The sequence below is a fragment of the Paenibacillus sp. 1SOY10 genome (assembly GCF_056836745.1).
In genome coordinates this window covers 517525-573482 of the sequence record NZ_JBXENK010000001.1, presented here as the reverse complement: position 1 = coordinate 573482, position 55958 = coordinate 517525, and the positions used below count along the sequence as shown (strand labels likewise).

The window sequence follows — 55958 nt, the reverse complement described above, 5'->3', positions numbered from 1 at the left end:
ACTGTGAAAGTAACGGTCAATCCACAGCATAAGGTTTATCAATATTTGCCGTTCACTTTTACAGTGAGACTGAAATATACGCTTAGCGATGACGGACTTGCCCAGCAGTTGTTCGTGCGCAACGATGGAGAGAATGAGATGCCTTGCCTGATCGCCTTCCATACGACGGTGAACGCTCCGTTTGTTCCAGGCGGCGATGCGAAGGACTATCGCGTCAAGCTGACACTCGGAGAACGCTGGGAATTAAGCGATCGGATGTTGCCTACGGGTGTCTTCCAGCCCTTGACGGCGGAAGAGTACCAAATGCAAGGGGAAGGGGTTTACCCGTTCTTCGAATCCATGGATAACCATTATACAGCCGTGCCGCAAAACGGTAGAAACCGTATGGAATTAACGGATACCAAGGCCGACGTCACGCTGGTGTACGATGTAGGCACTTCCTATAAACAGTGGATGATTTGGAACAATGGAGCCAAGGAGGGCTTCTTCTGTCCGGAGCCTCAGCTCAATTTGGTTAATGCTCCAAAAAGTGCACTACCCGCTGAGGAAATTGGCTTGTTCAGCCTGCAACCGGGGGAGATTTGGGAAGAACGTTCCCGCTTCTACGTCAAATAGTTGTATAGCCACATACCTCGTATATGAGCAAATGAAAAAGCAGCCGGGCAGCCATCTAGAATGGCATACATCAGGCTGCTTTTTTCATTGGCCCGGCGGGCTGTCAGTTGATACCGGCAGTGACCTTGGCCGCTTGCGATGGCATAAGCCGCTTCATCTGCTCCAGATTCCGTCTAGGCACATGAATGGTCTTGATGCCATGGCGTTCATCCCGGAACAACACCACATTATCACGAATCTCCGATACTTGGGAAAGATTCACGTAGCAGTTGGCGCTGATGCGGTAAAAGGAAGGGTCCGAGATCAGTTTCGAGGTCTGTTCGGCGGATAATCTCTGTTTGATGCTGTAATACCGTCCATGGAAGCAAACCAGTCCGTGAGCTCCGATCTTGAAGAAATATGTCTCATGTGGATTGAGGTCCGCATAGACATCTCTTTCCTCCAGTCCGACGTTCATCATTCCAAAACCCCCTTCAGAAGATGTTTTCGGAAGCGCTTACAGTATATCATATACAATAAAATTTGGGTAGGTAACTGCTGGAAATCTAAAATTTTATTTAATTGATCAAAGACTGGACTTTTTGGACGATATACGAAAAAATAAAGAAAGGTTTTGAATTCGTTTTGGATGGAGGAGGAAGGTATCATGTCAGCATCAAATCCAAGATTATTGTTGTTTGTAGGGTCGTATGCAGAGGCATCGGACCCTGGCGTTTATGTATATGAGATGAATCCCGCCGATGGCGGCTTGAAGCTTCTTGATCAGGCTGGCGGCTTGAAGAACCCGACTTTCTTAGGGTTAGCTCCTGACCAGGGCAAGGTATATGCTATTGGTGAAGTGTCAGTTGAAGGAGAACGCACAGGAGAGGTTGCTGCATTTAAATGGAATGGGGCCGAAGGGAAGCTACATGAATTAAATCGTTCGGTGTCTATTCGTCCGTCATCATCCCATATTCAGCTTGATGCAAGTACAAGGTTTGCCGCTGTATCCGGTTATCATGGTGGGAACATAGGCTTGGTTACCATCGAGGCAGATGGGACAATTGGAAGCTTGGTGGACGAGCAGCAACACACGGGGCAAGGGGCTGACCCGGTGCGCCAGGATCGCCCGCATCCGCACTCGGTGACGTTCAGTCCAGATAATCGCTATGCGCTGGTCGCCGACCTGGGGCTGGACAAGATTGTAGTATATGCGCTCAAATCAGGGGAAGGTCAACTGGCCTATCATAGCGAGGTTGCTACACCCCCGGGGGCTGGGCCACGTCATCTCGCTTTCCATCCGAGTGGAGCCTGGTTATACTCTATCAATGAAGTGAATTCCTCCATTAGTGTGTTTAGTTATGATGGGGAGCAAGGAACGCTAGCTCTCATTGACACGGTTCCAACTTTACCTGCGGATTATCAAGGCGACAACACTACGGCGGAAATTGCCGTATCGAAGGATGGCCGGTATCTGTACGGTTCTAATCGGGGCCACGACAGTATCGTACAATTTGCGATCGATTCGACCAACGGCAAGCTGATCTTGAAGGGACATGTCTCCAGTCAAGGGGGCCATCCGCGGCATTTTGCCCTTACACCGGACGGGCAGTACCTGATTGCTGCCAACCGGGATGACAATGTATTGGCTGTCTTCAAGGTTGACCCAGAGAGCGGCGAGCTCAGGTTTACTGGCCAAACAGCCCAGGTGTCCAAGCCAGTTTGCGTCAAGCCAGTATTATTATAAAACAATAAAAGGACTCCGTAGAGCAAGGTATGTTTGCTCCACGGAGTCTTTGCTGTTATAGCTCTCACTGAGCCTTGTTATTTATGCATAAGACCAGATTGTTGTATGCCTGCCCATAATTGCTCCAATTGCGGAATGTCGAGTTGCTGGGCAGCATCGGAAAGGGCGGTTTGTGGATCGGGATGCACCTCGACCATGAGGCCGTCTGCGCCAGCAGCCAAGGCGGCTTTGGCGCAAGGCAGCAAAATATCCTTCCGACCTGTAGAGTGGCTGATATCCACCAACACTGGCAAATGGGTCTCCTGCTTGAGCAGCGGTACCGCAGAAATGTCCAACGTATTTCGCGTCCATTTCTCATAAGTTCGGATGCCCCGTTCAATTAACAGGATGCGGTCATTGCCATTGACGGCGATATATTCTGCAGCGTGCACGAATTCCTCCAGCGTAGCAGCGATACCCCGCTTGAGGAGCACGGGAATTTGGGCCTGCCCGGCAGCCTTCAATAACTCGAAGTTTTGCATATTTCGAGCGCCGATCTGAATGATATCGATGTATTGTCCCGCGAGCTCGATGTGGTCAGGATGGACAATTTCACTGATGGTAGCAAGCCCGAATTCATCGCCTACTTCCTTCAACATCTTCAGTCCATCGATACCCAGCCCTTGAAAGTCATAGGGAGAGGTACGCGGTTTGAAGGCACCTCCACGCATAATAGTAACGCCGGACTGCTTCAAGGCGGCGGCAACGGTACGGAGTTGCTCATAAGATTCTACGGAGCAAGGACCGGCAATCATAACTTGTGCTTCTCCGCCGATCGTTGTTCCATTCACCTGAACCAATGTATCTTCGGGTTGGTTCTTACGGCTGACAATCAATTGCTTGGTGTGGTCTTCCTCTTGCAGATTGAGGGAAGCCTTGAAGATTTCCTTGAAAATATGCTTAACCGCAGCATCCTTGAAGGGGCCGGGATTGCGATGGGCTAAATCTTCCAACATAGCTCGCTCGCGGACGGGATCGAATTTGGGTACCCCTTGCTTTTCTTTAATTTCGCCGATTTGCCTTGCGATGACTGCGCGTTCGTTCAACAGGGTCAGCAATTGGTCGTTGATGCCATCCAACTGTTGCCGTAATTGCTCCAATGGGTCACTCATGTCTTATTCCTCCTGAAGGTCAATTTGGGCCGATAAACAAAAAAAGCCGCCTCTCAAGGGACGGGATAACCCGCGGTACCACCCTCGTTAGACAACCTGGTTGTTTCTCAGCTTGGACACGGATAACGGTGTGTGGCCGGAACCTTCTAACAGGCAAGCATGCCGTTCAAAGGTCAACTCAGGAGCGAACTTCAGCGGCGCGTTCCTTCGGGGTGCTTCCAGTCCATGGCACCGCCGTCCCTGGCAGGACGCATACAATCGCTTACTTTTCTCCGTCATCGTCATTTTTTATGAATTATATGCTTGTATGGCGGCATTGGCAATAACTCGGGGAAACGCTGGGAAACAGTGATGCTTTTCCCGGATAAAGCGCGATTTTACCTATTTTTATTTGCAATGTGACATGGGCTCGCTTAAGATTAACGAGAGAGGCATTTAGATGAGAAAGACGAAGGAGCAGGTTGGGAATCATGACGTTTTTTAGGGAGCTTTTTCAAATGGCGGGTTTTCGCAGGGTCTTGGCCCTGCTGTTTGTCGTGCTGGTCTTGTATTTTGCTCGAAGCATGCTGAATATGCTGCTGATTACATTCATTTTGACGTATCTCATCAATCGGTTTCACAACTTTATCAGCCGTAATGTAGACAAGGTCGTGCGAATTAACAGGAATATTACCATCTTGTTGATTTATGCGATTATTATTACGCTCTTGGGGCTCGCTATTTATAACTACATGCCTGTATTGTTGACAGAGATTACGGATCTGTTCAACCAGGTGATCTCCTTTTATTCCAACCCTCCGATACTTCCCGACAATCCAGTGTTGACCTATTTGGTAGAGTATTTGCAGGATATCGATTTATCTGCTTATATCCAAAATGGCTTTACCTTTGCTCTCAACACGTTGACGGATATTGGTGAGTGGAGCTTGAATTTGTTTATAGCCATCGTACTTAGCTTGTTCTTCTTGCTGGAGAAGGAGAAGGTAACTAACTTCACGGTCAAGTTCAGAGAAAGCCGGGTAGGTGGACTTTTCAAAGAGCTGGAGTATTTCGGACGTAAATTTGTTCAATCCTTCGGTAAGGTCATTGAAGTGCAATTTCTGATCGCCTTGGTGAATGCCCTGTTATCCACCATCTTCTTGTGGATTTTCGGGTTCCCTAATCTTGTGGCGCTGGCGATTATGATTTTCCTGCTCGGACTAATTCCGGTTATGGGGGTTGTCATTTCGTTGATTCCTCTATGCGCCATTGCGTTTAAAATCGGTGGCTTGGTCAAAATCTTGTATGTTCTGATCATGATTGCCGTTGTTCATGCCGTGGAAACCTATTTCCTGAATCCAAAATTCATGTCTAGCAAAACGCATCTGCCCATTTTCTTTACCTTTTTGATCTTGCTCGTTTCCGAGCATTTCCTAGGGGTATGGGGCCTGATTGTGGGTGTGCCGATATTTATCTTCATGCTCGACGTCGTCGAGGTTCCGGTTATGGGAGGCAAGCGTCTTATTCCGCCCAAGCTACCGGACACGGCTCCGGCAGAAGGGGAATAACAGAATAATAAAACGGCGAAGCAAGGAACTCTTGCTTCGCCGTTTTTTTCGCTAAATAATACTTGTTCTAATGGGACATATGTCCCCAATTAATCTTGTTGTTTTGCTGCTGCCCTGCTTTAGGAGCGTTAAAGCGATCCTGCCAATTGCGGTGGATGATCTTCTTCAGCTTCGCTGGCAAGGAGGTTTTGATTTGAGCCGCCTTGGCTTGATCCAGCTTGCCTTCCGCAACGGCCTTGTCGATATTGCGATGAGCGGACTCAGTCAGCCGCTTCAAATATTCTTCTTCGCTCCAGCCCTTCTTGTCTTTTACAATTTGCATCAGCGTTTGGCCTTGCTTCAAGGGCTCAATCAGGGCCTTCGGCTCCAGTCCCAGCCACTGTGCAGTGTCTATAAAGATGTGTCCACCGTGGATATGAGTAGGACGGCTCGGTTTGGAATTCTCTTTGGGAGCCGACTCGGCGGGTTCGCGCAGGGTTGTCTCTGCCTGTGCGGCCCCTGCCGCAAGCGCAAGACTTGCGGTTAGCAGCAAAGACAAGGCAAGCTTGCCGTGGAGGGATGTGGTTTCTCGTTTGAACATAGACTTTTTCCACCTCTTCGTTTAGAATAATTTGGTCCTTGCCTTTCTCAGTGTTGACCAAAAGAGGGCAGGATATCTTAAAGAATGCTTAATATTTCATAAAATTTGAATCAGGCACGAAGTTATCTTAGATTGTGGAATGGGTAGAGTATAAGAGATGTCATTCAAGGGAGCGATTCAGTTGGACTATACAGATCAAGCCTGGCAGGAGGAACAACGCCGCGTTGAGGATGTAGCAGATCAAATCGATGCCCGTATCCGGAGGCTGGAACGGGAAGTGGGCAGCGTCCGCGGTGACGTCGTGTCTATGCGGAAGGACTTCTGGGATGAGGTCACGGTCAATTTTAGTGAGGCCGATGATGTAGGTGAAACTTCAACCAGCTTGAGACAGCAATCTCAAGTGCTATCGGAGCGGGAGAAGAGTCACCAGCATGCGTCCATTGCTTTAGGGAAGATGAAGCGGCTGAAGCAATCGCCTTATTTTGCCCGGATTGATTTTGCAGAAGAAGGAGAGCCGGAGGAGGTCATCTATCTGGGCATTGCCTCCTTGCTTGAGGAGGGTGATGAACAGTTTCTGGTCTACGACTGGCGTGCCCCAATTTCAAATCTGTATTATGACAGCGTACCTGGCCCTACGTCTTATGAGACGCCTTCCGGGACAATTTCGGGAACGATGTCGCTCAAGCGCCAATTTGTTATTCAGGGACGTAGGATTAAACTGATGTTTGATACCGGGGTTACGATTGGGGACGAGATGCTGCAACAGGTGCTTGGACGCAGCTCCGATGCCCAAATGAAAAGCATCGTGGCTACCATTCAGCGCGAGCAGAACAAGATTATCCGTAATGACCATAGCCGGATGTTGATTGTTCAAGGTGCGGCTGGTAGCGGGAAAACCTCGGCTGCGTTACAACGGGTCGCTTATTTACTGTATAAGCATCGCGAGGTGCTGAAGGCGGATCAAATGATCCTGTTCTCTCCTAACCCGATGTTTAACAGCTATGTATCTACCGTGCTACCGGAATTGGGCGAAGAGAATATGCGGCAGACGACATTCCAGGAGTATCTGGAGCATCGGCTGGGCCGAGAATTCCAGCTCGAAGATCCGTTTGTACAAATTGAATATGTATTATCTGCTCCAGAAGACGAGGTTTACTTGTCACGGGTTGCAGGTATTCGTTATAAATCATCTGTTCTCTTCCTGGAGACGATAACCCGTTATAAAAAGCTGTTGGAGCAGCAGGGCATGCGATTCAAGCCGCTGCGGTTCCAAGGTAGAGAGATTGTTGGCACGGAGGAAATTGCCCGTGAATTTTATGCCTTTGACCCGGCAATTCGTTTGGCTAACCGTTGTGAGCTGCTGAAGGAGTGGTTGCTCAAGAAGCTGGCTGCCTTCAGCAAGGCAGAATTGGACCAGCCTTGGGTGGAAGAGCAGATTCAATTGCTGGACACGGAGGAGTACCAACGGGCATATCGCCGGATGCGCCGCAAGCATCAAGGCGGGAGTCTGTCGTTCAGCGACTATGAGGACGAGAAGACGATTCTGGGCAGAATGGTGGTCAGCGACCGGATGAAGCCGTTGCGCAAATGGGTTAAGTCATTACGTTTTGTAGATGTCACCCGCTTGTATACACAACTGTTCAACGATCCTGCGATATTTCGTCAGGTGAGTCCCGGCCCTCTCCCGGAGCGTTGGGAGGAGATTGGCGAGCAGACGCTGGGGAAGATCGGACAAGGCGAATTGTTTTACGAGGATATTACGCCATACCTCTATTTGAAAGAGCTATTGCTTGGTTTTCGTTCCAACACTGATATCCGCCATGTCATTATTGATGAAGCCCAGGATTATTCGCCATTCCAATTGTTTTTCTTAAAGCGCTTGTTCCCGCGTGCCAAAATGACAGCGTTAGGCGATTTAAACCAGGCGATATATGCTCATGCCTCGGTACTCCAGCAATCCTCTGTACTCAGTGACCTCTATGGTACGGAAGACAGCGATCTGATTACCCTGGAGCAAAGCTACCGTTCCACACGGCAAATCGTTGAATTTACACGGGAGATGATTCCCGGAGGGCAAGCCATCATTCCGTTCAACCGGGAGGGTGAGAAGCCGGAGGTTCATCTTGTAGATGGGGCGGAGAAGCTTGAGGCTTCTATCGTGGAATGGATTAATCAGCTTCGTGCGGACGGATTCGAATCCATCGCGATTATCTGTAAGACAGCAGAGGAAAGTAAGCAAGTTCATGAACGCCTACAAAGCGAAATAGCTGTGAGGCTGATGAAGAAGACCACCTTGTCCTTCGAAAAAGGAGTGCATATTATCCCTGCTTATTTAGCAAAAGGCGTGGAGTTTGATGCGGTGCTCATCTATGACGGATCAGACCGAAGGTATACGCGTGAAGCGGAGCGCAAGCTGTTCTACACGGCATGTACAAGGGCCATGCACCTGCTTCGTATCTATTCGTTGGGAGAGCCAAGCCGATTTATCCGCGAGGCTGCTCCAAGTACGTACGCATTTCATGCTTAGGACTGTTGGGAATTACCGCTAAAGCATATATTTCGCCTGAATGTATCACACTAACCTTCATCTGTTCCTAATGTCTTACAGAAGGGTGGCCTGAAGGCTTCATGGTCAGCAAAAGAGGCGAAATCATCGCCCTCGCGTCCATTCCGTTAATTATGACGCTGGGCAATTCCATGCTTATTCCTATCTTGCCGCAGATCGCCAGAGAACTTAAAATTTCTTCGTTTCAAGTGAGTATGTTGATTACGGTTTATGCAGTCGTGGCTATTTTGCTAATCCCGATCGCCGGGTATCTGTCGGATAAATTTGGCCGCAAGGCGATCATTGTGCCCAGCTTGATTATTGCAGGGGTGGGCGGGGCGGTGTCTGGCTCTGCAGATTGGTATACGGATGGTACAGCGTTGTATTGGGTTATACTTGGCGGTCGCTTCCTCCAAGGGATTGGAGCGGCCGGAGCTTTTCCCATTGTGCTTCCCCTGGTGGGGGATCTGTTCGACGATGAGGAAGAGGTCAGTCATAATTTAGGGATTATCGAGACGTCCAATACGTTCGGCAAGGTGCTGAGCCCGATTTTGGGAGCTTTGCTGGGCGCGTGGCTCTGGTATGCCCCACTGTTGTCCATCCCTTTACTTTGTTTAATTTCGCTGGTGCTGGTGTGGATTTTGGTCAAGGAGCCCGAGGAACGAAAGGAAGCCAAACCGCTGGGTGAATTTGTCGAGACGATCAAGGGCGTATTTCGGGAAAAGGGACGTTGGTTGTATGCGATCTTCGCTATAGGCTGCATATCGATGTTCCTGCTCTTTGGCGTGTTGTTTTATTTGTCAGAGCAACTGGAGAGCAAGCATGGGCTGGTTGGCGTGGTTAAGGGGCTGGTGCTGGCCATTCCGCTTGCCGCACTATGCCTGGCTTCTTATATCACGGGGAAGAAAATTGGCAAAAATAAAGCTTTGATGAAGTGGTCGGGTGTAGCTGGTCTGGTGCTGTCTACAGGGGCCTTGTTTGGTATCGGCTTCTTCAACAATATTTATTTTGTTATCGCTTGCCTTATTGTATGTGGTGCGGGCATCGGCATCGTGTTGCCGAGTTCAGATGCACTCATTACTGAAGGTATTGATCAGGAGATGAGGGGAACCATCACCTCCATCTACAGCAGTATGCGATTTATCGGAGTATCGGCAGGCCCGCCGATCATGTCCATACTGATGAAGGCGGGGCATATGACGATGTTTTTTGTTATAGCCGGTGTATCCCTGGTTGCGGTCATTCTACTGCTGCTCATGGTGAAGCCGGAGCAGGGAGAGGGGGACCCGGGTGACTCGAAGCAGCGGAAACCACGCCCGAAGGTAAATTCTCCGTTACGGCAGGGGTAGAGCGCGATAGATGTCATCTATACAGCTATAGGGCAGCGGGGACCTCAGCAACTGAGGCCCCGCTGTTCTATTGTCCGGGCTTTTTTGGTATGATGGACATGATTATTATCAGCGTTGGAGGGGTAGGTATACATGAATGCCAAGCAAGCGGCGGGTTATCGTGCTGCGGAATGGGTCAAGGACGGAATGACCGTTGGGCTCGGAACAGGTTCCACAGCATATTATGCAATTGAGAGAATTGGACAACGAGTGGCCGAGGGATTGCGCATCCGGGCTATTGCCACCTCGAACGCTTCGGAAGAATTGGCCCTTAAATATCATATTCCGATCATTCAAGCGGCAGAGGTGGACCGACTGGACCTGGCGATTGACGGCGCCGATGAGGTAGACCCGCAAATGGCCTTGATTAAAGGCGGAGGAGGCGCATTATTGCGCGAGAAGCTGGTCGCGAAGGCCAGTGATCGCTTTATCGTCATTGCCGACAGCAGTAAGGCGGTGCCACATTTGGGAGCATTCAAGTTGCCTATCGAGTTAGTCCCTTTTTGTTACGAATGGACATTGAAGGGGCTTAAGGAGCGCTACGGGGTTCCCATCGAAATGCGGCAGCGTGAGGCAGAGCTATATGTAACCGATAACGGCAATTATATTGCGGATGCGTCCTTCGGCCAAATCAATGATCCAGGTCGGCTTAGCGATGAATTGAAGGCGACCACCGGGGTCGTCGAGCACGGATTATTTGTGGGTATCGCCCATACTATTGTCATTGGGTATGAAGATGGAAGTACCGAGGTTAAGGAGACGACTCATGTTTAAATCGATAAAATCTAATTTGAATAAACCTTCCATTCAAGAACTGCTGGAGTATACCGTGGTTGATGATGTCTCTTTGGATACTGTTATCGAGACGTATCGCTCTCAGGAAGATTGCAAGTTATTTGGCTATGAAGTAGAAGGGGAAATGACCGGACTGATTGGCTATCGCGTTCAGGAAGACAAAGGAGAATTGGAAATTCTCCATCTTGCCGTCCATCCTGCGAATCGCTACAAGGGGTATGGTCGTGCCTTGGTGTTACTGTCATTAACGCAGGAAGAGCCAACAAGCGTAGTTGCCGTTACTGATGAGGAAGGAACGGACTTCTTCCGGAGCATTGGCTTTGAGATTACGGGCTTCCGTGAGGCAGGCAGCACGGTGGAACGGTTCCGCTGCCTCTACCTGGTGGACGAGCCGGAAGACGAATAGATTCTGAGTATGCAAATAACGCTGTATCCTTTTTGCCCTGGATGGCTAAGAGGATACAGCGTTTTTGTGTCTTGGTCCAATTACCCTAGCGTATTGCGTTTCATTGTACTGCGCCAGGACCACTTACGTTCCTGACGTTTCTTGTATTTCGGCAATGAACGGTAGATGGCAATAGACTCGGTGTAAGCCTTCCGGGCCTCTTCCTTGCTACCAAGGGATTGATACAAGCTCCCTAGCAGGTAGTAAGCTTCGCTAGAGGAAGATTGAATCTCTCCGAATTTGGCAGCGTATTGCAGCGCCTTCTGAGGGTCCTGCTCACGCAAAGCGGAGGCGAGGCGAAGATACGGCTGACCATATTTGACTCGCTCATTCAGGCTGAGCGCCTGCAAAATATGCTGCTCGCCCTCTTGGATACGGCCAAGTCCTAATGCTGCCGTCCCTAGGTCATCCCAGAATTCTGCGGAACTCTCAGAAGCGTCGCGAGCTTCCATAAGGAGAGCATGGGCTTCTTCGAATTTCTTGCGTTCAATTAACAAGCGGGCAAGCTCACGTTTGGAAGAAACATCAAAAGGGCTTGCAGCCAACTGCTGACGAAGCTGAGAAATCCGGCGGCCACGCTTGAATGGCTTGCTGACACTGGGCAGAAGTCCCACATAACGCCGGTCAATAAAATAAATGATCAGCAGTAACACCAGGATGGCGATAAAGGGATTCCCAAAAAGCCACGATAGTAAAATAAACAGCATGAACTTGCTCATAAAACTCCTCCAACAGATATGAATGATTGACTAATTATACCACAGAGAGAGGCGACGGGAGAACGTGCTTTTGGGGGAAGTGGCCAGGAAATTGGTCCATACCTTTGTCCACTAAGGTACATAAGCTGTACAAGAGGTGACGCTTATGAACAGAAATGAGTTTGTCGCGGCTCTTGCTCCGGCGGCCACAGCTAATGCGGCCAAAAGCGGGATTCCGGCGTCTTTGATCCTCGCCCAAGCCATACTGGAATCGAATTGGGGGACCAGTAAGCTGGCGGTGGAAGCGAAGAATCTATTTGGTATGAAAGGGAGCGGCCCGCTGGGTAGCGTCCTCTTGCCAACGACCGAGTACCGGAATGGACAGCCGGTTCGGGTGAATGCCGCGTTCCGCAAATATCGCAACTGGGCCGAATCTTTGGCTGATCACACGATCCTCTTGTCGGCCAAGCGTTATGCCGCTGTAGTTAACAAATCCGGTCCAGAAGCAGCTCGTGCCGTAGCCGCCGCCGGGTATGCTACAGACCCGTTATACGCTAATAAGCTGATAAGCCTAATGAGCGATTATCAGTTGACGGGTTATGACCCGCCGAAAGGAGATGATCCGATGACCCCGGAGGAGAAGAAGCAATTCGAAGCGCTCCGTCAGACCGTTACGGCTCAAGCCAAGCGGATTGCTGAACTGGAGAAATTCACTCAGCCTGGTATTCCTGAATGGGCCAAGGAGGCTGTAGCTGCGGCAGTAAGCTATAGCCGAAATGAACCGCTGCTCAACAATCCCGAGCAAGGAAGCGTCGACTTCTATCGTCTGATCACGATTATGCACCGGCGAGGGCTATTCAACCGCTAACCGTGCTATTTTAAAACTTCCCGGTTGGTTATAATGAATAACTGTGGAGGTGTTGAGTTGAAGCACACAGTTGCTCATATTCCCTATCAACCGGGATGTCCCTATTATTTTACAACCAATGATTACTATTCCGAGGCATTTCATCAACACGCCGGCTTAGAGCTAATCTGGCTGATGTCAGGGAGGCTGAAAGTCACGATAGGCTCGCAAGATTATGACCTCCAGCAGAATGATCTGCTGTTAATCAACCACTTGGAATCTCATCGCCTCATCTTGCAGTCACAGGATGCCCGCTTTATACAAATGCATATGGACAGCTTGTTTCTTTATGAGCATCATTCCAACTTTTATGACCTGGTCTATGATCTGAAGTCATTTAAAAATAGCTCCGATCATCAAAGCGCCTACGATATTATTCGGACCTTTATGAGTAGATGGTTACTTACGGAGAGCGCAACCGAAACGACAGAGGCGCTTGACGGCATTCTTCGTATGACGCGATATCTGACACTTCGCTTCGGCAAGCCTTGTCTGGCAGAGAAGTCTTCAGGCCGTGAGTCTCGGCGGGACAACCCCATCGTTCAGCACATGCTCAATTCATGTAGAGCTGAACTTCCAAAGTAAAGTGACCTTGAATCAAATTGCTGAACAGGAACATTACAATTCATCCTATCTCTCCGATATTTTCAGAAGACATGCAGGCACCACCTTCAAAACATACCTGGACGAACTTCGTATCCGTTATTCTCTGTATTTGCTGCTGCATCAAGAGGCGTCCATTCTGAATATTGCCTTATCCTCAGGCTTCAGTGACGAGAAGAGCTACTATAAGGCCATTAAATCGAAGTATGCTTGTACGCCTCTGCAACTGCGCAGAAGATATCCAGAGCTGCCCCAGGCCGTCATCCCCTTCGTACATACTTTGCCGGAAGAGCGCATTTGTCATTATGCTTCCTTACCGATTGAACCGGGTATGCTGGAGGAGAATACGTTGCAGGTGCATCTGGTCGAGAGCGTTCAAGCTAAGGGCTACGAACTGGAGCAGGTCTGGAGCAAGATGATGAACATCGGCTCAGCTAATACCTTGTTGAATCAAAATATTCGGGATCAGATCAAGGAAACACAAGGGGAAATTCCTATTGAATATATGCGGTTTGAAGGGATCTTTAATCAAGAGATGGATGTGCTGCAAAAGGATCGAGATGGTATTAAGTTCAACTGGAAATTCATCAACAACATTCTGGATTATTTGCGGGACATCGAACTGAAGCCCTTTATCTGCCTGAGCTATATGCCCCCACTACTGGCTAGTAAAGGGACAAGCTTCTTCAACTATCAAGGTAACACTTCTCCGCCGAAGGAGATGGATGAATGGCTGACGCTCGTTCAGTCTTTTATCACCAATTGCATTAACCGTTACGGGCTGGAAGCCGTATCCACCTGGTACTTTCAAATATGGACCGAGTTCCCGGTGCAGGATATTCATTGGAGCGGCACACTTGAACAATATTTCGAGTTGTATAAGCAAACAGCCTTGTTAATTAAGGGGATATCGCCTTCCCTTAGAGTAGGACCCGCAGCAGAAAATTTTCACACAAAGGATCAGCCTTCGGAGCAACTGCTGGAGTTCTGCCTGAATCAGGGGGTTCCTGTTGATTTCTACAGCTGCAATGTTTATCATAATCGCATCCACTTTGAACAGTGGCAGCAGCAATCGATTACGGGGCCAGTCGATATCCAGTCTATCCCGTTCCAATATGAGACGAAGGATCATACCAAGCAAGTGTTGAAACGGACATGGGACATGCTTGAATCACGTGGTCAGAAGAATACCGAATTTATTGTAACCCGGTGGAATTTGAGTTGGGATGTGACCCATGTTCTGCATGACACCGCCTTTATGGCGACGTTCATTATAGACAACATGCTGGATGAATCGGCAGCCCGGGCCAAGGCAATCGGTTTTCTGTCCGCCTCGGACATCCTCTATGAATGGGATATTAAGAATACTCCCTTTTACGGAGGAACTGGTCTGATGAATACAGAGGGCATCAAGAAGTCGGCTTATTATGCCTTTGTGTTCTTGTCCAAGCTGGGAGGCACGGTATTTGCCAAGGGGAAGAATTACTTGATGACGAGGCAAGGCGAAAATATTCAAATCCTTGTCTATAACCATACCTATTTGAACCAGTTATTTGTTAAAGGGGAGGAAATGGAGCTGCCGCCGTATGACATCTTCGAGGAGTCCGAAGATCTTTTGTTCCATATTCATCTCCAAGATATTCATGGTACTTATAAGTGTAAGCAATATAGTCTGAATCGGCAGTCCGGATCGGCTTATGACGAGTGGATGCGGATGGGAGAATATGTGGATTTGAATCATGAAGAAACGGAATATCTCAAGAGCATTTCCAGACCCTCACTGCAATTAAGACAGGTGACGGTGAAAGGCGACTTCGAGCTTGATCTGCACGTGCCGGTGCATGGGGTAGAGTGTCTGATCCTCAACAAGCTATACAATTAAGAAGTTAGTATTGAACAGATAACTATAGTTGAGCCAAGATTATCCTAGTATAAGCAGGGGATAAATCTTGGCTTTTTTATATTTAAGCGTATTCATCAACAAAGAATGCGCTTACTTTACTGTCTGAGCATCCAAGAAAGAGGAAGGAAACCAGGGGTGAATGTGGACTAAACTTAGTTCAACGATATTGATAAGGCCAGCAAAATAGAAATGTAAACGGTTTTATGAATATCCTGAAAATAGGGTTTAGGAGGACGAAATAGATGAAAGCCAACAAACAAACACGCTTGTCGTACACGACCAAGGCACAGGAAATTGTAGATCAACTAAGCTTGGAGGAGAAAGTGTACCTGATGAGCGGAAGGGTATCGATGGAGGAAATGCTGGAGGATTTCAAGGTCAGACATTATAACTGGAGACCGTATCCTGCTGGCGGCAATGAGCGACTAGGTGTGCCGGAATTGAAGTTTGTTGATGGGCCACGTGGAGTGGTATCGGGCAACAGCACCTGCTTCCCGGTCTCCATGGCCAGAGGTGCAGCCTTCGATCCGGCCCTGGAAGAGCGCATTGGACAAGCTATAGGTCAAGAGGTTCGTGCCCAGGGCGGCAACTTCTTCGGCGGCGTCTGCGTCAATCTGCCGTATAATCCAGGTTGGGGGAGAAGCCAGGAGGTATATGGCGAGGAATCGTTCCATCTGGGGGCGATGGGGGCAGCCCTGGTTAAAGGGGTTCAGCAAGAAAATGTAATCGCTTGCGTGAAGCACTTTGCCTTCAACAGCATGGAATGGGCGCGCTTCAAGGTCAGTGTGCTGGCAGATAAGCGAACCGAACGCGAGGTATTTCTTCCACACTTCAAGGATTGTCTGGATGCTGGAGCAGCCAGCGTCATGAGTGCATACAACCTGTACCATGGAGTTCATTGCGGGCATAGCGATTATTTGCTAAATCAGGTGCTAAAAGAAGAATGGGAATTCGACGGCTTCGTGGTCAGCGACTTTGCCTGGGGAATTAAGGACACGGTGGAAGCGGGCAATGGCGGCATGGATGTGGAGATGTGCCATACCAAATTCTTCGGAGATAAGTTAGTGGATGCGGTTAATAGCGGTCAGGTCAGCGAAGAGAAAATTAATCAGGCAGCGTTACGCATCGTACGGACCCTGCTCGCCTTCAATGAGGCAGATAATGATACGTATGACAAGGACCTGATTGCCAGCGAGGAGCATATTGCCTTGGCATTGGAGGCGGCGGAGAAATCCATGACCCTGATGCAGAACGAAGACCATGTGCTGCCATTCTCCAAGACAGGAACGAAGCGAATCGCCATTATTGGAGCGCTTGGGGAGAAGGGAAATATCGGGGACCATGGATCGAGTCGGGTGTTTCCGCCTTACATCGTTACGCCGCTGGAAGGCATCAAGCGCTTGCTCCCGGATGCAGAGGTTGTCTTCGATAATGGCGAGGATATAGAGCGTGCCAAGCAGTTGGCGAGTTCAGTGGATGCTGTTGTCTTCGTGGCCGGGTACGACCATGATGATGAAGGCGAATCCGTAACCAATGAGGATGCTGATTTGAAGGCAGGCGGGGACCGTCAGCAAAGCTTGGGTCTGCATGCCAAGGATATTGAGTTGATTAATGCCGTAGGTCCGGTCAATCGGCAATCCGTTGCCGTACTCATCGGCGGAAATATGATCATGATTGAAGAGTGGAAGCATTCGGTGTCCGCCATTCTGATGGCCTATTATCCTGGGATGGAGGGTGGTACCGCCATTGCCAGAACCTTGTTCGGCGAGGTTAATCCGGGCGGCAAGCTGCCTTTTGTTGTACCGACCAGCGAGGATCATTTGCCACAAGTGGATTGGGAGGCCAGTGAGATCAAATACGAATATTACCACGGATATACCAAGCTGGAGAAGGAAGGCATCACACCTGCGTTGCCATACGGATTTGGCTTGTCCTATACGCAATTTGCCTTATCGGATGCTCACTTCAGAGTGGAGAAAGATCAGATCATCGCCACTTGTCAGGTTCTTAACACCGGGAAGGTGACGGGAGACGAGACGGTGCAGCTTTATGTTGGCTTTAGCCAGTCCAAAGTGAATCGTCCGGTCAAGGTTCTGCGCGGCTTTAAACGAATTACGCTAACACCTGGTCAACAAGAAACAGTGGAAATTACCTGTCCGATTGAAAAAATGAAATGGTATAACCCTTCTACTGGCGGGTGGGAGCTGGAGCATATGGACTATGAGGTGTTCGTAGGTAACAGCAGTGCCCCGCAGGATTTGATGCAGGGAAGCATCCGCTTATAAGACTTGGTAGACTAGACAAATTGTTCCCATCTGGAGGGTGCACTATGGCAATAAGAGAAGAGTCAACGCAAAAATTATCCTTGCTGGAGAAAGTAAGCTATGGCTTGGGCGATACAGCCTCAAACCTGATCTATGCGGTAGTTACTACGTATCTGACCTACTACTTTACCGATGTATACGGAATTGGCGCTGCGGCCGTAGGTACGCTGCTGCTGGTAGCCCGGCTTGTGGATATGATTGATAGCCCCATTTTTGGTATTCTAATCGATAAGACACATACAAAATGGGGCAAATCACGTCCATGGATTTTATGGTCCTGCTTCCCCTTTGCCATCGTAACAACGCTGTTGTTCATGGGGCCAGAGCTAAGCGCTTCGGGGAAGCTGGCATATGCTTACATTTTCTATATCGCATCTAATGTATTATATACGGCGGTAAATAATCCACTGACCACGCTGCTGCCGAGTCTGTCTAGTGACGTTCAGGAGCGAACGGTGGCTAACACCTTCCGGATGTTTGGCGGGCAATTTGGCGGCCTGCTTGTGAACCTGACATTATTGCCGCTGGTGGCCTTCTTCGGTGATGGGGATCAGCAGAAGGGCTTCTTCCATACGATGATTTTGTTTGGGATCGTAGGGCTGATTATGTTCCTGATTACCTTCTTTAATACCCGAGAACGTGTTCAGGATAAATCGGGCGGGAAGTCCTTGCCTGTTAGAGAGAGCGTCAAGGCGATCAAGGGCAATACCCCTTGGATCGCAGGCGTGCTGGTGGGTGTCGTCTTCTTCATCCTGTACGTAATCAAGTTGTCCTCAGGCATCTACTACATTACGTATAATCTGAATAAACCCGATATTGTCACTACCGTAAATACGCTAGGTTCACTAACCTTGATCGGCATTGTCTTTGTTCCATTCTTGTCCAAAAAGTATAGCAAGAGAACCTTGATGATTGTAGGGATGGCCATTTGTATCCTTGGACAGGTTATTATCTATCTTAGTGGACAAAGCACGGCAATCGTTTTGACGGGAACCGTCATTGGAGCGATCGGTTTAGGGTTGCCTGTCGGCTTGCTGTTCGCCCTCATTGCGGATACCGTAGATTATGGGGAATGGAAGTCCGGCGTAAGGGCTCAAGGATTGTTGGCTTCTACGGCTTCGGGTATTGCCATCAAGCTAGGCTCCGGGCTGGGTGGTGCCATTCCGGCATGGTTGCTCGCCGCCGGGGGTTATGTTGCTAACCAGACTCAAAGCGCCTCGGCGCTTCGTATGATCGAAATCAGCTTCATTTGGCTTCCGATCTTGTTATGTGTCCTCTCCATACTTATTCTTCTATTTATGTACAAATGGGAGAAGCCGCATCATGAGATTGTGGCTGAACTGGAGCTGAGAAGAGCAGGGTAGGAAGAGACTTAAAGCCTAGATAACGGAGCTATTGAACAATTTAACAAGGACCCCCGTGATCAGCAGGAGAAATGCTGACTACGGGGGTCCTTGTTATGTAGACTGGATAGTGCTCGAACTCCTCTAAAAACTAGCAGAATCAAGTAGAATTACATCAAGATGTCTGGTAAAATGACCTCATACAAGTGTAAGGAGCGGTACTATGAATAATGAGTTAAAGGAATTGTTGCAAGTCGTTATTCGTCAGGAATTACAACCCGTTAACGAGCAGTTGCATGAGCTTAGAGCAGAGCAGCGGGGAATGAAGCAAGACATACAAGAGATTAAGACAGAGCAGCAGGTAATGAAGCAGGATATACAAGGTGTTATAGACGATATAAAAGACATTAAGGAAGATCAACACTTGATCAAACGAGCCGTTCTAGATACCAATGAACGTGTCATGCGAATGGAATCTGTCCTGGAGAATCAACATAGAATTATTGAGCTGTTGTCCACGCGCTCCATCCAGCAAGAAGCCGAACTGAACAGAATTAAGTAACAAAATCCGGTGCTGACGCATCGGATTTTGTTACTATTGGGTGTTTAGCGTTCTGCAATTTCTTTGGCCAATTTACTTTTCTTCAATTGCTTGTGTCTAATTAAATCTATTAGTATTTTGGGATTTCTATAGGAAAGCCTGACAACAAAATAATTCATCCATTCAAGGAAAGCAAACAAGGTAATTAGTAAGCCTATAACCCTATGAGAAGTATCATAACTATTCATGAATATGACCGGGATAGATGCTGTAATGAGTATTAAGTTGATATATTTGAGCCTATAGAATGGCTGTCCCAGATTTTTAATAGGTTTACCATGTAGCCTTCGAATACAAATTATCCAATAAAAAGCCCCTTGCAAAAGAATAAAACTTAAGACGAATAATGGATAAAATACAGGCAAAACCAAGTCCTTGAATTTCAGATCATACACAAACCAAAAAATGACGATACTTGCTATTTCCCCCGTATACAATTTGGTTAATTCCTTTATTAATTGCTTCTTCATACTTCATTTCTCCTATATAAATCTCTGTTATAAAGTATTGAGCTTTATTATATACAAAAATTCCCCTCATAAGCTCTGTTAGATGATGATGTAATAGCACAGGAATTCTTGTGCTATTTGCATATAACTAATAGGGTAATCTAATTTTGCTTGAAGAAAGGGGTTTGCAGATGTCGCAATCTAACATTTCCAATATTACCCCGACTATATCGATAACCAGGGATGATGCTAATACACTACTTATGTCGTCTATTGCCTTGGAAGAGTTGGGGCTCAGTCACATCATTAATGCAGAAGGTGAGAAACTGCAATATGTGTTGGGCACGTTGCCTGGAGTCACGGGGCCAGCTCCGACGATTTCTGATTTACTTACCATAAATCAAAGCGTTCGCGACACGCTTCGGGCCGTAACAAATAATGAGTGGGTGTTGCAAAACAAATTGGATAGTCTCTTGTCGACGCCGATCTCCATTGGGCCAACGGGGCCGACCGGACCAACAGGAGCAACAGGTGGAGCACCAGGACCCACGGGGGCCACCGGAGCGGTCATATTAGGAAAACAAACTGCCATTTAAAATGCGGTTCTCTAAACCGCGTTTTCAGTGCTATTGACTTCAATGTATTCCGCAACTCTACGGTACTCATTGGCAAATTTCAGCTTCACGCTGATGTTGCCATTTTCGTATACCTTGATGGTATCCACAAGTTCAATCAATAGTTCTCTTGTCAGTTTGTTGATGTTTTCGTGTTTGCGGAATGTTGTTAAAAACGGATTTTCTACATCTATACCATTCTCAAGCTCTGCTTTTTCTTTTTGAAGATTTCCTAGAACCTCGTTAATGACTTCAATTTGCTGGTCGTAATCCTCTTTCATCTGACGATAATCCATATGAGTGATTTCGCCGTCTTTCCAGTCCTGGTAAATACTTTGCTTGTAGCGTGAAATTCTCGAAAGCTCTTTTTCCTTTGCTGCTATTCGTTCATTCAAACGAATAGATTGGCTTTTTTGGAGTGGAGCTTTGTTAATTTGTGATACCATTTCAGAAAGGGAAACCGCGATATAAACCTGCTGCTGAATCGCGTACAATACTGCTGGTTCTAAATGAAGATGTTTCATCGTATGCCTTGTACAAGCCAATTTGGAGCGGTCCTTGTAAGTGCGGCAATAGTAATATACGATTCCTTTAACGACACTCCGTGTCATGGCCTTGCCGCAATCTGCACAACGCAGGAACCCGCTGAACAAATACAATTTTTTTTGCTTAGGTGCTGTGCGAGTATCCTTCTTTGAAAGCTCCTGCACCTTAGCAAAATCTTCACGGCTTATAATTGGCTCATGTGTATTTTCAACAATGAACCATTCCTCTTCTGGTACGGATTCTTGCACATGGATTTTATAGCTTTTTATTCGATATCGTCCTTGTACCATATCTCCTGTATAAATACGATTTTTTAACATTCTGCTAATCACAGCGGCGCTCCATAGATTCTTTCCATCAGAGTGTGGATTTTTGTATTTCAACCCTTTACTTTGTTTGTAAAGGGAGGGGCTTAAAACGCCACTATCGTTTAATTTGCGAACAATCGCATTCTTACTCAAACCCTCCAAAAACCAAGCAAACACACTCTTAACCACTTCCGCAGCTTCCTCATCAATAATAAGCGCATTCTTATCATTGGGATGTTTCTGATAGCCATAGGCTGCAAATGAGCCAATATGCAGCCCTTTCTCACGCTTCTTGTCAAAGGTTCTTCTGACGCTCTCCGAAGTACCTCGCGCATGTTCCTCATTAAGCACGCCTTGAACCGGAACTGCAATGTTTTGCGCATTTTGCGGGTCTTTGTACGTATCAACGGGTTGCTGGTAAAGAGAGATAAACCGAACATCATTGCGCGGAAACCAGTCACCTAGATAGTAGCTTGGGTCGCCATTGTTACGGAAGCTGCGGGCTAGATTTTTTACGATTACGCAGTTGATTTTTCGCTTTCGTATATCGGTTAACAGCCTTTGAAAATCTTCACGTTCCTCGTCTGTCGTACCGCTTACACCGTCATCAACATACTCATTAACAAAAACATACTCGTCATCATCATCCTGCTGTTCAAGAAAATCAGTCAAAATCAGTCGTTGGTTGGTAATGCTTTCGGATTCATCTTTTCCACGCTTGTCTTCGCGTGATAGGCGGATATAAAAGCCTACATACCATATCCTTTTTTTTGAAGCTACTTTGACAATATTCTGCCTATTGGCTGTTCTGGCCATGTGTCCTCCTTTCTATCACATTACACCTTAATTATACCATTAGGGCGTAATGCAAACCATGTTGTCGAGGGCACAAAGCCGCATTACAAGCCGCTTTTCTTACGTATTATAAAATTAGTAAGCACTTCTTGAATGGGGGGAGCAGTATCATCAAATTCAAGTTTTATACCCATTTCACCACAACGAAAACATAACGGATTTTTTAATCTTTCTAACATATAAGCAGGTCGTTTTTCCAGAGGAAGAGACTTATCAAGCTTAATGGTACTGATATCAGCTAGCTTTTCCGTATCCACCGTATTCATGTTTACCCCCATAAAACTGTCAATTAATGCCGTATTAATCATCAATCATGCCCTCCTTGATGTGCATGATCCAATATATGCATTTCCTCGTTTGTCCTATGAAAGCACAAATCGCCATTATTTTTCAGCAAAATAATGGCGATCCTTCTCGAATACTTAGGGACAGGTTGACCCGAAGTTAGTATAGGCTATTCCGATAATACTCATCTGCTTCTTGCGTGGACTTGAAGTCAAATAATTCATGCAGCTCCATTAGCACACGTCGAATATCATCCGTCTCAAAGTCACAGTTCTCCAACGCCCTTATGACATAACCACGACAAGCATTATTGCTCCATTGCTCCGAAAGCAATCCAGCGTAAATCTTATCTTTATCCATTTAGACTCACCTCACATCAAAATAGAGGGAGATTCACGCCGGGAATGATTGGGCTGTCCTTGGACAGAAAAACCCGGCGTGGTGTTCCTCCAGCATGATTGAGCAAAGATAATCCGAACGAGCGGAGGCAACCGCTCTCATGGGAATTTCACCCCGCTCCATGCTGATGGCGCGACGGTCAATGCTGTGAAGCGTTCAAACCGTAAGTATCATTATCCTGTGTGGGGGATCGTCGCCAGTCAGACCTGCTACAATCTGTTTGCCGTAATGGATGTTGTCGCTCGTTTTCAAGAATAAATACTCGAAAAGTCTTGGCGCACCTTACGACACGGCTTCACCACACACAAAGTGTATTCAGATTATCGTTATGCAGTTGTTAAAGAGCGTTAGAGGTAGGAATTTCACCTTCCAATAACCGTGACATTTTTAATGAGAAATCGACCCTCAATTATAAAAATCACGCAAAAAAACTTCCATGTGTTGAAGACCCTGGCTAATGGATTTACGTATGTTTTTCTCCGAAACTCCTTCGGCCCTTGCAATCTCGGACTTAGTGATGCCGAGGATATAATGCTCATAAATACGTTTACGCTGCTTGTCCGATAAGGCGCTAAAAGCTTCATGCAGAACTTGGACCATTACTTTTTTTTCATAGACTTCAACGGTGGATAGGACGACGTTAGATACTTCATGCTCAATTCCATCATTTCGGTCTAGGGAGTAATGAGCCTTGTAACGAAACATGCGCCGCCGATATGCTTCTTCTTTCCGGTCAGCTTCCAGCAGAACTGCTGCAACTTCGTCCTTGATTTCAAGAAAAAAATCATTATTATAAATCGGATAAAAATCCCGTAGGTTAATTATTTTCATATCGCGTTCCTCCGTTCGATTTTTTTGGAAATCGAACGGAGGTGGTGGAGAACGACAGTGGGGTGGAACTTGGACATCAGGCCAAGTTGACCCAAAATAGAACGCTTTTTCTACTTCATATAAAGGACAATATTTTAATTGGTGAGGGGGAATTAAAAGATGTTCTATTAATAATAGGGATCTAAGACATGCATCACTTCCCCATTGACCTTCACGGTTATCCCTTCTTTCTATAAAATATTGGGATTAAGAGATGATAGGGCAACTTACTCATATCTTCTAGTTTCCTGAAAGTAATTAAAATCAGGCTATAAAAGGAAGAGTTAAAAGGGGATACTGCTTAGAGTACATGAAGCTAAAATTTCTGTCCTAGGTTCTTTTTAAGTGTAAACAAAAGCTGTCTTCATCCTTGATTCAGGAAGAAAGACAGCTAATTAAAATTCATGGATTTTGATTTTACAAAAATTCAGCAGAGATACTTTACTAATGCCTTAATTTAGTTGGAAATCGACCATTTATTTAAATAGTGACAATATAATTTCTTTCTTGCTCTAACAAGTCTTTGTGCAATAGCTTGTTCAGTTGTGTTTAACTCTTGTGCAATTTCCTTTTGTGATTTTTCATTAAAATAAAATATTATCAAAACCTTTTGATAAGCGGGACTCAACTCTGTCATTGCATCGTGAAGAGCTTTATTTCTAAGTTTCTCCTCTACTTGTTCATATACGCTTGAATGTCCACTAGGAACCTCCGTATCCATAACGACTTGAGGTTCAGAAACATGATGATATTTTTTTTTTTTTTGAAAATATCATACATATGGTTTAAAGCAACCTTTTGAATCCATGCTTTAATATTTTTTGTGCACTTTAAACGGGGAGCATTTGTAACCACCTTAAGAAAAGATTCTTGCACAACATCCTCAGCCAGTTCATGATTTCTTGTCAAATAAATGATATCGCGGTAGATAAAATCCCAATAAGTTTGGTAGATACTTCTTTGAATATTGTGGTCTAAATGATAAAAATTATTATGCAAGAGATATAGACACTGCGAAAATTCCATCAATACCCCTCCTAAGTAATATTTATCCTTAAAATACCTTGAATTTACATTGTATCTAAGTACTTAATGATAGTAAAGCTTAAGACATCAAGTCTGTCTTCTATTGTCTAATTTTAATCTCTATTAAAGAGGCCAAGTTACCTCCTATAGATTTATATTAGAATTAAATAATACATGTTTCAGGAAAATGGATGTCAGTTATAGAAAAATTGGCAAAGAAAAACGCTGTCAGATATTTTTATGAAAATACCGCAAAGTATGAATGTCCACCTTCATTCCTTTTATTTATCAAAAGAAAGCAGCTTTTTTAAAATCTTCAACAAAAATGTATATAAAACTTGACACTGTGGTACACTTAGATTAATATAATGTATATAAAACTTTACTTTTTGAGGGTGTTATTGGTGATTATAAATAAGGTACAAGAATTAAGAAAAAATTCTGGTCTTACTCAAGAAGAACTGGCAAAAATCCTTTATGTGACTAGGCAGACAATTGTGGCCATTGAAAAAAATAAGTTTAATCCCAGTTTAGAACTTGCCTTTAAAATATCCGATTATTTTGAACGACCTATTGAAGACATCTTCTATAGAGAGGAAAATGGGGGATGAGCGAGTTCAGCGAAACTTTTTTTAGATATCTCTTAACATAGCTGTTGTGTATGTTGTTCTGGAGGTGAGGCACTGACGTTAAACGCACTTTTAAATCACCGTGAGTTCCAGCTACATTTCGTTGTACTGCTTTTGCTATATGGGAGCAGCTTTCTCAAAAAGTAAAAAGAGGAGGAAGGCCAATGGAAAAATGGCATTTGACGTTTCGAGCGATTAGGATATTGGTGGGGTTTGTGCTAGGACTTACATTAATCTTCATGATTAAAGGGGAATTCAATTTAAGTGTATTACTTGGAGCCATAGCTGCCGTCTGTATATTATTTATAACTAATTTAATTAAAATAAGGATGAAAAAGGATGGGTTGCCAGAAACAGATGAAAGAATAAAAAATAATATATTAAAATTGTTTGTTTTTTCGTCGCAAGTTTTTATAGGCCTTGTTTTCATTGCACTTAGCATTATGATGTTCACCAATGTAGAGGTTGTTGCGCTCTCATATTTGTGGATTATCATGATTAGTTATTTATTAGTTACTGGAATTGGCGCTGTGATTGTAAGCAAGAAATAGTTGCATCAATCAAAATAATAGAAGAGGCCCACATATTATGGGCCTCTTCTTAAGAAAGTATTCTTATGCGCCAGAGCAAGCAAAGGCGAAAGCGCCACCACACAAGATTTCACAGGTAACTCCTGCAACAGGATTGACTAAAGCCCAAACTAAACAATAAGTGGTACAGGCGTATAGACCAGTTAGACTACAGGCAAAAGAGCGACCATTAAATTCAAAATCGAGTGGTGTAATCATACCAGAGTTACCAGTAGAATGAAAGATCAGGCTGATATCCTCATTGGCATCAATATGTGTAACAGTTATTTCTAAAACTTTAGCAGACTCAAGATCAATCCAAGCTGCTAATGCTATAAATTCGTCATTTTCTTCATTAAATAACACTTGATAGTTCATGCCTACATAATCATAAGTTTGGTTATCAAGTTCGACATTCTTGAATCCTCTATATACTGAAGATCCATCAATTAAGCTGTAATCTGAAAAATCATATTGCTGCAAGGCATAATCATGGTCAGCCAGTTGGCTATTGACTACATCGTCAATAACAGTTTGTTCATTACTGGTAAAGGAATCAATAATGGTTACACCGCTTGCTTCCAAATCGGCTCGTACCTGGTCGAGTGTTGATGGCGTTTCTTCTACAGATGAGCATTGACAGTCAGCATTAGCAGTCACATTCTGGGCGCTAGTCGTAGGCACAATTAGTACAAAAGAAAGCATTGCAACTAAAAACAATTTCATTAGTTTCATGTTGTATTACCTCCGTTTTCAATTAATTGTTTGGAAATCCATCTTTCCGCGACATGGCACCATTAAGGATACCATCCGACATTATGACTAACCAGTTTCACCTCTCTTTTTTTATTTTGGTAGTCTTTGCTTATGAGAGCAAGGGCTACCTCTATAGGTATAACGATATGACAGTTAGAAACATGACGCACAAAAAATTAAAATTTGAATAAAATATTTATTTGATTCGAAAATGAACTGTAAAATAGTTTTATAAAGTGGCCAAAAGGCAAAGTAAACAAGGTTACAGCCTCTAAAATATTCTTCGTGAAATGCCATTATTATATTTAAAATAGATGTAATTTAAATATTTAAAGCAGATGTATCTGATTCACTTTCCATTTGGGAAATTAGAAATAATAAACTCCAACTGGTTTTTTAAAGGAATAGCAATTATAAATTAATTTTATTGAAAATAACATCATAATGAAAAGCCTTGTTATGACTTGCCTCCTTTTAGAAAAGTTCGGTACTGCGGACATTCCTCCTAAATGGCAAGCAGGGCAAGTGTATTGACACTTGCCTCTTTGCTTGTTGGGGAGTGCCTTCCCCAAACCCTGCAACTTCGGGCCAAATTGGCCCGAAGCCAGGTGCTTCGCACCTCATGTTGCGTCATGTTGCTATCGCTCCATTTCCTTGTTTTTCAGTGCGTCCGTCAATCCCAAGAGTTGGTCAATATTAGCCTTAACAGTCACTACTTCTTGCATGTTCTTTCTGACCATTCGATATTCCTTATAAGCGTCCTTTTTCCTTGCAATAAGCTCTTGATATTCTGCTTTTAGCGTATTCATTTTAGGCAACTTCTTCCCTGACAATAAGCGCCGAAAAGTAACTTGCGCCGCTCGCTCTGCAAGATATTTTCGGCTGTATTTTGCCTCCTTGTATCCTTCAAATACGGGTCTGGTTGTAGCGTAATGGACCACGGCTGCTTGTAGTTCTGCATTCACACGCATAGTGGATTCCGTATTTTTTACTTGCTTAGACAGAGCGTGGAAACGATTAGTAAGCTGGTCACTCTTTTGCATAAGTTGTTCATATTCCGTCAGTCCGTTTTCCTGCAAATACTGTAGTGCCGCCGCCATCTGTTTGAGGTTAAATATTTTGGCCCAACGTTCATAAGCTGGGCCTTTTCCTGCTCTCATGCGAGATTCAATATCCACAATTAGATTGACCTTGCGTCGTTCCTGTCGGGTGTCCTGACTTTCAATAAATGCTCTTATATCCTCCTGACTGTAGCCTTTACCAAGCGTAGAAGCCCGAAGCCGGATAAAGCGTTTTTGCCCTTCTGCGCGGAAGCTGATTGTATCTCCGCGGCCGTGTTTAACCTCATAGCCAGCGGACGACATTGCATTTAAGAAAGCATTCATATTATGTGGTTTCTCTGCAAGACAAATATCTATTTGAGTCCTTAACTTATCTTGGAAAGTCAGTGGCTTACGATTTCCGAGCCACTCACCATAATGCTTGAACTTCCCCTTACTGGGAAGCTTTGGATTCGTAATAATAGATAGTCCATGCTCTAGGCAAATACGGTCAGAGAGCCGACGAACAGCCCGTGCGGAACCAATAAAATCTCGGAACTTCCTTGTACAATCCAGTGAGGTTGAGTGCCTGCAAAATATTTCTTGACACATTGGACAATTGTCCGATATGATAAACCTTGTCCCGGACAGTTGTCCGGAAAATCAACTTTGAGGAGGATTATGTTTTGAATATGGATGCTGGCGCTACCGGTGCCGACCTAGATTTCAGCAAGTTTAAGCGCGGCCCAATCGTGGCTGCACTAATAATCGGGGCGTTTGTCTCCATTTTGAATGAAACACTGTTGAATGTTGCTTTTCCAGCACTAATGGTTGAATTTAATATTACTGAGCCAACGGTCCAATGGCTAGCTACTGCCTACATGCTTGTAGTTGGTATCCTGGTGCCCATTACGGCGTTGTTACAGCAATGGTTTACGACTCGCCAAATGTTTATTGGCGCGATGTCGCTCTTCTTGGCTGGCACCATCGTCTGCAGTTTGGCCCCCAGCTTTGGCATGTTACTAAGTGGACGGGTTATTCAGGCTCTCGGCACAGGACTGGTGCTGCCTGTATTGATGAATACCATTCTAAGTATTTATCCACCTGCCAACCGTGGTGCGGCAATGGGCATGATAGGAATGGTAATCATGACCGCTCCTGCAATCGGGCCTACACTCTCTGGTATCATCATGCAGTCGTTTGACTGGAGATGGCTCTTTTACCTGGTCATTCCGCTCGCAACATTCTCCATTATTTTTGCCATCCTTTATTTGAAGAATGTCAGCTTGATTACACGCCCCCGAGTGGATCTTCTGTCAATCCTATTATCCACAATCGGCTTCGGCGGTCTTGTATATGGCTTTAGCCGTGCCGGCTCGGCGGGTTGGAACACACCGGAGGTCATCGGATTCCTGATAGCTGGCAGTGTATGTCTCGCCTTGTTCGTCTGGCGCCAACTTACCGTGAAGGAGCCTATGCTTAATCTGCGTGCATTTCGTTATAGCATGTTCTCTATTGTCATCGTCTTATTTTTTGTCACGATGATGAGCCTGTTTTCCATATTAATTATGCTGCCCACCTTTCTTCAGAACGGGCTGGGCATGAGCGCCCTCGCGGCAGGCCTGATCATGCTGCCTGGCGGTATCATCAATGGGGTCGTAGCCCCCATCGCCGGCAAATTGTTCGACAAGTTCGGTCCGCGTGTGTTGGTTACTTCTGGACTGGCACTTATAGCGCTGGCGATTTGGCTGTTCACGGGTGTTCAGCCAACCTGGGGCGGTGGCTACATTATCTTCTTACATATCATCATGATGATTGGTGTCTCTCTGGTGATAATGCCTGCTCAGACTACAGCACTTAACCAGCTTCCACGGACACTATATCCGCACGGCACGGCGATCCTGAATACACTACAACAAGTAGCTGCAGCTATAGGAACTGCTTTATTTTTTACCATCATGGCGAATGCCGGAGAGAAATACGCGCGCACCACCGGAGATTTTAACCCTGTTACTATTATGATTGAGGGCTTGCACAGTGCATTTAGCTTCGGCCTTATGTTGGCACTCGGCGCCCTTCTGATCAGTCTATTTCTACGCCGCACCAGCACACTTCCAGAAGGTCCTCGGCCTCAGCAGGTTGACAATGACTAAACAAGGGGGAGCCATTACCGACAGAATTGTTGCTATTACACTTCAATTATTTGAACGCCATGGCCTTGATAATGTCTCGATGCATCAGATTGCTAAAGCAGCAGAAGTTGGTCAGGGCACCCTATACCGTCGCTTTCCCAATAAACGTGCACTTTGTCAGCATATAATGAACAACAAGTTTATACAGTTCGACCATAGTATGCAACGAGATCTTCTTGCTATGGTTGAACTGCCGCCTCAGAAGCGACTTGCTGTGCTGATAGAACACAGCGTTGTCCTAATGGCAGAGGAGTTGGAGTGGATGCAAGCCCTCCTACATATTGAAAGCCTAGAAGAATGCCGGTTGAATATGTATGAGCTACCACCATTCGTATTTATGCACAATCGCATTTTGCAGTTGTTAGAGGAAGCAGAGCAGGCTGGTCAATTGCCCAGCCTAGACCTGGCATTTGCCTCCATTACTATCGCATCCTCCTTACGTCCTGAGTTGATTTACTATTTACAGGTGGAGAAAGGATACACCCCTGAGCAGATTGCATCACAATATGTTCGTTGCTTTATTACGCCTCTCTTCGCTGACAAATAGCAACTCAAATTTTGTAGAGCGAAAATTGACCTGAACACAAATACAGTGAGGATTTAAAGGCCTAGAATACATGGCGTGACGTAAAAACATTTCTTCGTCTAATAATGTGAGACAATGGAGCTAGCAGACAGAAAAGCTGAATTCTCTATGGTGAACCAAAAACAATTTCTCGATCAGTTACTAAATAAAATTAAACCGTAAAGAGTGAAATAAAGAGGATTGCTTCGATAGTAAAACAGTACTGTGTATTGTGGCTTTTAATTTTAAGGGAAAGGTAGATTTTAAATGTAAAAATAGCACCATCACTATACTCCCCAAACCCTGCAACTTCGGGCCAAATTGGCCCGAATCCAGGTGCTTTGCACCTCATGTTGCGTCATGTCGCTATCGCTCCCTTTCCTTGTTTTTCTGTGCGTCCCTCGATCCCAAGAGTTGGTCAATATTAGCCTTAACAGTCACTACTTCTTGCATGTTCTTTCTTACCATTCGATATTCATTATAAGCGTTCTTTTTATTTGCAATAAGCTCTCGATATTCTGCTTTGAGCGCATTCATTTTAGGCAACTTCTTTCCTGACAATAAGCGCCGAAAAGTATCTTGCGCCGCTCGATAAGTGGCAAGATCGGCCCCATGCTCTGCAAGGTATTTTCGGCTGTACTTTGCCGCCTTGTATCCTTCAAATACGGGTCTGGTTTTAGCGTAATGGGCCAAGGCTGCTTGTAGTTCTGAATTCACGCGTATGGTGGTTTCCGTATTTTTTACCTGCTTAGACAGAGCGTGGAAACGATTAGTAAGCTGGTCATTCTTTTGCATAAGTTGCTCATATTCAGTCAATCCATTTTCCTGCAAATACTGTAATGCCGCCGCCATCTGTTTGAGGTTAAATATTTTGGCCCAACGTTCATAAGCGGGGCCTTTTCCTTCTCTCATACGAGATTCAATATCGACAATTAGATTGACCTTGCGTCGTTCCTTTCGGGTGTCCTGACTCTCAATAAATGCCCTTATATCCTCCTGACAATAGCCTTTACCAAGCGTAGAAGCCCTAAGCCGGGTAAAGCGTTTTTGTCCTTCTGCGCGGAAGCTGATTGTTCCTCCACGGCCATGTTTAACCTCATAGCCAGCGGACGACATTGCATTTAAGAAAGCATTCATATTATGTGGTTTCTCTGCAAGACAAATATCTATTTGCGTCCTTAGCTTATCTTGGAAAGTCAGTGGCTTACGATTCCCGAGCCACTCGCCATAATGTTTGAACTTCCCCTTGCTGGGGAGCTTTGGATTCGTAATAATAGATAATCCATGCTCTAGGCAAATACGGTCAGAGAGCCGACGAACGGCCCGGGCAGAACCAATAAAATCTCTGAACTTCCTCGTACAATCCAGAGAGGTTGAATTGTAGTAAATGTGGCAATGGGGATGAGGACGGTCAACATGAGAAACAACGAAGAAAGCGTGCTTCCCTTTGGTCCAGCGCATACCAAGTTCATAGCCAATTTTAAGCGCGGCTTCCGCATCAATCTCACCTGGCGGGAACGATTGACGTATTTGGTAATACAACACATCCTGTTTCTGATGTCGGCCTGTTATCGCCTTATACTTTGCTTTAGAAAGCAGAAATTCTGCGTCAGCCGTAGCTGGATCGCATTCATAGGCCATTATCAAGTTGCCGTCCATGGTTTTGTTCGGATTTTTCCCGTAGTCAAAGCTGTCCTTTAAGGTTTTCATAATGGTCTTACCACTCCCAATATGACGACTCATAATACGAGTAGTTGCCATGACGCTTCTCCTTTCAAAAAAAAAACATCTCCGCCGCAGGGGAGATGTTAACAAAAGTGGATTATTTCTTACGAGTTAAATTCCAATATTACATGGAATTTCTACATTAGTTTAGCAGGACGTTGAAGCTACACAAATGTATCAGAGTACAGAGTTGTTCTAGTCTTTGATAAAGTTAGACCAGATAAGTGTCACAATGCCAATCAAAACAATAATAATTCCGACGGCTAAGTAAGCAGATAATTCTTCTAAAATGATGAACGGCGCACTAGCTGCGAAAATTAATATTCCAATGGTTCGCATTAACTTTTTCTTTGAACGTTGGCTCATATCGTCCTCCTGAAGAAATGTTATTGAGTATTCTTACATTAAAGAGGTTGTACATCTCTCTTTACCAATTAGTCATTTATGTGCTGAAGCAATGTGTATCTAGTCTACCATAAAAAATCGAAGTGAATTATTTAATCTGTCTAATCTATCAATTAACCATTCTGCAATGGCCGGAATACCGAATGGAGAAATAAGAAAGGATACTATTAGAAAAACGCCGAAGCCAAGAGTTTCACCGATAATAAGGAGACCAATACTGATAAGGGCACCTATGGCGGCAACAATGTTGAGTACAACTACCGCATAGCAGAACAAAAATGAAAAAACAGAGGTTATAATTGTCAGCAAGACAACAAGAGGTGCGGCGATAATTTTGAATAAGAGCTTAACCCAACTCATAAACATTCTCCTTTCATCATATGCCTTTACCAATATTTTACCATCTGTGATAGGAGTCTACAATGTTGTCGTTTAACTCGAAAATCCCCCAACCTCGGGACTATTTGGCCCGAAGTTAATGGGGAGCGGCTGTACTTATGTCTTTAGATGGCGGGGATAACGGGTTGAGATGTATACTTGAATCTTTTTTAAATGCGGAAGAGACTATTTAGTTAAATCTTCACGAGAACTCATGATTTCAATTATCATGTTCGCCCCAAGTCTGAATCCATGCATAAAAACGGATTCAACGTAAATACTATTTACCTTTTCCATAAGGTCAAAGTAGGCTTCTAATTCACGAAAGGTTTCTTCTCCCAGTTTCTTCTGCCAATCTTGAGATTGCTCAGCTACTTTACGGCTCAGAGCACGATATTCCGTATGGGATGGTACAATTTTTTCATCAGGCCGAAGTTCCCCGCGGTATAGTGTTTCTAAAATTGATTTCATATTTTTTCCTCCCATAATAACATCACAGCGCTTGAACGAGCATTCTGCACATGGTAGGATATTTATGCAGTCTGCTTTTACAAGCGATTGCGGGATAGGAAGTAGCCGTCTCGGTCAGGGATAAGCTACTTCCTTCTTCAGTTGTGCAAAGCATCATATATCTGCTCAATTCCTTGGCGAATAATATTCGAGCGAGTGGTATCAAGTTTACTTGTGCAGGCATTTAGTTTATCAATCGTAACTTGATCCACTCGTGCGCGAATAACTTTGCTTTTTGAAAATGCAGATGGTGGATGCTCTTTCTTTTTGGACGACATGGCTACACCTCCTTGTTGTGTCCACCTTGAGTATAGAAATGTGGCTACAGGGAAGTCAATTGTGTCGATTGGCACAACATATTTCTAAAAAAGTGGGGAGCGAAGGCATATGCCAACGCTCCCCTTTCCTTTATTGTTCCATGACTGCTGTAAGCTGTTGGAGGATATCGGAAACTTGGTTCCAAAGCTTGGCGTAATCTTTTTGTAAAGCCGCGACATCAGATTGATACAAGGCCCCGTAGGTGTTCACTTGAACCGCAATTTGATTCAGGTTATTGGCACATCTGCGTTGCAAGGAAACAAGTTCCCGAACGGGGGAAAGGTCCACATTCAGAACATAACCGTTAAGCGCCATTTTGCGAATATAACCACTTAAATTCTGTGTTCCAGCTTGTTCCATACGCTCCTTAATCACGGCATATTCATCGTCATTAACCCAAACATACAGAGGAACACCGCGCCTGCGTTTTGGACGGCTGTTCACTGATTCAAATTCTATTGCTTTGTCTTTTTGGTTCATGCAAAAACTCCTTTTTAGAATTGAATTTATTTTGCCTCGATGATATAATTTGATGAATTGGTTTGGGTAATTTTGGATTGAAATGGGGGTTTTTTATGGACAATCAGGCTTTTGTAAATACAATGATAGAAACACTAAAATATGACGAGATATATGAAAAAATGCAAGACAAAATATTGCCAATTATCAGACGCTCAAAAGTAAATTTAATACCTCAATATGGTTTTGCAATACAACCAGGACAGCATTATGAAAATGTTGAGATAAGAGTGCCTATACCCTTAATAAATGAAGCAAACAAATTTAAAAATAGTATAGCTGATTTAGTTGGTTATGTGTACGAAGAATCCAATGACTATGCTCTTGGTAAAACTCTTATTAAGCCTCAAATGCTTGATTCAGAAACTCAAGATGATAAGGAACATGATGTGGTTTTCTCTAAAATTCAAGAAACAATTATTCAAGGAATTCGAGATGCAAAATACCTAATATGGGCAGCGGTTGCTTGGTTTAGCAATAAAGTCATTTATGATGAGTTGCTGATAAAAAAACAGCAGGGACTGAACATCCGCTTAGTAATTTCCGATGAAGAAACGAATAGTAAATTGCTAAACGACTTAAAAAATCATTTTGAGCTAACTGTTATTCCAAGACACGGTTGGAATAAATACAATAGAATGCACAATAAGTACTGTATCATTGACTTGGATTACGTAATGCATGGCTCTTACAATTGGACTCCAACTGCAAATCATAATGATGAAACACTTGCAACAGCGTTAGACAAGGACTACGTGAAAAAATTTGCTGATGAATTTATGCGTACCTTCACAAAACAACTTTGAATAAATGTAAAAAGGAACATCAAAGCCCGTGAGGCTGACGTTCCTTTTTTATTTCTCCGATACAATACACATAAAAAAAGTACAAGCTAAATCAGTTTCATATAAAAGTAATTTATGCGTTAAATAGCCAATAACCATTTCGCTCTTTATAAAATTCTAATGACCTTTGTGTTCCACACAAGTTAGCGAACAAGTACTTTGCATCTTCTCTCTCGGCAAGGCATTTATATGGGAAGAACCATTGCATTCTCCACGATCAGAGCAATTTTCCGCTTGCATGCTTGAGTTGAATGAGAACGTTGCCGACGCGGCTTTTCCTTCATCATTCGTTCAAATGGACTGTCTGTAAAGTTCACTTCTCCTCATCCTCTCGGTCCAGATTCTCATCATCGTTTTCCCATGAGGGAGTTTCCTCTTCCGGAATGGCATAAGGATCTTCTTCATACTCGTCATAGTCTTGGTCATCATAAGCGGCCTGTTCCTGTTTGGGACGATAAATTTTAAAGTAATAGCCAGCTCCACCACCAATCACGATAACGGCCAGGACAACAATGAGCATTCCCGTATTGCTCTTTGGTGCCGGCTCCGGTTCGGGTAATGGCTCTGGTAGCACATTGGGTGTCGGTTCTGGCTTCGGAGCGGAGAGGTCCCAGTCAGCAGCATCGCCAGACTTTTCAGCCAGCGCAAGCAAGTCTTTTTCCGTGACAGCGTTGAGAAAGTAGACATTATCCTGTTCCCGCTGCTTGTCGATCACCAAGTAAAAGACATGCTCACTCGGGGTCGTAATCGTATAGAACTCTTTTTCATCCTCGTTAGTGGCGTTGTCTATGACCGTCCCCGTTCCGGCAGATGTGAAGGGATTGGGACCTGCTTCTGACATGGTTTCTGGTTCTGGAAGCGCCTGCGAACTTTCGTCGCCGCCTCCCGCATGGACAAGGGTGCTAAAAGATAAGGCCAACAAAAAAACGGCGCATAGCGCCGCCAACCTGCGAAGTGTATTCATTCTTGTGAATCCTCCTTTGGGGTATCGGTGGGGACTGCGGACTTCGAGCCAAGTTGGCCCGAAGTAGCAGTACCTGTTTTCATGGCTTTTAACAAATCAGCAAGGTCGGTGAGGGAAATGTCTACACCGCGCACCGCATCCACAATTTCCAGATTTTCAAGCTCCGTTTTTTGCCTTTCCAACTCCTTCAGCTTGGTTTGAAACCCGCTGATTTTCGTTTTGATTTTTTCAATGTCTCTGTTCACGCGTTCGATTTTTGTACTCAATGGTATCCTCCCATTTACAAGGTTAGAGTCGGCCCATGGCGTAAAAATGTTTGGACCAATAGTTGCTATCTGTCCGGGCGTATTGCACGCCGCCGCTGGCACTGTGCAGCATCATATTTCCGCCCACATAGATGCCTAAATGCGATACAGGCCCGGCACTGTCATAGGTGCCAGTGAAGAAAATGAGGTCGCCGGGCTGGGCTTCGGAAAGCGAAATCGGTTTTGTCTTATTAAAAATGCCTTGCGCTGTCGTTCGGCTCATTGGGTACACGCCGGACTGGTTAAACACATAGCTGATAAAGCCCGAACAATCAAAGGATGTAGCCGGAGTAGAACCTCCCCAAACATAGGGGTAACCTAAATATTTCTCGGCTTCCGCAATGAGAGCAGCAAATTCTGGATCAGCCAACGCTTCGGGCGGTACATCGTAATCGGTGTATTCGCCGTTATGAGCGTAGATATTGCCTTCAAACAGATTCGGGCGATTGCCTTTGGTTCTCTGGTAAATGGCATACTGCTCTTTCTGCTGGGTATCCAGATTAGCAAGTGCCACTGCACCCAATGAGTGGTTCCGTAAGGATACATGAAGAATGAGATAGTCATAGGGAACCTCCACCGTGTAGCTGTCGGAATGTGTCGTAACTTCTCCGGTTTCCGGGTCCGTTTCTGTCCATGTATCTGTCTGGGTTTCTGTCTGGTAACGTACCTCCACGGTTTGGGTAATAGCCAGCCGATACTGCTGCTCAAACAAAGCTTGTAATTCAGCCTGAACCTGTGAAGACGTGTAGCTGCCGTATTTGGCTGTCAGATAGGAAGCCAGTTCAAACGGATCATGCCCAATTTCGTCAACCGCATAGCGATACTCATCCACATGGGGATAGTCGCTTTCGACTCGCGCCAGACGTTCCCGCAGCTCTCTTTCCAGTGTCGTGTAGCTGGCTTCCACCGCTTCAATGTCTTCATCTGACGAACCATAGGACGTGCCGCTAACCGCGCTAATCAGGCCATTTCCAATGGATGCCATCCCTGCCATACAGGATTGCAGCACCATAACCAGCAAAAACAGCGCGAGTCCAATTAGCAGCAACTTCGGATTCCGTTTCACAAAGACGGTAACGAATCGGGTTACTCTCTCGGTAAATTTGGCCGTCTGTTTCCCATGCTTAACCGCTTCGAGTGTTTGCTTGCGAATCTGCTTTTTAAGCCGTTGTTTTTGCCAGAGCCTAGAAACGGGATTGCTCCGCAGATGCGGGTGATCCTTCACAAGTTGTTGGTAACTTTGCTCGGCTTTTGTCCTCATTGTTTTCCGTTCCCATTTCCGCACTTGTCGAAATGGGCGGGTGCGTATCTGGCGCTTCATCGTGCGCGTGGTCTTTTGAAGAAGTCGTTCCCCGGCAAGCTCGGTTTTGTGGGCGGCTTCTATGCCGACATTTTCCCGTTCCACTTGATGAAGTTTGCCATGTACATATTGCCATGTCTCATCATGAGCAACCTGACCAGCCGATTTGAAAGCACCGGGCTTCTTCTGCGGTTTTTGGGCATTCGCTTTTTCGCGGGCGCTGTTCAACTTGTCGTTGCTCTTTTCCATGCGTTTGCCGCTCTGTGCGGCCTTTTTAACGGCCTTGCGAGTCTGCGGCGTATTCCCGACATCCGCGTCAGAAGAAGCGGCGTTATCACGCCGTAAACGCTCGGAAGGCCGTGTCGTTTTACTATTCTGCCGAAGCTTACCCGACTTCGGGCCAAGTTGGCTCGAAGTCGTTGGCTGTTGCTCCTGTTCAAGCGGTTTGCACTCCGTCGATATTTGATTCTTGCGATTATCCATATTGCGACTCCTTATTTACATCCTCTGGACGGGTAGTGAGCAAATCGTAAATCTCGCCGCGCGGGAAACGGTCAACAAACGGAATCGTTGTATGACCATAGAACAATAAGCCCTCCCCGGCATTGCTATGAGCGATATAGGATAGCTGATGCTCGGAGATACCAAGCTGCTTGGCGAGTATGGCCCGATCCCCTTGTGCTTGTGACAGCAGAATCATAAAATCACTGTTTTCCAAAATGTTTTCAATTTCTCTGCTTGCCAAAAGGTCTTTGACGTTTTGCGTCAAAGCTGATGGTACACAGCCTTTTTTACGCAGCATTTTCCAAACCCTCACAAAGTAGCTGGCGCTCAGTGTGTCCTGCAACAGAATATGAAACTCGTCATAGTAGCACCAAGTTGCAAGACGCTGTGAAAAGTTTTCGTCTACTGCTTGCGTGACCAACTCGTTGGTGATGTGCATAGCGATTTTTCGCAGGTTTTCGCCCATATTTTTTAGCACGATACATGTGATACGGGCATTGGTTTGCACGTTAGTCGCATGGTTGAACATGTTAAGCGAACCAGTGCAGTATAGCTCCAGCGCGGTTGCAATGCGTTTGGCTTCCGGTTCCGGCTGCTGACACAAGGTTTCATACAGGTCTTGCAGAAGGGGCATTGTCCTGTCCTCTATGCCCAGCGCAAGCTCTCGGTACACCAAGCGAACGCAACGGTCAATGACCGTTTTTTCAATCGGTTGCAAGCCTTCCTTGCCGCCAATGATAAGTTCACAAAGAGACATCAAAAAGTCCGCCTTCATGGAAAGCGGACTGTCTTCTCCGGTTAAATTTAGTTTTAAATCCATCGGATTGATGTGATGGGGACTCTCCGGCGAAATGTCGATCACTTCGCCGCCAAGCCGCTTGACCAGCGGGGCATATTCGCCCATGGGGTCTACAATAATGATTCTGTCCTTTGTGGCAAGAAATACGTTGATTAGCTCCCGCTTAGCGGCAAAGCTCTTGCCGCTACCCGTCGAACCCAAGTACAGACCGTTGGCTGATTTCAGCTTTTTGCGGTCTGCCATAATAATATTGTGGGATAGTGCATTCATGCCATAGTATAAAGCTTTGTCCATGCGAAGCTCCTGTGTCATAAACGGCACAAAAATAGCGGTGCTGGAGGTTGTCATGCCTCGCTGTATCTCAATGCCGTTATAGCCGAGCGGGAGAGAAGACATGAAGCCTTGCTCTTGCTGAAAATCCAAACGCTTTAGAAAACAGTTGTACTTTTGGGTAACTCCTGAGACGGTAAAAATATCGTTTTCAAGTTGCTGGCGGGTCGGCGCGGTATTCACCACAAGAAAGGTCAACAGGAACATTCTTTCATTCCGGCTTTGCAGATCGGCCAGCAGAGCCGCCGCGTCCTTGCTGTATGTTTGCAAGTCGGGTGGAAGAATATCAATGTCATAACCGGACCGCGCCGCTTTTTTCTGCTCGTCCATTTTCATGCGGTCGATATCGCTCATTTTAGCCTTGATCATCTTTACCGCTCTAGCTTGGTCAACCGTCTGGATATGCAGGGTAATGGTCATTTGCGCATCCACTTCCAAAAGCTCTGCAAGGAGCTTATCGGAAAGCTCGGAAGCCATAATCTGCATGTACATCGCCGCGCCCCATGTGGTGCCCACTCGAAAAGCGCGGCTTTGCCGGAAGTCAAAGGAAGTCGGTGCGATAAAGTCCTTCGTCCCTAATCCTGTTTTCGGAATCACATCCCATGAGAATCCAAAAGGTTCTTGACTCGCGGGATGTAGTTGACCGTGCATAACCTCTAGGCGTTCCCGTCCATCCAAGCCAGCCGATTGTACACCTAGCTTTTTGAAATTGCCAACTATATCGTTCTCGATACGTTCCAAGCGCGGACGTGCGGCTCCAATCCCATTCGCGTGGATACCAACAGTTAAATACTTGGAGCGTACAATGCCGTTATTGCTGCGGGCAATCTGACCTTCCAGCATCGTCGTAAATTCGTCGCGGATACTGTTAAAATCATCATCCTGAGCCGGTATGTTTATACGGTAACGGTTTTGCGGGCGGGAGCGGTGGTTAACAAACGACAATTGCAAGGAAAGCGAACTGTCAAAGTAATTAAGAAACGCACAATATCCGTCAAAAATGGTGTTTTGGGCATCCGATGAAGCCACGGCATAATTAATATCTTCGTAAGAGAGCGTTTTGGTGTAATAGCCCTCACGCACTTTGCAGATTCCGTCTCGAAACATTTCTTTATACGGGATGGTTTGCTGTGCCGATTGTGGCCCACGCCGTTTACGCTTTTTGCTTGTTGTGGGAGCGGTGAGGAAGGCTGTTTTTGGTGCCATGTGGCCGCACCTCCTTTCCCGCGCTCAAATACGCATAGAAGTTTTGGGTCTGATAGGGTCTTACACGTGGCCACAGGAACTTGGAACGAATGATGTTCCGTAAGACCCTCTCGAAAGGTAGCCCATCACGCTCGTACATGGCAAAGAAAAAACAAGGAAGCATGAGGGCAATCATCAAAAGCATAGCCCCAGTGTTGCCGATGGCGGTACGGGTAAAAAGATAGCTTGGAATTCCGATAATCGCCGCGATTCCGAAGCAGATAAGCTGGCGTTTGGTTAAATTGAATGCGATTTTCGTTTTGATTTTAGATAAATCATTTGGCACGTTTACATAGGCCAACAGGGTTCATCCTCCTTTGTAGCATCCGGGCCAATTTGACCCGAAGTCCATTATCGTTCGGCACTTTTGGCTTTGTTGGCTTTTGCGGGACCAGACCTGGACCGTGTGGATTTTTCCTTTTCCACCTGTTTGGCATTCTCCGCAAGCTGTTTAGGAATGGATTCCTTTTTAGGAGAATCCACGGTAGCGGAACGGGTCTGCAATCGTTCGACTTCTGCATGATAGGCGGTAATCACCGCCTTGGTCAGTACCTCACGAAATTCCTTGGTGATTGGGCGTGAGGTATCCCGGTATCCTGTCGAGCTGGATTTATCCGGTTTACTCGGCATCCCGACAAACAGCCCTTTGTCGCTTTTCAAAATCTTAAAATCATCAATCACAAAGCTGTCATTGATTTTCAGACTGGCAAAGCCGACAAGGTTGCCCATAGGTTGGATCACTCGGGCGGTCACGTCCAGCTTTAGCGGTAAAGGTGCTTGTTCCGATTCTTGCGAAGCATTTGCTTTTTGATTAACCATCCTAACCGGCTCCTTTCTTACTTCGAGCCAAAGTGGCCCGAAGTGCTTAATGCGCCCCAAAGATGGATTTGGCGAGCGTGCCTGTTTTGAACATGGTGAAGCACAGCAGTACCGAATAACCAATGACGGTCCATATCGCTCCTATGGGATCGCCGCCGATGGCGATGCTCTGCACCAGCTTGGCGTAGATCGCCACGCATACCAGTATCAATAATCCTTGGAAAGCAATCGCACATAAGGTTTTCAAATAGTTCTGACCCATGCTGCCGATTTCCCGATTGACCATCGTCGCCATTGGCACAGGCGCCAAACTGGTCAGTAAATAAATTTCAATCATACGTCCGTACACGATGACGAAAACGACAATGTTAATGGCTACAACTACAATTTTTATCAGGAAGGATTGCATCCAAAGACCAAGCAGGGGGCCAATCTCCATCTCGATAAGCTCCGCCTCCAAGCTCTCTAGCATACCGGGGCTTACGGCCGTTTCTCCAGCAATGAGTCCTCCGGCGCTGTTTATCACGCTTTGCGATACATCGAATACCGCCATCACAATGTTGAACGTATTTGAAAGCAGCAGTACCGCCACAAAGGTTTTGAAGATCCATTTGAAAAAAATCCATGTGTCAATGTCGTGAAGGTTGTTCCGGTCAATCAGCATTTGAATCAGCTCATAGCACATGACAAAAGTCAGGACAAGACCCGCAATGGGCAACACAACCGTTTCGGAAAGCTTCTGAATGAGGGAGAACACGCCGGGGTTCCAGTTCCCCGGCGTGGTGCCAACTTGCGTGGCAATGTCTCCAATCTGGTCATTCACGCTCTCAAAAAGGCCGCTGAGATTGCCCATGATGCCGTTTATCAGCAGGTCTTTTAGCCAATCGTTAATCCAGTCCGACAGAAAATCCATATCGTCTTACCTTAAAACAAGCTCGACAGCATCGGAACCAGAGTGGTTCCCAAAAGAATGACACCGCCGCCTGCCATAAGCTGCTTTACGCCTTGCGATTTTGCACCTGGATTGTCAGACCCGTAGCCTTCCAAAAGGTTGATTACGCCCCATACGGCAAGACCTGCGCCAAGCGCAACAACAAGGGTTTGCAGAGTATCAACGGCACTCGAAAAAAATCCCATATTGAATAACCTCCATCAATTTAAGTTTTTGGGCATAAAAAAAGCGCCATTGCTGGCGATAAACCGTTCGGGTCAAGTTGGCCCGAAGTCAGGCAAACGCTTCGGGATCGTCCACATCATCATAGTTGAGAATGTCCTCGTTCTCGTCCATGGCGGTAATTTCCTCATCAGCGTCTACTTCGTAAACGGTATACGGCTCGTTGGGATGGAGCCTTTTCATACGGCGGTTGACAAGCCTAGCCGGGTCAAACACATTTCGCTTATTCGCTTCTGCCGTATGTCTGTACTTTGGATGCTTCACCAAATCATATTTGGGGGAAAGAAAGGGGCGCAAGCCGCGAAGCTGTAGAATACACTTATTGCCCGGCATCGTTGTCAGTTCGTCCATGGTCATTAGCTCTTTTCCCAGCCGTTGTATGTTTTGTCCATAGCTTTCCGACTGACCCCGTGTTCGGCTTTCCGTCTGCATGGAAATCGTTTCTTTCCCTAAAACCTCTGAAAGCTCCTTAATGGTGCTATGTTCGCGGCCCCCAAGAAAAATCACGCTGTCCATGTTTCCCATAATGGTTTCAGCGTGATCCTTATACAAAGCTTTTAATTGAGACTGGGCTTGTAAAAACAAGCATAGGGAAACTTCACGGGAGCGAATGACCGCCACAAGCTTTTCCAGTTGCGGAACCTGCCCGGTATTAGCGGCTTCGTCCCATAGCACCCGTACATGATGGGGCAGTCTACCGCCGTATTTGTTGTCGGCCCGCTCACATAAAAGATTAAACATCTGTGAAAAGGCAAGGGCAACGATAAAGTTGTAGGTCGTGTTCGTGTCACTAATGATGAAAAAAGTGGCGGTTTTTTTGTCACCCATGCGGTCAAGCTCCATTTCATCATAGCTCATCATTTCCCGAAGCTGCTCAATATCAAAAGGGGCTAATCTGGCTCCACAGGAAATGAGAATGCTTTTGGACGTTTTCCCGCTGGCAAGCTTATACTTCTTGTACTGCCGGACCGCGAAGTGCTGCGGACTTCGCTTCTCCAAGCCCATGAACATATAGTCCACGGCGTTCTTGAAGTCTTCGTCATCTTCGCGGGTTTCCATGCTATTCAGCATATCCACCAAGGTATTGAGATTTCGTTCTTCCTCCGGCCCTTCAAAGACGATATAGCCGATTAACGCGCAATACAACAACGTTTCCGCTTTCGTCCAGAATGGATCGCCTTTCTTGCCGTCGCCCTTGGTGTTTTCAATCAGGGCATGGACGAATTTTAGAATGTCATTTTCCGTCTTAATGTAAGCAAGCGGGTTATAGTGCATGGACTTTACGAAATCGACACTGTTGAAAACCTTGATTTTGTAACCCTGCTTTTGAAGAAAGGTGCCAACTTGCCCCAAGATGCCGCCTTTGGGGTCAACCACCACATAGGAAGAATGAGCCTGTAAAAGCTGTGGGGTTAGCCAAAACCGGGTCTTTCCGGAACCGGAAGAACCAATCACACAGCAGTTCAGGTTTCGGGCGTTGGCCGGGTTTGACGGGCGTGTGTTCATGGTTAGAAATTCGCTGCCCGTCAAAATCACGTTGTTGCTGAACTTGGAATCCATAAAAGGTTTGATATCCTTTGCCGTTCCCCAGCGGGCAGAGCCATATTCCAAGTCTCTTCGGAATTTCTTTGCTTTCTTCCCTTTATGCCACACCGTTACGCGAATAAGGATAGCCGCGGCAAGACCCATAAGCCAATCGGACATAACAAAGCCCGGCGCGAGAGATTCAAACGCCGGGCCGATTGTTTTTGTCATGTCAACGAGCTTTTCGCCAAACACGGAACCTGTTGCAAGGCGGTAGGCTGTTCCGAGCTTCAGACCCATCCACAGGATGAATAGGTAAGGGATATTCAAAATAAGCTGTTTTCGGATGTTATCTCTCATCTCGCACCGCCTCTCGTTTGCGTTCAGGCTGATGCGGTTTGGAACGTTCCTTTTCGGCAAAGGCTTGAAGCTGCTTGAGAATGGAAGGACGTTTGCTTTTGTCCTGGTTTAGCACTCGCTTGGTATATTCACCAAAACAAGCCGTAATCGCATCAGCCTGTCCCGATTTGAAGAATAGCAAATACTTGTTCGGTTCGGTTTTGTGGAAGGCATAATCCACATGATACTTCCGAGCTACGCGGTCAAACAGGCGGGTATTGCCGGACAAATCGAGACTGTTTGTGGCAACGCCGTGGTGCATCAGCTTTTTCACGCTTTGCCTACCTTGCGGAATCTGCTTCTTCTGAATCTCTTTTTGTATCTGCTGAAGGGCATTTTCTAAAACCCTTGCCAGTGTCCGACCTGTTAGTTTTGAGGTATTAACAGATAGGGCAATGGTGCGCTGTTCAACTTCCTCTTGCATGGCAATCCTCCTTTCCGCAAGCCAAACCCCTTATGGTACAGTGGAGGGCTTCGGGCCAACTTGACCCGAGGTTGGTTATCGCTCCACATGAGCAGAGCGGGTCCGTTCCATAGCAGGTGCTTCTTTATTCTTCTTCTCCTCATGATGATTTTCGATAGCTTGACGAATCGAAGGCTTTTTCTCCGCAGTCCGTTCCTCCAATCGGGTAACGGCTCCAATTGCTTGCTCCACCTGCTTTTTCAAGCTGCCAAAATGGGAAAGCTCCATACGAAAAGGAGCAGAAATAGTATTTGCCAGCCTACCGGGCTGTTTCACTTCCTCATTCGCTTCTCTTCCCATGGCGGCACGGCCCATATTTTTTAAATGCTTTCCGGCTTGGTGGTATTCGGTGCTGATGGCTTCAATTTTAACAATGGCTTTGTCCCCAAGCTGAATCCATTTGTCGAGATTATCTCTCATGGTTTCCAATGCAGGTTTGATTTTAAAGAAGCGCATGGCGTTGTCTAAAGCAGAAAAGCCCTTTTCTTTAAAATCGGCAACAGCCTGTTTGCACCCCTCAATGAACGTTTGTTTGAGCTTGGAAAACTGTTCGCGCAAGTCAAACACCTGACTCTGCATAGCATGACTGGTTTTCACTAAGACTGTTTTTACGGGATGATTCTGCTCTTGTGCCGCCTCTAATTTCTGTCGTACAGCGGCAAGCTCTTTAACCGCTGCGTCAAGCTGCCGTTCCATGGCATTCATCTGGTTCAAGACGCTGAGAAAATCGGCGGTTGATGGAAGACTGTTCTCACGCAATATCCCCAGCAACTCTTGTACTTGCTTGTTCTTCAAAATAGGTGCGCTTGTCGGTGCTTTACGTCTAGGCACTGTGATTTCTCCTTTCAATTTAAAATAGCCTATCGTTCTTCTTGGGTCGAAGAGGGGCGGTCTTTACCCGAACTTGGCTCAATCTCTAGTTTTCTTTGATAATGCTTGAGCGTGTCGCGAATAGAAGCTTTTTCAGATTTTGGATAGGCGAAAATGGGATTGTCATCGGGTAAATCTTCTATGCCGCTATACATTTCGCGAAAGCTGTCTTCTGTCCGCAACACATAGCCACTATCAACAAAGAGACCGTTTTCGTTGATACACACATCCCGGCCGTAGGCTTCGTAATCCATATAGCTCTGTAAATGCTCCGGTATTTCCATCGCGCCCAATTCTTCGATGTAATAGCGACCTAAATCTTCCTCACTTTTAATCCCATCAATGAATGCATAGCCATCCAAATTTCCTGTTAAATTAATGAGGTCCTTGACGCTGTTGAACTCGCCAAATTCCAGCGCAGCAGCAAACTTTTCGGCTTCCCATTCTGGCAAGTCTTCCAGTAGGGAAGCGAGGTAGTTCAGCTCATCTAGGCTCTCTGACTCTCCCAAATAGTCACGCAGAGCCGGAATAGCGGTTTTATAATCCTTAATGAAGATTTCCTCATAACGGATTCCATCGACACCGATACGCTTGAAAAGGTCTTGAACATCCTGAGTAGTAGCGGGAAGTTTTAAGTAATCCCCAATTAAGTGCCCTTCGTTATATCGCCCCAGATTGGTTACAAAGGCTTCAATCATGGTCTTTCACTCGGCCTTGTGTCTTCACAAACAAAATTCCTTCTAATGTCGTGGCTGTAATCTTCAAGCGTCCAGCAACGGCAATATCGTTTTTGACATCTTCGTCAATATCACTTCCGCACACGACAAGTACATGGGCGCGGCGCAGCAGGTCACGACTCATGTCAATGCCGCTTTTGTGTTCTTCCGGGATGGCATTTTTTAAAAATAGCGGAAGATACAAGACAGGACAGATGGGGGAAAAACCAGCATCGTAAACGGCACGGCAATACTGCACGGCCTGCTCGGTATCTGTATGATGATTGCCACTCCACGCGGCAGTAATATATGCTAAAGGTCGTTTCATGTGAAAAAGCACCTCCGTTTTAAAATACATACAACATCAACCTATCCCCCCGCCCTTTCCAATCTTGGAAAGGGAGCGGCTCAAAGGATGATTTTCCCTGCTATGCTACCTCTGAATTGGCGACGGGGATAATTAACTATCCTTAGAGCTTTGGGGTGTGGGGCAAAGCCCCGCAAAAAAAGAACTTCGAGTCACGTTGTACCGAAGTCCTTACTTTTCCTTTTCTGTTTTCTTTTCCGGCTTGGCAAGCTCCGGCTGCTTTTCCTTCCACTCGTTAAGCAGTTGGAGAATAGTATCTTTCATTTCACGAGGGGTTTTCTCCTTGCCGAAATACTGGCTTAGTTCTTGACTGGAAATAATCACTTTGTCAACCTCCTTTTTTTCTTCAAGCATGATGCCGTCAATTACATCAGGTTTTAATAGCTTCTTTTGGTCAAGGTCACGCATCCGCTGTGCTTGTGATAGAGAAGGGGACGATTGCTGCCCCTCAATGGCGATAGCAATATAGCTTTGATTTTTTGGTGTAATGAAGGCAAGCTCTACAGCGGGAGTGAAGGCAATTCTCTTTTCATCTACCATTTTCATCAGGTCGGGCACAAGCGCGTTCAGCTTGATATAGCGCTGTACTTGCTTCACCGTCATTTTATTGCGTTCGGCTACAACTTCATTGGAGCGTTGCCCATTACCATTTCGCGCACCTTGTCGTTTAATAGCTTCCAATTGCATGTTTAATGCTTTGGCCCGTTCACTAGGAAGAATATTTTCGCGTTGGTTGGTATTGTCCTCTACCATTTGCGTAATGGCTTGCTCGTCCGTCAAGTTGCGGATGATACAAGGGATGTCCGCGATGCCAGCTAATTCACTCGCTTTTTGGCGGCGGTGTCCCGAAACAATTTCGTAGCCGCCTCCTTCGCGCGGACGTACAATAGCCGGCTGGGTAACGCCCTTGTCCTTTACACTGGCGACCATAGCTGACATTTCCTCGTCATTACGGACTTGAAACGGATGATCCTTGAACGAATGAAGCTCCGAAAGCTTTAAATATACAATTTGCTCCTGTTTGTCCGGCCGCGGCGCTTTCTTTGCTTCTATAGAAGCAGAAGATACGGCTTGTTGTGTTTGCTCGGAAGAATTGGCTCCGTTAGATTGGCCGTCAATCCCAGCGGCTGGTTTTTGTTCAATTTTTTCCTTCGTGGTTACAGTCTTCGATGCCACCTTCGGTTTAGTAGGCTGGGAAGGCTGCTTATCCACTTTCTCGGTAGCCTTGTTCCGACTGGCTTTGGGCTTCGTTTGCTGTTTCACATCTGGAAGCGGCTTTTCCTTATCCTTCGGGGTACTCTCGGTTCTTGAGACTGCTTTATCCGCTACTATTTTCTTATCACGGGAACCGTTTTGTTCTACTTCCTTCACGGGTTCTTTCTTAGCAGCCATTTCTATGATTTTCTCAAAAGGTACGACGATATCTCCGGAAGTAGGGATATGTCCTTGACCGCTAGGAGAAAGCGGCTGGGATTTTAGCTCTTGCTGCTCTTTTGAAACGGGATCTTTCCTTGGAACGGATGTCTCTGTTTTCGTTTTCGGACTAGGGGATTTTTCGGTTGCTTGTGTCACCTTAACAGAAGCCCCTTGTTCCTTGGCAGGAATTTTATTCTTAGAGTTATCGTTTGCTGTCTCCAGCTTTTCCTGCTCCGTTTTTGACATTTGCTTTACCTCCTTTGACACGGGCCAAGTTGACCCGAAGTCTCACTATCCAGACACAAAAATACCGCCCTGCTTGTCCAATGGGGCGGTATTTTGTGTAATGTGATAGCTCGAATTTTATTTTATTGCCCGTGTACCGGGCTTTTTTGCGGTTTTCCTATTATGACAGTCCCCACAGGAGCTACAGGCGCTACCGGAGTGACAGGTGTAGCAGGAGCTACAGGTGCAACAGGCCCGGCGGGAGCAACAGGTGCAACAGGACCGCAAGGGCCTGTGGGCGACACCGGTCCTTCAGGTCCTCCATCAGTCTTATCAGGCACACAAGTCCAATATATTACACCAACCACGGTGAATCTGCTGGATGGCGCAGCCGTTCCGTTTAATACCTTAATCAGTTCACAGGGCAGTGCAGTTACGTTTAACAGCATGACCGGGGAAATCATCATCACAGAACCTGGAAACTATTTTGTCAGTTGGTGGGTTTCCATAGACGGCTCTACCTTATCTCCGGTTGCGACCCTCTCGTTCAATATTAATGGAACTCTTCATTCCAATTCTTCCTCCCCCTTCCTTACAGAGCAATTTACCGGCTCTGAATTTATACCTATTACTAGCGTACCGGCTGTACTTACCATAAACAACAGCACTGGAAATGTAATTTTTCTGCCTGCTCTTGCGGCAACGGCAAATTTGACTGTAATGTATTTGGACGTGTGACGTCCGTCAGGTAAATCACCGATATTCTAAAGTGACTTGTGAAGAAATTGCATAGCCTACCCCGGATCTTTATAATAAAGGCTAACCTTGGCATACAAAGAGAGGAGCCTGACATATGTATGAAAGTTTGCAAGAGAAGCTGAGGACGACAACAGTTATCAAATGCTTTCCTGGCCATGAAGCGCAGGAGAGCTGGATAACAGAAGTGGAAGAGGAGCTTGGCTTTCGTTTACCGCTCTCGTACCGCTGGTGGCTGCTTCATTACGGAAATGCCCGATTCGGTGATGGCAGCATTCTCACAGTTGCCCCTCCGGAGCATAGAGAGCTGTTTGACGGCGACCTCCTCTATATACATCGCTTGAATCTGGGTGAGGACTGGTGGGTAAGCCGTTTTCCCAATCGCCTGGATTTGTTTGTCCCGGATGGGGACGAGCTTTTCTTCTTCGATACGTCAACGCTCAGCGAGGATGGTGAATTTCCGGTGATGCTGTATGATCTCATGAATGATTATGTAGATGAATACGCTGCAACGTTTGCGGAATTTCTCGAGAAGTTGATTGATGAGCGAACTTAATTTTATTTTGGCGACCATAGCGACCCTGCTGATCCTACTTAAGGATGGCAAGGTCGCTTTTTATTCGTGACTATTGTAGCTATGGAATAGAGAAATAAAAAAAGAGCCGCTTTTGGCGACTCTAAATTTTAAAGAGAATTATATTCATTAACTTCAAATGTCAAAATCTTATCAAAGATTACGTAATCTTTCCTTGAACTAAAAGGCCCTTTGTTGTTGTCATGTTTATTTATTGCGTACGAAGTCGTTCCTATGTCGGTTTGTCTACTCTCATACCAAGATATGAAATTATTAACCTTACTCATGGAAAGGTCAAATTCTTTCTCAAGATCTATATTCATTGTGATTACAAGGATGGCACGATTTCCTTCTGGCTGAGGGTTAGGTTGAGGATTGGGCTCAGGTTCAGGCTGAGGTTCTGGGTTGGGTACTGTTGAGCCTCCAAAATATTTCTCAAAATCACTAAATTGTGTGGCGTTATCTGCACCTCCTGCAACGTATATAGCTCCATCCAAAGATATTGCTAAATACTTACTTAGCTAACTATTGATTAAATGGCAAGAGTATGTTATTATTTTCACAAATAAAACTAGGAGGCTATACTATGTTAACTACCTTTAAAGCAACTGCGAAGAAATTACCTGATGGATTACAGGTTGAGACTAATTCAAGAGGATTCAAAATTTTAATGGACGAGCCAGAGGATTTAGGAGGCACCAATGCGGGAATGAACCCGGTTGAAGCGCTTTTGTGTGCATTGGGGGCCTGTCAATCTATTGTGGCGAGTGCTTTTGCGGAAGCTAATGGTTTCACCTATGACGAATTCCATGTTGAGCTTGAAGGAGATTTGGATCCAGATGGCTTTATGGGACTAGCCGATGTAAGACCCGGTTTCCAGGAAATCCGTTTTTCCATGCATTTCAAAACCAATGAAAGTCAGGAAAAAGCGGAAGCCTTTGCAGAGTTTATTGAGAAAACATGTCCGGTGGGCGATTGTCTTGCCAATGGTGTGAAATTGGTTAAAGCAGGAGTATTCAGACACTGATAGATTCACTATAAGAAGTTCTGTTTATGTCTTATCAGCTAAATAAGGAGCATACTCATGGAAATTAAAATGTCGCTTATGCCCGGTGGGAAAAAAGGGAAAGCGGGAAAAATTAATGTTAAACTAGGCGAAAAGGTTGCTAAGGGCTATGTATTGGCAGAGATCGAAACGGGTAAAGGGAATCGTGAGATCACAGCAACCGAAGACGGTACGATCAGTAATATCTTTTTCGAAGAAGGCGGAGAGATTGCTTCGAGTCAAGTTTTATTTGAGTTGAAGACAATTCAAATGGAGGCGGTAGATCCATCGGAGCCTCATAAGTCATCGACTGAAGATCAACAAACTCGTGATATAAATACGGACTTGCTTATAATTGGAGCGGGGCCGGGAGGTTACGTGGCTGCCATTTATGCCGCAAAAAAAGGTCTACAGGTAACGTTGATTGAAAAAGAGGCATTGGGGGGAACCTGCTTGAATGTAGGCTGTATTCCTACAAAAGCATTGGTCAAGTCTTCTGAAGTCTGTCACAGTGTTAAGAATTCTTCCATGTTTGGTATAAAAACAGGAAATGAACTTCAAGTCGATATGAGGCAGATTGTTCGTCGTAAAGATGAAGTCAAAGAGAAATTGGTATCCGGCGTTGGTTTTTTAATGGATAAAAACAAAGTTCAGGTTGTCCGTGGCGATGCTTCTTTTCTTTCACCGAATGCTGTGCAAGTAACAGGTGATATTAACTACCATATTTCGGCGAAGAGCATTATAGTGGCAACAGGATCTAAAATTTCTAAAGTGAATATACCAGGAATTGATCTGCCATTTGTAATGAATAGTACAGAAGCACTTTCTTGTGAAGAACTGCCAAAGAGCATTACAATCATCGGTGGTGGGGTTATTGGAATGGAATTCGCCTTCATTTACCGCAACTTGGGAGTTGAAGTACATGTTGTCGAATTTATGGAGCGTCTGCTAGCAATGTTAGACAGTGACATCTCAGAAGAAATTAAGCGTTTAGCCGAACAGGCAGGGATTCATGTTCATACGAACTCCAAGGTGTCCAAAATTCAACGTGCTAGCGAAGGCCAGGCAATTGTCACCTATGAGAACACTAAGGGCGAGCATCTTCTTGTTAGTGAAAAAGTATTGGTCGCTATTGGACGCGAGCCAAACCTCGACGGGCTAGACGTTGAAAAAGCGAGGATTCAATTAAATGATAAAGGTAAAGGCATTGCTGTTGATGAAAAAATGCGGACGAACTTAAACCATGTGTATGCGATTGGGGATGTCACAAATATCATTCAACTTGCACATGTTGCTTCACATCAAGGCATTACGGCTGTAGATACCATGCTTGGTGAGGACAGTAGTATGCATTACTCAGCGGTGCCAAATGTGATCTTTACCTCACCTGAGATTGCTAGCGTTGGCTTACTGGAGGATGAATGTAAGCGGCGGGAAATGGATTATAGTGTGAGTAAAGTATCTTTTGAAAGCAATGGGAAGGCTCTTACGATGAATGAATCGGAAGGATTTATCAAGCTGGTCAAAGATAATTACTCTGGAAAGATCGTTGGAGGGTCCATTGTCGGTCCGGATGCTTCTTCCCTAATTAGTAGCCTTACTCTTGCGGTTGCTAACGGGCTTACCGAACAACAAATTACTCAGACGATCTTTGCCCATCCGACTACAGGAGAGGTGATCCATGAGGCTGCGTTTGGATTAGGAATTGGAGCGTTGCATCAAGCATGATCCATCATTTCTGATAAAAATAAAGTTGGTTAAGACGGAACAACATAATTTTGTTATAATAATTTCGAAAAGAGGAGATTCGTTTAAGATAAAAAAAAGTTGATTGGTTGGTGTAATCCTTGTTCTATTTAGATGACTGTATTGCCTTTATTACAAACCGTAGCGCAAAAGTGTTTGCAGAAGAATTGGAGAAAGATTTTCGTCCGTATAATATGACGCGAAGTCAATGGATTGCGATGTATTATATCCATACAAGCGAATCCATTACCCAGCGTGAATTGGCGGATAAAATGGCCATAAAAGAACCCAGTGTTGTCAGGTTAATTCAAAAACTGGAATCGGAAGGCTTCTTAAATCGGTCAGGGATCCATACCGATAAACGAGTCAAACAGTTGGAGCTGTCTGAAAGAGGGGTACAGGTCTATCTGGATTTGCTGCCAATAGCTGAAAAGTTTAAAGATGAGACGATAGCCAATATTTCCAAAGATGATCTTCAAACGTTTAAAAAAGTGTTGAGTATTATGGTTATGAATGCATCAAAAGATAGAAACTAAATATGTTCAACTAAAGAACTCTGCATAAATAGCGAGAAAAGAACCTCCTACATATGGAAGTTCTTTTCTTATTTAAACCTATTGGCGTAGATTACTGGAAGTGTCGCTGCCACTCATTTATGCCTTCTTCCATTCGATAAGCGGTAAAGCCTCCGGCTTGCAATTTTTGGGCGGCTAATGCTGAATAGACACACAACGGTCCCCTGCAGTAAGCTACGATTTCTGCGTTTTGCGGAAATTCTTGAATTAATTGCTCGAGGTCTTCAATAGGGACTGATATTGCTCCGTCAATATGACCAGTGTCATATTCTTCTTTGGGACGTAAATCTAACAAAATGATGGATTCGTTATTTAATTTTTCCTTAACTTCATCCATGGAAAGGGTCTGAATGTCATCTAGGTTTTCCAAGAAATCTCGCTTGATTGTTCCAATATCAGGGAGTTGCTTTTCGCTGATACGCCATAAGGAAGATAGAAAATCTACAATGGCCGGGTCTGCTAATGAATAGATGACGTAGGTGCCCTTTTTGGTGAATTTAACCAATTTTGCTTCAAGTAAAATTCGAAGATGCCGTGATACATTCGCGATGCTCATATCTGTGAAAGCAGCAAGCTTCTCCACACTTTTAGAACCTTGAGATAATAAGTTTAAAATTTCCAGTCTTTTGTCGCTGGATAAACTCTTTCCAATTCTGGATAATTGCTTATATAGATCATCTTTGAAATTCTTCGCCTCATTACAGATATTCTCCATAACTTGCTAAACCTCTATTCTTTCGTTAATTATAGTTAAACAAAACTATCCAAAAACTCATATAATCTAATCATCTAATACTGCCATCATATGAGCTATTTTTTAATCGATTTATCTATTAGTCCTTCAAATATTGTTCATATTCATTAGACGCATGGACCTGACTGGACAAGTCGTACCACGCTTTAAAATTCTTGTCCCCGTTCCGACGATTTTGCCAAAATTTCCTTCCAATTCATTTGAAAACTCCTTTTATCTCTTAAATGGTCGGTCAATTGGATAATTGAATTCTAACATGATTTATTCAATTATTAAATGGAAGGATTAAATTTGCAAACAACAAATTAAATAGTGTTTTGACGGAACAGCAAATGTTTGTTATAATTCAATTAGTTGATTGATTATTTGAATTTTGATGAAATCAATCAATACATATAAAATGGAGGAACATCTGCTATGGAAAAAGCTTATCTGCAAATTACATTGAAAATCAATGCTTCAGACCGTGAGGCTGCTACAAAGGTGTATACTACATTCAAGGAGCCCTTCCTTACGGCAATTAGTGGGGCTGTATCCAAAGAATTGCTAGTTCGTGACGAAGATGTTCAAGTCCTTCACGGTTTTAGCAGTGAAGCAAATGCGAAGGCCTATCTGGAAAGCAAACTTTTCAATCAGGATGTTGTAGTTGGACTGAAGCCATTGCTTCAAGTTGATCCGGAAATTCGAATTTACAGTGTATACTAAATCAAATAATTAAGTTTAATTTTGGCCAGTGAAGAACCGGGAGAAGACAGTCCTCATCGGTTCTTTTTTCGTATTTTGGATTTTCTATCAAAGTGCAGGAGGGGAAGAGCATGAAAATGATGAGAGCCATGCAGATTCCAGCTAAAGGAGAAAAAATGAAATTGGTCGAACTTCCATTGCCTCAGCCTGGGTCAGGGCAAGTACTTCTTCGAGTGGAAGCATGTGGGGTTTGCAATGGAGATTCGAGTACAATTAACGGGTTCGCCCCTGAATATCCGCGGATTCCGGGACATGAGGTCATTGGTATAGTGGAGGAGCTTGGATTAAGCACAACAAAGTGGGAACTCGGACAGCGTGTAGGTATTGGATGGCATGGAGGCGATAAGCATGTGACGGGCCTGACGATTGATGGTGGATACGCGGAATATATGGTTGCTTATGAGGATAGTCTGACGAAGATTCCTGATGAGATAACCTCTGAGGAAGCAGCTCCATTAATGTGTGCGGGGGAGACAACCTTTAGTGCCCTTCGAAACAGCAAAGCCCGTCCAGGGGATCTTGTAGCTGTCTTAGGTATCGGCGGGCTCGGGCATCTTGCGATACAGTATGCAAAGAAGGCTGGATTCCAGACGGCTGCAATTTCACGAAGCGCTGGAAAAGAAAAGCTGGCGCGAGAACTTGGGGCGCATTATTATATTGATTCCGAAAAGGAAAATCCGGCCTCTGTACTCAAATCTCTAGGTGGGGCCAAGGTTATTCTGGCGACTGCACCAAATGTCAATTTGATTTCTTCCATGCTTCAAGGGCTGGGTACGGATGGTGAACTCATTATTGCAGCGGGTTCGGCTGAACCCATAGGATTGTCCGCTAGGGATTTACTGAAAGGCCCGCATATTATTCGTGGAACATTTACTGGACATGCTAAAGAAATTGAACGAGCAATTCGTTTTAGTGTACTGACCGATGTACGTCCAAAGATTGAAATTTTCCCGTTAGAACATGCCAATGAAGCCTACGAAAAAATGATGTCGTCTAAAACTCGCTTTCGTGCTGTGTTGCGAAATTAGAGAGTAAATAACCGAAATCATCTTGACGAAGTAACAGTCTCATATTATAATTCAATTAATCAATTGAATATAAAAACAAAAGGGTTTAGGGAGGCATTTATAATGAGTGCAACAGCATTGACAAAAGAAACGTTTCAGAGTTCCATCCAGTCCGGTGTTAGTTTAGTTGATTTTTGGGCGCCTTGGTGTGGGCCTTGTAAAATTCAGTTACCTATTGTACATGAACTAGCGGATGAATTAGGAGAACAGGCAACGATTGCTACCGTTAATGTGGATGAAAATTCAGAATTGGCATCTCAATTCGGTGTACGCAGTATCCCAACTCTACTCCTATTTAAAGAT

The 55958-nt window shown here is 45.3% G+C and carries 62 protein-coding genes (2 of these 62 only partly in view); 27 read left to right on the top strand and 35 right to left on the bottom strand.

Going from position 1 to position 55958, the window contains the following annotated elements:
- A protein-coding gene (locus AC1VOR_RS02775) for an aldose epimerase family protein (RefSeq protein WP_482615744.1) crosses the window boundary here: on the top strand, positions 1-615 show its 3' portion. 378 nt of this gene lie to the left of the window's left edge; 615 of the gene's 993 nt are visible here — the last part of the coding sequence; its start codon lies beyond the left edge, outside the window; the stop codon is at positions 613-615.
- 103 nt (positions 616-718) lie between these two features.
- Here the strand turns inward: AC1VOR_RS02775 and AC1VOR_RS02770 are convergent, their stop codons facing one another.
- A complete protein-coding gene (locus AC1VOR_RS02770; protein ID WP_059053723.1) occupies positions 719-1075 on the bottom strand; it encodes a LytTR family transcriptional regulator DNA-binding domain-containing protein in 357 nt (118 codons plus the stop codon).
- A 186-nt stretch (positions 1076-1261) separates the two neighbouring features.
- Between AC1VOR_RS02770 and AC1VOR_RS02765 the strand changes: the two genes are divergently transcribed.
- Positions 1262-2341, top strand: coding sequence for a lactonase family protein (locus AC1VOR_RS02765; protein ID WP_482615743.1), 1080 nt, complete (start codon positions 1262-1264; stop codon positions 2339-2341).
- A 77-nt stretch (positions 2342-2418) separates the two neighbouring features.
- Here AC1VOR_RS02765 and AC1VOR_RS02760 read toward each other — a convergent pair whose 3' ends face one another.
- Positions 2419-3492 carry a bifunctional 3-deoxy-7-phosphoheptulonate synthase/chorismate mutase gene (locus AC1VOR_RS02760; protein WP_482615742.1) on the bottom strand — a complete coding sequence of 358 codons (1074 nt, stop codon included), beginning with the start codon at positions 3490-3492 and terminating at the stop codon, positions 2419-2421.
- Between the two features lie 470 nt (positions 3493-3962).
- Here AC1VOR_RS02760 and AC1VOR_RS02755 point away from each other — a divergent pair, with 470 nt between their 5' ends.
- The gene (locus AC1VOR_RS02755; protein ID WP_482615741.1) at positions 3963-5039 is read left to right on the top strand and encodes an AI-2E family transporter; all 1077 of its coding nucleotides are present in this window, start codon (positions 3963-3965) and stop codon (positions 5037-5039) included.
- A 67-nt stretch (positions 5040-5106) separates the two neighbouring features.
- On the opposite strand, the gene AC1VOR_RS02750 is transcribed toward AC1VOR_RS02755, so the two are convergent.
- The gene (locus AC1VOR_RS02750) at positions 5107-5619 is read right to left on the bottom strand and encodes a hypothetical protein (protein WP_482615740.1); all 513 of its coding nucleotides are present in this window, start codon (positions 5617-5619) and stop codon (positions 5107-5109) included.
- 157 nt (positions 5620-5776) lie between these two features.
- On the opposite strand from AC1VOR_RS02750, the gene helD reads away from it, so the two are divergent.
- The 4 genes from helD to AC1VOR_RS02730 all read left to right on the top strand — a co-directional run bounded on the left by helD (position 5777) and on the right by AC1VOR_RS02730 (position 10753).
- On the top strand, positions 5777-8146 hold the full coding sequence (helD, locus tag AC1VOR_RS02745) for an RNA polymerase recycling motor HelD (RefSeq protein ID WP_482615739.1): 2370 nt from the start codon (positions 5777-5779) through the stop codon (positions 8144-8146).
- Positions 8147-8247: 101 nt separating this feature from the next.
- Entirely contained in the window at positions 8248-9513 is a 1266-nt protein-coding gene (bcbE, locus tag AC1VOR_RS02740) for a bacillibactin exporter BcbE (RefSeq protein ID WP_482615738.1), read from the top strand.
- 132 nt (positions 9514-9645) lie between these two features.
- The gene (gene rpiA, locus AC1VOR_RS02735) at positions 9646-10326 is read left to right on the top strand and encodes a ribose-5-phosphate isomerase RpiA (protein ID WP_482615737.1); all 681 of its coding nucleotides are present in this window, start codon (positions 9646-9648) and stop codon (positions 10324-10326) included.
- The gene (locus tag AC1VOR_RS02730) at positions 10319-10753 is read left to right on the top strand and encodes a GNAT family N-acetyltransferase (protein ID WP_482615736.1); all 435 of its coding nucleotides are present in this window, start codon (positions 10319-10321) and stop codon (positions 10751-10753) included. Before rpiA ends, AC1VOR_RS02730 begins: the two co-directional genes overlap by 8 nt.
- An 80-nt stretch (positions 10754-10833) precedes the next feature.
- Here AC1VOR_RS02730 and AC1VOR_RS02725 read toward each other — a convergent pair whose 3' ends face one another.
- On the bottom strand, positions 10834-11511 hold the full coding sequence (locus AC1VOR_RS02725) for a tetratricopeptide repeat protein (RefSeq protein WP_482615735.1): 678 nt from the start codon (positions 11509-11511) through the stop codon (positions 10834-10836).
- Between the two features lie 145 nt (positions 11512-11656).
- Here AC1VOR_RS02725 and AC1VOR_RS02720 point away from each other — a divergent pair, with 145 nt between their 5' ends.
- The 6 genes from AC1VOR_RS02720 to AC1VOR_RS02695 all read left to right on the top strand — a co-directional run bounded on the left by AC1VOR_RS02720 (position 11657) and on the right by AC1VOR_RS02695 (position 19132).
- Positions 11657-12358 carry a glycoside hydrolase family 73 protein gene (locus tag AC1VOR_RS02720; protein ID WP_482615734.1) on the top strand — a complete coding sequence of 234 codons (702 nt, stop codon included), beginning with the start codon at positions 11657-11659 and terminating at the stop codon, positions 12356-12358.
- A 57-nt stretch (positions 12359-12415) separates the two neighbouring features.
- Positions 12416-12982 carry a cupin domain-containing protein gene (locus AC1VOR_RS02715; protein ID WP_482615732.1) on the top strand — a complete coding sequence of 189 codons (567 nt, stop codon included), beginning with the start codon at positions 12416-12418 and terminating at the stop codon, positions 12980-12982.
- On the top strand, positions 12912-14882 hold the full coding sequence (locus tag AC1VOR_RS02710; protein WP_482615731.1) for a GH39 family glycosyl hydrolase: 1971 nt from the start codon (positions 12912-12914) through the stop codon (positions 14880-14882). Before AC1VOR_RS02715 ends, AC1VOR_RS02710 begins: the two co-directional genes overlap by 71 nt.
- 263 nt (positions 14883-15145) lie before the next feature.
- Entirely contained in the window at positions 15146-17188 is a 2043-nt protein-coding gene (locus AC1VOR_RS02705) for a beta-glucosidase family protein (RefSeq protein ID WP_482615730.1), read from the top strand.
- 44 nt (positions 17189-17232) lie between these two features.
- A complete protein-coding gene (locus AC1VOR_RS02700; protein ID WP_482615728.1) occupies positions 17233-18591 on the top strand; it encodes a glycoside-pentoside-hexuronide (GPH):cation symporter in 1359 nt (452 codons plus the stop codon).
- A gap of 202 nt (positions 18592-18793) precedes the next feature.
- Positions 18794-19132 carry a hypothetical protein gene (locus tag AC1VOR_RS02695; RefSeq protein ID WP_482615725.1) on the top strand — a complete coding sequence of 113 codons (339 nt, stop codon included), beginning with the start codon at positions 18794-18796 and terminating at the stop codon, positions 19130-19132.
- 44 nt (positions 19133-19176) lie between these two features.
- Here the strand turns inward: AC1VOR_RS02695 and AC1VOR_RS02690 are convergent, their stop codons facing one another.
- On the bottom strand, positions 19177-19641 hold the full coding sequence (locus AC1VOR_RS02690; protein WP_482615723.1) for a hypothetical protein: 465 nt from the start codon (positions 19639-19641) through the stop codon (positions 19177-19179).
- A gap of 170 nt (positions 19642-19811) precedes the next feature.
- Between AC1VOR_RS02690 and AC1VOR_RS02685 the strand changes: the two genes are divergently transcribed.
- Positions 19812-20216: an alpha-helical endospore appendage domain-containing protein gene (locus AC1VOR_RS02685; protein ID WP_482615722.1), complete on the top strand. Its 405-nt coding sequence runs from the start codon at positions 19812-19814 to the stop codon at positions 20214-20216.
- Positions 20217-20227: 11 nt separating this feature from the next.
- Here the strand turns inward: AC1VOR_RS02685 and AC1VOR_RS02680 are convergent, their stop codons facing one another.
- From AC1VOR_RS02680 to AC1VOR_RS02655, 6 genes are all read right to left on the bottom strand, one after another.
- On the bottom strand, positions 20228-21904 hold the full coding sequence (locus AC1VOR_RS02680; RefSeq protein ID WP_482615720.1) for a recombinase family protein: 1677 nt from the start codon (positions 21902-21904) through the stop codon (positions 20228-20230).
- 83 nt (positions 21905-21987) lie between these two features.
- The gene (locus tag AC1VOR_RS02675) at positions 21988-22251 is read right to left on the bottom strand and encodes a DUF6870 family protein (protein WP_482615719.1); all 264 of its coding nucleotides are present in this window, start codon (positions 22249-22251) and stop codon (positions 21988-21990) included.
- 136 nt (positions 22252-22387) lie between these two features.
- Positions 22388-22588 carry a hypothetical protein gene (locus tag AC1VOR_RS02670; RefSeq protein ID WP_482615717.1) on the bottom strand — a complete coding sequence of 67 codons (201 nt, stop codon included), beginning with the start codon at positions 22586-22588 and terminating at the stop codon, positions 22388-22390.
- A 444-nt stretch (positions 22589-23032) separates the two neighbouring features.
- Entirely contained in the window at positions 23033-23458 is a 426-nt protein-coding gene (locus AC1VOR_RS02665; RefSeq protein ID WP_482615716.1) for an RNA polymerase sigma factor, read from the bottom strand.
- Between the two features lie 496 nt (positions 23459-23954).
- Positions 23955-24218: an RNA polymerase sigma factor gene (locus AC1VOR_RS02660; RefSeq protein ID WP_482615715.1), complete on the bottom strand. Its 264-nt coding sequence runs from the start codon at positions 24216-24218 to the stop codon at positions 23955-23957.
- The gene (locus AC1VOR_RS02655) at positions 24170-24523 is read right to left on the bottom strand and encodes an RNA polymerase sigma factor (protein ID WP_482615712.1); all 354 of its coding nucleotides are present in this window, start codon (positions 24521-24523) and stop codon (positions 24170-24172) included. The genes AC1VOR_RS02660 and AC1VOR_RS02655 overlap by 49 nt, the downstream gene beginning before the upstream one ends.
- Positions 24524-24927: 404 nt before the next feature.
- Here AC1VOR_RS02655 and AC1VOR_RS02650 point away from each other — a divergent pair, with 404 nt between their 5' ends.
- Both AC1VOR_RS02650 and AC1VOR_RS02645 read left to right on the top strand, forming a co-directional pair.
- Positions 24928-25134 carry a helix-turn-helix transcriptional regulator gene (locus AC1VOR_RS02650; RefSeq protein WP_482615710.1) on the top strand — a complete coding sequence of 69 codons (207 nt, stop codon included), beginning with the start codon at positions 24928-24930 and terminating at the stop codon, positions 25132-25134.
- Between the two features lie 182 nt (positions 25135-25316).
- Positions 25317-25703 (top strand): hypothetical protein, encoded by a 387-nt coding sequence (locus tag AC1VOR_RS02645; RefSeq protein ID WP_482615708.1) that lies wholly within the window; start codon positions 25317-25319, stop codon positions 25701-25703.
- A 63-nt stretch (positions 25704-25766) separates the two neighbouring features.
- Here AC1VOR_RS02645 and AC1VOR_RS02640 read toward each other — a convergent pair whose 3' ends face one another.
- Positions 25767-26456 carry a putative immunity/bacteriocin fusion bifunctional protein gene (locus AC1VOR_RS02640; protein WP_482615705.1) on the bottom strand — a complete coding sequence of 230 codons (690 nt, stop codon included), beginning with the start codon at positions 26454-26456 and terminating at the stop codon, positions 25767-25769.
- A gap of 659 nt (positions 26457-27115) precedes the next feature.
- On the bottom strand, positions 27116-27862 hold the full coding sequence (locus AC1VOR_RS02635) for a hypothetical protein (RefSeq protein ID WP_482615703.1): 747 nt from the start codon (positions 27860-27862) through the stop codon (positions 27116-27118).
- Positions 27863-28209: 347 nt separating this feature from the next.
- Here AC1VOR_RS02635 and AC1VOR_RS02630 point away from each other — a divergent pair, with 347 nt between their 5' ends.
- Positions 28210-29670 (top strand): DHA2 family efflux MFS transporter permease subunit, encoded by a 1461-nt coding sequence (locus tag AC1VOR_RS02630; RefSeq protein WP_482616382.1) that lies wholly within the window; start codon positions 28210-28212, stop codon positions 29668-29670.
- Positions 29663-30256, top strand: a complete 594-nt coding sequence (locus tag AC1VOR_RS02625) for a TetR/AcrR family transcriptional regulator (RefSeq protein WP_482615702.1) — start codon at positions 29663-29665, stop codon at positions 30254-30256. The genes AC1VOR_RS02630 and AC1VOR_RS02625 overlap by 8 nt, the downstream gene beginning before the upstream one ends.
- A gap of 384 nt (positions 30257-30640) precedes the next feature.
- Here AC1VOR_RS02625 and AC1VOR_RS02620 read toward each other — a convergent pair whose 3' ends face one another.
- The 6 genes from AC1VOR_RS02620 to AC1VOR_RS02595 all read right to left on the bottom strand — a co-directional run bounded on the left by AC1VOR_RS02620 (position 30641) and on the right by AC1VOR_RS02595 (position 34090).
- Positions 30641-32035, bottom strand: coding sequence for a relaxase/mobilization nuclease domain-containing protein (locus tag AC1VOR_RS02620; protein WP_482615700.1), 1395 nt, complete (start codon positions 32033-32035; stop codon positions 30641-30643).
- Between the two features lie 159 nt (positions 32036-32194).
- A complete protein-coding gene (locus AC1VOR_RS02615) occupies positions 32195-32365 on the bottom strand; it encodes a hypothetical protein (protein WP_482615699.1) in 171 nt (56 codons plus the stop codon).
- 99 nt (positions 32366-32464) lie between these two features.
- Positions 32465-32764, bottom strand: coding sequence for a CD1845 family protein (locus tag AC1VOR_RS02610; protein ID WP_482615698.1), 300 nt, complete (start codon positions 32762-32764; stop codon positions 32465-32467).
- A 204-nt stretch (positions 32765-32968) separates the two neighbouring features.
- Positions 32969-33253 carry a DUF6809 family protein gene (locus AC1VOR_RS02605; protein ID WP_482615696.1) on the bottom strand — a complete coding sequence of 95 codons (285 nt, stop codon included), beginning with the start codon at positions 33251-33253 and terminating at the stop codon, positions 32969-32971.
- A gap of 137 nt (positions 33254-33390) precedes the next feature.
- Entirely contained in the window at positions 33391-33570 is a 180-nt protein-coding gene (locus AC1VOR_RS02600) for a CopG family transcriptional regulator (RefSeq protein ID WP_482615695.1), read from the bottom strand.
- 130 nt (positions 33571-33700) lie between these two features.
- Complete coding sequence (locus AC1VOR_RS02595; RefSeq protein ID WP_482615694.1) at positions 33701-34090, bottom strand: plasmid mobilization protein; 390 nt, start codon at positions 34088-34090, stop codon at positions 33701-33703.
- Positions 34091-34185: 95 nt separating this feature from the next.
- Between AC1VOR_RS02595 and AC1VOR_RS02590 the strand changes: the two genes are divergently transcribed.
- Complete coding sequence (locus AC1VOR_RS02590) at positions 34186-34935, top strand: phospholipase D-like domain-containing protein (protein ID WP_482615693.1); 750 nt, start codon at positions 34186-34188, stop codon at positions 34933-34935.
- A gap of 352 nt (positions 34936-35287) precedes the next feature.
- Here the strand turns inward: AC1VOR_RS02590 and AC1VOR_RS02585 are convergent, their stop codons facing one another.
- The 14 genes from AC1VOR_RS02585 to AC1VOR_RS02520 form a co-directional block, all read right to left on the bottom strand.
- Positions 35288-35938: a DUF4366 domain-containing protein gene (locus tag AC1VOR_RS02585; protein ID WP_482615691.1), complete on the bottom strand. Its 651-nt coding sequence runs from the start codon at positions 35936-35938 to the stop codon at positions 35288-35290.
- Entirely contained in the window at positions 35935-36204 is a 270-nt protein-coding gene (locus tag AC1VOR_RS02580) for a DUF4315 family protein (protein ID WP_482615690.1), read from the bottom strand. The genes AC1VOR_RS02585 and AC1VOR_RS02580 overlap by 4 nt, the downstream gene beginning before the upstream one ends.
- 22 nt (positions 36205-36226) lie before the next feature.
- On the bottom strand, positions 36227-38026 hold the full coding sequence (locus AC1VOR_RS02575) for a C40 family peptidase (RefSeq protein ID WP_482615689.1): 1800 nt from the start codon (positions 38024-38026) through the stop codon (positions 36227-36229).
- Positions 38019-40382, bottom strand: a complete 2364-nt coding sequence (locus tag AC1VOR_RS02570) for a VirB4-like conjugal transfer ATPase, CD1110 family (RefSeq protein ID WP_482615687.1) — start codon at positions 40380-40382, stop codon at positions 38019-38021. Before AC1VOR_RS02570 ends, AC1VOR_RS02575 begins: the two co-directional genes overlap by 8 nt.
- A complete protein-coding gene (locus AC1VOR_RS02565; protein WP_482615685.1) occupies positions 40330-40722 on the bottom strand; it encodes a PrgI family protein in 393 nt (130 codons plus the stop codon). Before AC1VOR_RS02565 ends, AC1VOR_RS02570 begins: the two co-directional genes overlap by 53 nt.
- Before the next feature lie 50 nt (positions 40723-40772).
- The gene (locus tag AC1VOR_RS02560) at positions 40773-41240 is read right to left on the bottom strand and encodes a septation protein SpoVG family protein (protein WP_482615683.1); all 468 of its coding nucleotides are present in this window, start codon (positions 41238-41240) and stop codon (positions 40773-40775) included.
- Positions 41241-41286: 46 nt separating this feature from the next.
- Positions 41287-42153, bottom strand: coding sequence for a VirB6/TrbL-like conjugal transfer protein, CD1112 family (locus AC1VOR_RS02555; RefSeq protein WP_482615681.1), 867 nt, complete (start codon positions 42151-42153; stop codon positions 41287-41289).
- 11 nt (positions 42154-42164) lie between these two features.
- Complete coding sequence (locus AC1VOR_RS02550) at positions 42165-42377, bottom strand: Maff2 family mobile element protein (protein ID WP_375105230.1); 213 nt, start codon at positions 42375-42377, stop codon at positions 42165-42167.
- 88 nt (positions 42378-42465) lie between these two features.
- Positions 42466-44298: a VirD4-like conjugal transfer protein, CD1115 family gene (locus tag AC1VOR_RS02545; RefSeq protein WP_482615679.1), complete on the bottom strand. Its 1833-nt coding sequence runs from the start codon at positions 44296-44298 to the stop codon at positions 42466-42468.
- Positions 44288-44761, bottom strand: a complete 474-nt coding sequence (locus tag AC1VOR_RS02540; RefSeq protein WP_482615677.1) for a PcfB family protein — start codon at positions 44759-44761, stop codon at positions 44288-44290. Before AC1VOR_RS02540 ends, AC1VOR_RS02545 begins: the two co-directional genes overlap by 11 nt.
- Before the next feature lie 75 nt (positions 44762-44836).
- Complete coding sequence (locus AC1VOR_RS02535; RefSeq protein WP_482615676.1) at positions 44837-45631, bottom strand: DUF6674 family protein; 795 nt, start codon at positions 45629-45631, stop codon at positions 44837-44839.
- A gap of 29 nt (positions 45632-45660) precedes the next feature.
- Positions 45661-46368: an antirestriction protein ArdA gene (locus tag AC1VOR_RS02530; protein ID WP_482615674.1), complete on the bottom strand. Its 708-nt coding sequence runs from the start codon at positions 46366-46368 to the stop codon at positions 45661-45663.
- Entirely contained in the window at positions 46361-46714 is a 354-nt protein-coding gene (locus AC1VOR_RS02525; protein ID WP_482615673.1) for a DUF7768 domain-containing protein, read from the bottom strand. Before AC1VOR_RS02525 ends, AC1VOR_RS02530 begins: the two co-directional genes overlap by 8 nt.
- Positions 46715-46924: 210 nt before the next feature.
- A complete protein-coding gene (locus AC1VOR_RS02520) occupies positions 46925-48415 on the bottom strand; it encodes a ParB/RepB/Spo0J family partition protein (protein ID WP_482615671.1) in 1491 nt (496 codons plus the stop codon).
- Positions 48416-48577: 162 nt separating this feature from the next.
- Here AC1VOR_RS02520 and AC1VOR_RS02515 point away from each other — a divergent pair, with 162 nt between their 5' ends.
- Both AC1VOR_RS02515 and AC1VOR_RS02510 read left to right on the top strand, forming a co-directional pair.
- Positions 48578-49132: a collagen-like triple helix repeat-containing protein gene (locus AC1VOR_RS02515; protein WP_482615669.1), complete on the top strand. Its 555-nt coding sequence runs from the start codon at positions 48578-48580 to the stop codon at positions 49130-49132.
- A 115-nt stretch (positions 49133-49247) separates the two neighbouring features.
- Positions 49248-49706: an SMI1/KNR4 family protein gene (locus tag AC1VOR_RS02510; protein ID WP_482615668.1), complete on the top strand. Its 459-nt coding sequence runs from the start codon at positions 49248-49250 to the stop codon at positions 49704-49706.
- Between the two features lie 128 nt (positions 49707-49834).
- Here AC1VOR_RS02510 and AC1VOR_RS02505 read toward each other — a convergent pair whose 3' ends face one another.
- A complete protein-coding gene (locus tag AC1VOR_RS02505; protein ID WP_482615666.1) occupies positions 49835-50221 on the bottom strand; it encodes a hypothetical protein in 387 nt (128 codons plus the stop codon).
- Between the two features lie 89 nt (positions 50222-50310).
- Between AC1VOR_RS02505 and AC1VOR_RS02500 the strand changes: the two genes are divergently transcribed.
- From AC1VOR_RS02500 to AC1VOR_RS02490, 3 genes are all read left to right on the top strand, one after another.
- Positions 50311-50751, top strand: coding sequence for an OsmC family protein (locus tag AC1VOR_RS02500; RefSeq protein WP_482615665.1), 441 nt, complete (start codon positions 50311-50313; stop codon positions 50749-50751).
- Between the two features lie 57 nt (positions 50752-50808).
- Positions 50809-52497: a dihydrolipoyl dehydrogenase gene (lpdA, locus tag AC1VOR_RS02495; protein ID WP_482615663.1), complete on the top strand. Its 1689-nt coding sequence runs from the start codon at positions 50809-50811 to the stop codon at positions 52495-52497.
- A 119-nt stretch (positions 52498-52616) separates the two neighbouring features.
- Entirely contained in the window at positions 52617-53051 is a 435-nt protein-coding gene (locus AC1VOR_RS02490; protein WP_482615661.1) for a MarR family winged helix-turn-helix transcriptional regulator, read from the top strand.
- Positions 53052-53142: 91 nt separating this feature from the next.
- Here the strand turns inward: AC1VOR_RS02490 and AC1VOR_RS02485 are convergent, their stop codons facing one another.
- Positions 53143-53805, bottom strand: coding sequence for an ArsR/SmtB family transcription factor (locus AC1VOR_RS02485; protein ID WP_482615659.1), 663 nt, complete (start codon positions 53803-53805; stop codon positions 53143-53145).
- 456 nt (positions 53806-54261) lie between these two features.
- Here AC1VOR_RS02485 and AC1VOR_RS02480 point away from each other — a divergent pair, with 456 nt between their 5' ends.
- The 3 genes from AC1VOR_RS02480 to trxA form a co-directional block, all read left to right on the top strand.
- Positions 54262-54549 carry a hypothetical protein gene (locus AC1VOR_RS02480; protein WP_482615658.1) on the top strand — a complete coding sequence of 96 codons (288 nt, stop codon included), beginning with the start codon at positions 54262-54264 and terminating at the stop codon, positions 54547-54549.
- Positions 54550-54659: 110 nt separating this feature from the next.
- Positions 54660-55616: an alcohol dehydrogenase catalytic domain-containing protein gene (locus tag AC1VOR_RS02475; protein WP_482615656.1), complete on the top strand. Its 957-nt coding sequence runs from the start codon at positions 54660-54662 to the stop codon at positions 55614-55616.
- A gap of 102 nt (positions 55617-55718) precedes the next feature.
- Positions 55719-55958: the 5' portion of a thioredoxin gene (gene trxA, locus AC1VOR_RS02470; protein WP_482615654.1), read on the top strand. It continues 81 nt past the right edge of the window; 240 of the gene's 321 nt are visible here — the first part of the coding sequence; it begins with the start codon at positions 55719-55721; its stop codon lies off the right edge, out of view.

Excerpts from the sequence above, each read along its gene's own strand:
- AC1VOR_RS02615 (WP_482615699.1), bottom strand. The coding sequence starts at position 32,365 with ATGAGCCAACGTTCAAAGAAAAAGTTAATGCGAACCATTGGAATATTA.
- AC1VOR_RS02530 (WP_482615674.1), bottom strand. The coding sequence starts at position 46,368 with ATGATTGAAGCCTTTGTAACCAATCTGGGGCGATATAACGAAGGGCAC.
- AC1VOR_RS02515 (WP_482615669.1), top strand. The coding sequence starts at position 48,578 with ATGACAGTCCCCACAGGAGCTACAGGCGCTACCGGAGTGACAGGTGTA.
- AC1VOR_RS02730 (WP_482615736.1), top strand. The coding sequence starts at position 10,319 with ATGTTTAAATCGATAAAATCTAATTTGAATAAACCTTCCATTCAAGAA.
- AC1VOR_RS02570 (WP_482615687.1), bottom strand. The coding sequence starts at position 40,382 with ATGGCACCAAAAACAGCCTTCCTCACCGCTCCCACAACAAGCAAAAAG.
- AC1VOR_RS02675 (WP_482615719.1), bottom strand. The coding sequence starts at position 22,251 with ATGATTAATACGGCATTAATTGACAGTTTTATGGGGGTAAACATGAAT.
- AC1VOR_RS02560 (WP_482615683.1), bottom strand. The coding sequence starts at position 41,240 with ATGGTTAATCAAAAAGCAAATGCTTCGCAAGAATCGGAACAAGCACCT.
- AC1VOR_RS02665 (WP_482615716.1), bottom strand. The coding sequence starts at position 23,458 with ATGAAAATAATTAACCTACGGGATTTTTATCCGATTTATAATAATGAT.
- AC1VOR_RS02485 (WP_482615659.1), bottom strand. The coding sequence starts at position 53,805 with ATGGAGAATATCTGTAATGAGGCGAAGAATTTCAAAGATGATCTATAT.
- AC1VOR_RS02500 (WP_482615665.1), top strand. The coding sequence starts at position 50,311 with ATGTTAACTACCTTTAAAGCAACTGCGAAGAAATTACCTGATGGATTA.
- rpiA (WP_482615737.1), top strand. The coding sequence starts at position 9,646 with ATGAATGCCAAGCAAGCGGCGGGTTATCGTGCTGCGGAATGGGTCAAG.
- AC1VOR_RS02555 (WP_482615681.1), bottom strand. The coding sequence starts at position 42,153 with ATGGATTTTCTGTCGGACTGGATTAACGATTGGCTAAAAGACCTGCTG.
- AC1VOR_RS02770 (WP_059053723.1), bottom strand. The coding sequence starts at position 1,075 with ATGATGAACGTCGGACTGGAGGAAAGAGATGTCTATGCGGACCTCAAT.
- AC1VOR_RS02695 (WP_482615725.1), top strand. The coding sequence starts at position 18,794 with ATGAATAATGAGTTAAAGGAATTGTTGCAAGTCGTTATTCGTCAGGAA.
- AC1VOR_RS02610 (WP_482615698.1), bottom strand. The coding sequence starts at position 32,764 with ATGAGTTGGGTTAAGCTCTTATTCAAAATTATCGCCGCACCTCTTGTT.
- AC1VOR_RS02625 (WP_482615702.1), top strand. The coding sequence starts at position 29,663 with ATGACTAAACAAGGGGGAGCCATTACCGACAGAATTGTTGCTATTACA.
- AC1VOR_RS02600 (WP_482615695.1), bottom strand. The coding sequence starts at position 33,570 with ATGTCGTCCAAAAAGAAAGAGCATCCACCATCTGCATTTTCAAAAAGC.
- AC1VOR_RS02750 (WP_482615740.1), bottom strand. The coding sequence starts at position 5,619 with ATGTTCAAACGAGAAACCACATCCCTCCACGGCAAGCTTGCCTTGTCT.
- AC1VOR_RS02545 (WP_482615679.1), bottom strand. The coding sequence starts at position 44,298 with ATGAGAGATAACATCCGAAAACAGCTTATTTTGAATATCCCTTACCTA.
- helD (WP_482615739.1), top strand. The coding sequence starts at position 5,777 with ATGTCATTCAAGGGAGCGATTCAGTTGGACTATACAGATCAAGCCTGG.
- AC1VOR_RS02585 (WP_482615691.1), bottom strand. The coding sequence starts at position 35,938 with ATGAATACACTTCGCAGGTTGGCGGCGCTATGCGCCGTTTTTTTGTTG.
- AC1VOR_RS02700 (WP_482615728.1), top strand. The coding sequence starts at position 17,233 with ATGGCAATAAGAGAAGAGTCAACGCAAAAATTATCCTTGCTGGAGAAA.
- AC1VOR_RS02640 (WP_482615705.1), bottom strand. The coding sequence starts at position 26,456 with ATGAAACTAATGAAATTGTTTTTAGTTGCAATGCTTTCTTTTGTACTA.
- AC1VOR_RS02720 (WP_482615734.1), top strand. The coding sequence starts at position 11,657 with ATGAACAGAAATGAGTTTGTCGCGGCTCTTGCTCCGGCGGCCACAGCT.
- AC1VOR_RS02660 (WP_482615715.1), bottom strand. The coding sequence starts at position 24,218 with ATGGATACGGAGGTTCCTAGTGGACATTCAAGCGTATATGAACAAGTA.
- AC1VOR_RS02595 (WP_482615694.1), bottom strand. The coding sequence starts at position 34,090 with ATGAACCAAAAAGACAAAGCAATAGAATTTGAATCAGTGAACAGCCGT.
- AC1VOR_RS02475 (WP_482615656.1), top strand. The coding sequence starts at position 54,660 with ATGAAAATGATGAGAGCCATGCAGATTCCAGCTAAAGGAGAAAAAATG.
- AC1VOR_RS02480 (WP_482615658.1), top strand. The coding sequence starts at position 54,262 with ATGGAAAAAGCTTATCTGCAAATTACATTGAAAATCAATGCTTCAGAC.
- AC1VOR_RS02655 (WP_482615712.1), bottom strand. The coding sequence starts at position 24,523 with ATGGAATTTTCGCAGTGTCTATATCTCTTGCATAATAATTTTTATCAT.
- bcbE (WP_482615738.1), top strand. The coding sequence starts at position 8,248 with ATGGTCAGCAAAAGAGGCGAAATCATCGCCCTCGCGTCCATTCCGTTA.
- AC1VOR_RS02760 (WP_482615742.1), bottom strand. The coding sequence starts at position 3,492 with ATGAGTGACCCATTGGAGCAATTACGGCAACAGTTGGATGGCATCAAC.
- AC1VOR_RS02705 (WP_482615730.1), top strand. The coding sequence starts at position 15,146 with ATGAAAGCCAACAAACAAACACGCTTGTCGTACACGACCAAGGCACAG.
- lpdA (WP_482615663.1), top strand. The coding sequence starts at position 50,809 with ATGGAAATTAAAATGTCGCTTATGCCCGGTGGGAAAAAAGGGAAAGCG.
- AC1VOR_RS02590 (WP_482615693.1), top strand. The coding sequence starts at position 34,186 with ATGGACAATCAGGCTTTTGTAAATACAATGATAGAAACACTAAAATAT.
- AC1VOR_RS02575 (WP_482615689.1), bottom strand. The coding sequence starts at position 38,026 with ATGGATAATCGCAAGAATCAAATATCGACGGAGTGCAAACCGCTTGAA.
- AC1VOR_RS02540 (WP_482615677.1), bottom strand. The coding sequence starts at position 44,761 with ATGCAAGAGGAAGTTGAACAGCGCACCATTGCCCTATCTGTTAATACC.
- AC1VOR_RS02765 (WP_482615743.1), top strand. The coding sequence starts at position 1,262 with ATGTCAGCATCAAATCCAAGATTATTGTTGTTTGTAGGGTCGTATGCA.
- AC1VOR_RS02510 (WP_482615668.1), top strand. The coding sequence starts at position 49,248 with ATGTATGAAAGTTTGCAAGAGAAGCTGAGGACGACAACAGTTATCAAA.
- AC1VOR_RS02525 (WP_482615673.1), bottom strand. The coding sequence starts at position 46,714 with ATGAAACGACCTTTAGCATATATTACTGCCGCGTGGAGTGGCAATCAT.
- AC1VOR_RS02550 (WP_375105230.1), bottom strand. The coding sequence starts at position 42,377 with ATGGGATTTTTTTCGAGTGCCGTTGATACTCTGCAAACCCTTGTTGTT.
- AC1VOR_RS02635 (WP_482615703.1), bottom strand. The coding sequence starts at position 27,862 with ATGAATGCTTTCTTAAATGCAATGTCGTCCGCTGGCTATGAGGTTAAA.
- AC1VOR_RS02690 (WP_482615723.1), bottom strand. The coding sequence starts at position 19,641 with ATGAAGAAGCAATTAATAAAGGAATTAACCAAATTGTATACGGGGGAA.
- AC1VOR_RS02680 (WP_482615720.1), bottom strand. The coding sequence starts at position 21,904 with ATGGCCAGAACAGCCAATAGGCAGAATATTGTCAAAGTAGCTTCAAAA.
- AC1VOR_RS02645 (WP_482615708.1), top strand. The coding sequence starts at position 25,317 with ATGGAAAAATGGCATTTGACGTTTCGAGCGATTAGGATATTGGTGGGG.
- AC1VOR_RS02725 (WP_482615735.1), bottom strand. The coding sequence starts at position 11,511 with ATGAGCAAGTTCATGCTGTTTATTTTACTATCGTGGCTTTTTGGGAAT.
- AC1VOR_RS02685 (WP_482615722.1), top strand. The coding sequence starts at position 19,812 with ATGTCGCAATCTAACATTTCCAATATTACCCCGACTATATCGATAACC.
- AC1VOR_RS02605 (WP_482615696.1), bottom strand. The coding sequence starts at position 33,253 with ATGAAATCAATTTTAGAAACACTATACCGCGGGGAACTTCGGCCTGAT.
- AC1VOR_RS02520 (WP_482615671.1), bottom strand. The coding sequence starts at position 48,415 with ATGTCAAAAACGGAGCAGGAAAAGCTGGAGACAGCAAACGATAACTCT.
- AC1VOR_RS02630 (WP_482616382.1), top strand. The coding sequence starts at position 28,210 with ATGGATGCTGGCGCTACCGGTGCCGACCTAGATTTCAGCAAGTTTAAG.
- AC1VOR_RS02755 (WP_482615741.1), top strand. The coding sequence starts at position 3,963 with ATGACGTTTTTTAGGGAGCTTTTTCAAATGGCGGGTTTTCGCAGGGTC.
- AC1VOR_RS02620 (WP_482615700.1), bottom strand. The coding sequence starts at position 32,035 with ATGGCAACTACTCGTATTATGAGTCGTCATATTGGGAGTGGTAAGACC.
- AC1VOR_RS02670 (WP_482615717.1), bottom strand. The coding sequence starts at position 22,588 with ATGGATAAAGATAAGATTTACGCTGGATTGCTTTCGGAGCAATGGAGC.